This window comes from Streptomyces sp. YIM 130001 (assembly GCF_003574445.1).
Lineage (GTDB): Bacteria > Actinomycetota > Actinomycetes > Streptomycetales > Streptomycetaceae > Streptomyces.
This window is the reverse complement of sequence record NZ_KZ984568.1, coordinates 1-57,671: the sequence shown is the minus strand read 5'-3', so window position 1 is coordinate 57,671 and position 57,671 is coordinate 1. Positions and strand designations below refer to the sequence as shown.

The 57,671-nt window shown below is 70.4% G+C and carries 51 protein-coding genes and 5 tRNA genes (1 of these 56 running past the window's edge); 17 read left to right on the top strand and 39 right to left on the bottom strand.

What is annotated here, in order from left to right:
- Positions 1-1,024 carry the 3' portion of a phosphopentomutase gene (locus DSC45_RS30300; RefSeq protein ID WP_119295187.1) on the top strand. It extends 254 nt beyond the left edge of the window, so the window shows 1,024 of its 1,278 coding nt (coding positions 255-1,278); its start codon lies beyond the left edge, outside the window; its stop codon occupies positions 1,022-1,024.
- 78 nt (positions 1,025-1,102) lie between these two features.
- Here the strand turns inward: DSC45_RS30300 and ffh are convergent, their stop codons facing one another.
- The 5 genes from ffh to DSC45_RS30275 form a co-directional block, all read right to left on the bottom strand.
- The gene (ffh, locus tag DSC45_RS30295; RefSeq protein WP_119295186.1) at positions 1,103-2,656 is read right to left on the bottom strand and encodes a signal recognition particle protein; all 1,554 of its coding nucleotides are present in this window, start codon (positions 2,654-2,656) and stop codon (positions 1,103-1,105) included.
- Between the two features lie 112 nt (positions 2,657-2,768).
- Positions 2,769-5,324 (bottom strand): [protein-PII] uridylyltransferase, encoded by a 2,556-nt coding sequence (locus DSC45_RS30290; RefSeq protein WP_240434929.1) that lies wholly within the window; start codon positions 5,322-5,324, stop codon positions 2,769-2,771.
- A gap of 25 nt (positions 5,325-5,349) precedes the next feature.
- The gene (locus tag DSC45_RS30285; protein ID WP_119295185.1) at positions 5,350-5,688 is read right to left on the bottom strand and encodes a P-II family nitrogen regulator; all 339 of its coding nucleotides are present in this window, start codon (positions 5,686-5,688) and stop codon (positions 5,350-5,352) included.
- Complete coding sequence (locus DSC45_RS30280) at positions 5,685-7,031, bottom strand: ammonium transporter (RefSeq protein WP_119295184.1); 1,347 nt, start codon at positions 7,029-7,031, stop codon at positions 5,685-5,687. The genes DSC45_RS30285 and DSC45_RS30280 overlap by 4 nt, the downstream gene beginning before the upstream one ends.
- Positions 7,032-7,378: 347 nt before the next feature.
- The gene (locus tag DSC45_RS30275) at positions 7,379-8,863 is read right to left on the bottom strand and encodes a transcriptional repressor NsdA (protein WP_119295183.1); all 1,485 of its coding nucleotides are present in this window, start codon (positions 8,861-8,863) and stop codon (positions 7,379-7,381) included.
- Between the two features lie 456 nt (positions 8,864-9,319).
- Here DSC45_RS30275 and DSC45_RS30270 point away from each other — a divergent pair, with 456 nt between their 5' ends.
- Positions 9,320-10,006, top strand: a complete 687-nt coding sequence (locus DSC45_RS30270) for a bifunctional DNA primase/polymerase (RefSeq protein WP_119295182.1) — start codon at positions 9,320-9,322, stop codon at positions 10,004-10,006.
- A gap of 125 nt (positions 10,007-10,131) precedes the next feature.
- On the opposite strand, the gene ftsY is transcribed toward DSC45_RS30270, so the two are convergent.
- The gene (gene ftsY, locus DSC45_RS30265; protein WP_119295181.1) at positions 10,132-11,340 is read right to left on the bottom strand and encodes a signal recognition particle-docking protein FtsY; all 1,209 of its coding nucleotides are present in this window, start codon (positions 11,338-11,340) and stop codon (positions 10,132-10,134) included.
- A 225-nt stretch (positions 11,341-11,565) separates the two neighbouring features.
- Here ftsY and DSC45_RS30260 point away from each other — a divergent pair, with 225 nt between their 5' ends.
- Entirely contained in the window at positions 11,566-12,549 is a 984-nt protein-coding gene (locus DSC45_RS30260; protein WP_119295180.1) for an LLM class flavin-dependent oxidoreductase, read from the top strand.
- Between the two features lie 33 nt (positions 12,550-12,582).
- Here DSC45_RS30260 and DSC45_RS30255 read toward each other — a convergent pair whose 3' ends face one another.
- The 4 genes from DSC45_RS30255 to DSC45_RS30240 form a co-directional block, all read right to left on the bottom strand.
- On the bottom strand, positions 12,583-14,007 hold the full coding sequence (locus DSC45_RS30255; RefSeq protein ID WP_119295179.1) for a sugar porter family MFS transporter: 1,425 nt from the start codon (positions 14,005-14,007) through the stop codon (positions 12,583-12,585).
- 345 nt (positions 14,008-14,352) lie between these two features.
- Positions 14,353-17,916, bottom strand: a complete 3,564-nt coding sequence (smc, locus tag DSC45_RS30250; RefSeq protein ID WP_119295178.1) for a chromosome segregation protein SMC — start codon at positions 17,914-17,916, stop codon at positions 14,353-14,355.
- A 306-nt stretch (positions 17,917-18,222) separates the two neighbouring features.
- Entirely contained in the window at positions 18,223-18,435 is a 213-nt protein-coding gene (locus DSC45_RS30245; RefSeq protein WP_119295177.1) for a hypothetical protein, read from the bottom strand.
- A gap of 377 nt (positions 18,436-18,812) precedes the next feature.
- Entirely contained in the window at positions 18,813-19,094 is a 282-nt protein-coding gene (locus DSC45_RS30240; RefSeq protein WP_119295176.1) for an acylphosphatase, read from the bottom strand.
- Positions 19,095-19,236: 142 nt separating this feature from the next.
- Between DSC45_RS30240 and DSC45_RS30235 the strand changes: the two genes are divergently transcribed.
- Positions 19,237-20,133 carry a CAP domain-containing protein gene (locus DSC45_RS30235; protein ID WP_119295251.1) on the top strand — a complete coding sequence of 299 codons (897 nt, stop codon included), beginning with the start codon at positions 19,237-19,239 and terminating at the stop codon, positions 20,131-20,133.
- A gap of 49 nt (positions 20,134-20,182) precedes the next feature.
- Here the strand turns inward: DSC45_RS30235 and mutM are convergent, their stop codons facing one another.
- From mutM to DSC45_RS30190, 9 genes are all read right to left on the bottom strand, one after another.
- Complete coding sequence (mutM, locus tag DSC45_RS30230; protein ID WP_119295175.1) at positions 20,183-21,046, bottom strand: bifunctional DNA-formamidopyrimidine glycosylase/DNA-(apurinic or apyrimidinic site) lyase; 864 nt, start codon at positions 21,044-21,046, stop codon at positions 20,183-20,185.
- A 100-nt stretch (positions 21,047-21,146) separates the two neighbouring features.
- Positions 21,147-21,989: a ribonuclease III gene (gene rnc, locus DSC45_RS30225; protein WP_162929392.1), complete on the bottom strand. Its 843-nt coding sequence runs from the start codon at positions 21,987-21,989 to the stop codon at positions 21,147-21,149.
- Positions 21,990-21,996: 7 nt separating this feature from the next.
- Positions 21,997-22,170 carry a 50S ribosomal protein L32 gene (gene rpmF / locus DSC45_RS30220; protein WP_119295173.1) on the bottom strand — a complete coding sequence of 58 codons (174 nt, stop codon included), beginning with the start codon at positions 22,168-22,170 and terminating at the stop codon, positions 21,997-21,999.
- Between the two features lie 2 nt (positions 22,171-22,172).
- Complete coding sequence (locus tag DSC45_RS30215) at positions 22,173-22,829, bottom strand: YceD family protein (RefSeq protein ID WP_119295250.1); 657 nt, start codon at positions 22,827-22,829, stop codon at positions 22,173-22,175.
- 168 nt (positions 22,830-22,997) lie between these two features.
- Complete coding sequence (locus tag DSC45_RS30210) at positions 22,998-24,233, bottom strand: cell division initiation protein (RefSeq protein WP_119295172.1); 1,236 nt, start codon at positions 24,231-24,233, stop codon at positions 22,998-23,000.
- A gap of 131 nt (positions 24,234-24,364) precedes the next feature.
- On the bottom strand, positions 24,365-24,847 hold the full coding sequence (gene coaD, locus DSC45_RS30205; protein WP_205571472.1) for a pantetheine-phosphate adenylyltransferase: 483 nt from the start codon (positions 24,845-24,847) through the stop codon (positions 24,365-24,367).
- A gap of 26 nt (positions 24,848-24,873) precedes the next feature.
- On the bottom strand, positions 24,874-25,527 hold the full coding sequence (rsmD, locus tag DSC45_RS30200) for a 16S rRNA (guanine(966)-N(2))-methyltransferase RsmD (RefSeq protein ID WP_119295170.1): 654 nt from the start codon (positions 25,525-25,527) through the stop codon (positions 24,874-24,876).
- 260 nt (positions 25,528-25,787) lie between these two features.
- Positions 25,788-27,989: an ATP-dependent DNA helicase RecG gene (recG, locus tag DSC45_RS30195; RefSeq protein ID WP_119295169.1), complete on the bottom strand. Its 2,202-nt coding sequence runs from the start codon at positions 27,987-27,989 to the stop codon at positions 25,788-25,790.
- Between the two features lie 102 nt (positions 27,990-28,091).
- The gene (locus DSC45_RS30190; protein WP_240434936.1) at positions 28,092-29,876 is read right to left on the bottom strand and encodes a DAK2 domain-containing protein; all 1,785 of its coding nucleotides are present in this window, start codon (positions 29,874-29,876) and stop codon (positions 28,092-28,094) included.
- 352 nt (positions 29,877-30,228) lie between these two features.
- Between DSC45_RS30190 and rpmB the strand changes: the two genes are divergently transcribed.
- Positions 30,229-30,414: a 50S ribosomal protein L28 gene (gene rpmB / locus DSC45_RS30185; RefSeq protein ID WP_030195073.1), complete on the top strand. Its 186-nt coding sequence runs from the start codon at positions 30,229-30,231 to the stop codon at positions 30,412-30,414.
- Positions 30,415-30,570: 156 nt separating this feature from the next.
- On the opposite strand, the gene thiD is transcribed toward rpmB, so the two are convergent.
- Both thiD and DSC45_RS30175 read right to left on the bottom strand, forming a co-directional pair.
- Entirely contained in the window at positions 30,571-31,350 is a 780-nt protein-coding gene (gene thiD, locus DSC45_RS30180) for a bifunctional hydroxymethylpyrimidine kinase/phosphomethylpyrimidine kinase (RefSeq protein WP_240434935.1), read from the bottom strand.
- A 77-nt stretch (positions 31,351-31,427) separates the two neighbouring features.
- The gene (locus tag DSC45_RS30175; protein WP_119295167.1) at positions 31,428-32,396 is read right to left on the bottom strand and encodes a thiamine-phosphate kinase; all 969 of its coding nucleotides are present in this window, start codon (positions 32,394-32,396) and stop codon (positions 31,428-31,430) included.
- Positions 32,397-32,599: 203 nt separating this feature from the next.
- Between DSC45_RS30175 and DSC45_RS30170 the strand changes: the two genes are divergently transcribed.
- Both DSC45_RS30170 and DSC45_RS30165 read left to right on the top strand, forming a co-directional pair.
- Positions 32,600-32,833 carry an Lrp/AsnC family transcriptional regulator gene (locus DSC45_RS30170; protein WP_016642988.1) on the top strand — a complete coding sequence of 78 codons (234 nt, stop codon included), beginning with the start codon at positions 32,600-32,602 and terminating at the stop codon, positions 32,831-32,833.
- Between the two features lie 20 nt (positions 32,834-32,853).
- The gene (locus DSC45_RS30165) at positions 32,854-33,339 is read left to right on the top strand and encodes a DUF3515 domain-containing protein (protein ID WP_119295166.1); all 486 of its coding nucleotides are present in this window, start codon (positions 32,854-32,856) and stop codon (positions 33,337-33,339) included.
- Between the two features lie 81 nt (positions 33,340-33,420).
- On the opposite strand, the gene DSC45_RS30160 is transcribed toward DSC45_RS30165, so the two are convergent.
- The 3 genes from DSC45_RS30160 to DSC45_RS30150 form a co-directional block, all read right to left on the bottom strand.
- Entirely contained in the window at positions 33,421-34,593 is a 1,173-nt protein-coding gene (locus DSC45_RS30160; RefSeq protein WP_119295165.1) for a D-alanine--D-alanine ligase family protein, read from the bottom strand.
- A gap of 118 nt (positions 34,594-34,711) precedes the next feature.
- Positions 34,712-35,722: an NAD(P)H-dependent glycerol-3-phosphate dehydrogenase gene (locus DSC45_RS30155; RefSeq protein ID WP_119295164.1), complete on the bottom strand. Its 1,011-nt coding sequence runs from the start codon at positions 35,720-35,722 to the stop codon at positions 34,712-34,714.
- Positions 35,719-36,483: a lysophospholipid acyltransferase family protein gene (locus tag DSC45_RS30150; RefSeq protein ID WP_119295163.1), complete on the bottom strand. Its 765-nt coding sequence runs from the start codon at positions 36,481-36,483 to the stop codon at positions 35,719-35,721. The genes DSC45_RS30155 and DSC45_RS30150 overlap by 4 nt, the downstream gene beginning before the upstream one ends.
- A gap of 166 nt (positions 36,484-36,649) precedes the next feature.
- Between DSC45_RS30150 and cofC the strand changes: the two genes are divergently transcribed.
- On the top strand, positions 36,650-37,360 hold the full coding sequence (cofC, locus tag DSC45_RS30145) for a 2-phospho-L-lactate guanylyltransferase (protein WP_205571471.1): 711 nt from the start codon (positions 36,650-36,652) through the stop codon (positions 37,358-37,360).
- Here cofC and DSC45_RS30140 read toward each other — a convergent pair.
- From DSC45_RS30140 to leuC, 5 genes are all read right to left on the bottom strand, one after another.
- Positions 37,332-37,535: a hypothetical protein gene (locus tag DSC45_RS30140; RefSeq protein ID WP_119295162.1), complete on the bottom strand. Its 204-nt coding sequence runs from the start codon at positions 37,533-37,535 to the stop codon at positions 37,332-37,334. The genes cofC and DSC45_RS30140 overlap by 29 nt on opposite strands.
- Positions 37,536-37,671: 136 nt before the next feature.
- Positions 37,672-38,334: an HU family DNA-binding protein gene (locus DSC45_RS30135; RefSeq protein ID WP_119295161.1), complete on the bottom strand. Its 663-nt coding sequence runs from the start codon at positions 38,332-38,334 to the stop codon at positions 37,672-37,674.
- A gap of 127 nt (positions 38,335-38,461) precedes the next feature.
- Entirely contained in the window at positions 38,462-38,704 is a 243-nt protein-coding gene (locus DSC45_RS30130; RefSeq protein ID WP_119295160.1) for an SCO5555 family protein, read from the bottom strand.
- A 259-nt stretch (positions 38,705-38,963) separates the two neighbouring features.
- Positions 38,964-39,557 carry a 3-isopropylmalate dehydratase small subunit gene (gene leuD / locus DSC45_RS30125; protein WP_119295159.1) on the bottom strand — a complete coding sequence of 198 codons (594 nt, stop codon included), beginning with the start codon at positions 39,555-39,557 and terminating at the stop codon, positions 38,964-38,966.
- A gap of 6 nt (positions 39,558-39,563) precedes the next feature.
- On the bottom strand, positions 39,564-40,994 hold the full coding sequence (leuC, locus tag DSC45_RS30120) for a 3-isopropylmalate dehydratase large subunit (protein WP_119295158.1): 1,431 nt from the start codon (positions 40,992-40,994) through the stop codon (positions 39,564-39,566).
- 184 nt (positions 40,995-41,178) lie between these two features.
- On the opposite strand from leuC, the gene ndgR reads away from it, so the two are divergent.
- On the top strand, positions 41,179-41,895 hold the full coding sequence (gene ndgR / locus DSC45_RS30115; RefSeq protein ID WP_119295157.1) for an IclR family transcriptional regulator NdgR: 717 nt from the start codon (positions 41,179-41,181) through the stop codon (positions 41,893-41,895).
- Between the two features lie 275 nt (positions 41,896-42,170).
- Here the strand turns inward: ndgR and DSC45_RS30110 are convergent.
- The 9 genes from DSC45_RS30110 to DSC45_RS30070 all read right to left on the bottom strand — a co-directional run bounded on the left by DSC45_RS30110 (position 42,171) and on the right by DSC45_RS30070 (position 46,206).
- A tRNA-Glu gene (locus DSC45_RS30110) sits at positions 42,171-42,243 on the bottom strand.
- A 28-nt stretch (positions 42,244-42,271) separates the two neighbouring features.
- Positions 42,272-42,343: transfer RNA gene (locus DSC45_RS30105), tRNA-Gln, on the bottom strand.
- A gap of 21 nt (positions 42,344-42,364) precedes the next feature.
- Positions 42,365-42,437 (bottom strand) — tRNA-Glu (locus DSC45_RS30100).
- Between the two features lie 90 nt (positions 42,438-42,527).
- Positions 42,528-42,600: transfer RNA gene (locus DSC45_RS30095), tRNA-Glu, on the bottom strand.
- Positions 42,601-42,621: 21 nt separating this feature from the next.
- Positions 42,622-42,693, bottom strand: a tRNA-Gln gene (locus DSC45_RS30090).
- An 82-nt stretch (positions 42,694-42,775) separates the two neighbouring features.
- Positions 42,776-43,534: an HAD family hydrolase gene (locus DSC45_RS30085; RefSeq protein ID WP_119295156.1), complete on the bottom strand. Its 759-nt coding sequence runs from the start codon at positions 43,532-43,534 to the stop codon at positions 42,776-42,778.
- Between the two features lie 110 nt (positions 43,535-43,644).
- Positions 43,645-45,120, bottom strand: coding sequence for a glutamate--tRNA ligase (gene gltX, locus DSC45_RS30080; RefSeq protein ID WP_119295155.1), 1,476 nt, complete (start codon positions 45,118-45,120; stop codon positions 43,645-43,647).
- On the bottom strand, positions 45,113-45,910 hold the full coding sequence (locus tag DSC45_RS30075; protein ID WP_119295154.1) for a fumarylacetoacetate hydrolase family protein: 798 nt from the start codon (positions 45,908-45,910) through the stop codon (positions 45,113-45,115). The genes gltX and DSC45_RS30075 overlap by 8 nt, the downstream gene beginning before the upstream one ends.
- A 116-nt stretch (positions 45,911-46,026) precedes the next feature.
- Positions 46,027-46,206, bottom strand: coding sequence for a hypothetical protein (locus DSC45_RS30070; protein WP_119295153.1), 180 nt, complete (start codon positions 46,204-46,206; stop codon positions 46,027-46,029).
- A gap of 580 nt (positions 46,207-46,786) precedes the next feature.
- On the opposite strand from DSC45_RS30070, the gene DSC45_RS30065 reads away from it, so the two are divergent.
- The 8 genes from DSC45_RS30065 (at position 46,787) to DSC45_RS30030 (ending at position 57,287) form a co-directional block, all read left to right on the top strand.
- Positions 46,787-50,392: a sensor histidine kinase gene (locus DSC45_RS30065; protein WP_119295152.1), complete on the top strand. Its 3,606-nt coding sequence runs from the start codon at positions 46,787-46,789 to the stop codon at positions 50,390-50,392.
- A gap of 9 nt (positions 50,393-50,401) precedes the next feature.
- Positions 50,402-50,815, top strand: a complete 414-nt coding sequence (locus DSC45_RS30060) for a roadblock/LC7 domain-containing protein (RefSeq protein ID WP_162929394.1) — start codon at positions 50,402-50,404, stop codon at positions 50,813-50,815.
- Positions 50,816-50,920: 105 nt separating this feature from the next.
- Positions 50,921-51,328 (top strand): DUF742 domain-containing protein, encoded by a 408-nt coding sequence (locus tag DSC45_RS30055; protein ID WP_119295150.1) that lies wholly within the window; start codon positions 50,921-50,923, stop codon positions 51,326-51,328.
- Positions 51,309-51,896 carry a GTP-binding protein gene (locus tag DSC45_RS30050; protein ID WP_119295149.1) on the top strand — a complete coding sequence of 196 codons (588 nt, stop codon included), beginning with the start codon at positions 51,309-51,311 and terminating at the stop codon, positions 51,894-51,896. The genes DSC45_RS30055 and DSC45_RS30050 overlap by 20 nt, the downstream gene beginning before the upstream one ends.
- 391 nt (positions 51,897-52,287) lie before the next feature.
- Entirely contained in the window at positions 52,288-55,638 is a 3,351-nt protein-coding gene (locus DSC45_RS30045) for a sensor histidine kinase (RefSeq protein ID WP_119295148.1), read from the top strand.
- A 10-nt stretch (positions 55,639-55,648) separates the two neighbouring features.
- Positions 55,649-56,062 (top strand): roadblock/LC7 domain-containing protein, encoded by a 414-nt coding sequence (locus DSC45_RS30040; protein ID WP_119295247.1) that lies wholly within the window; start codon positions 55,649-55,651, stop codon positions 56,060-56,062.
- Positions 56,063-56,152: 90 nt separating this feature from the next.
- A complete protein-coding gene (locus DSC45_RS30035; RefSeq protein ID WP_119295147.1) occupies positions 56,153-56,728 on the top strand; it encodes a DUF742 domain-containing protein in 576 nt (191 codons plus the stop codon).
- On the top strand, positions 56,709-57,287 hold the full coding sequence (locus DSC45_RS30030; RefSeq protein ID WP_119295146.1) for a GTP-binding protein: 579 nt from the start codon (positions 56,709-56,711) through the stop codon (positions 57,285-57,287). The genes DSC45_RS30035 and DSC45_RS30030 overlap by 20 nt, the downstream gene beginning before the upstream one ends.
- Positions 57,288-57,374: 87 nt before the next feature.
- Here the strand turns inward: DSC45_RS30030 and DSC45_RS30025 are convergent, their stop codons facing one another.
- The gene (locus DSC45_RS30025) at positions 57,375-57,581 is read right to left on the bottom strand and encodes an acyl-CoA carboxylase subunit epsilon (RefSeq protein ID WP_119295145.1); all 207 of its coding nucleotides are present in this window, start codon (positions 57,579-57,581) and stop codon (positions 57,375-57,377) included.
- Between the last annotated feature and the right edge of the window lie 90 nt (positions 57,582-57,671).

The following is a 57,671-nucleotide window of genomic DNA, read 5'->3' as shown; positions in this document are numbered from 1 at the left end:
CCTGGCCGCGCACACCGAACTCCCGGTCGCCTTCGGCCGTGCCGCGCTCGGCTACCCCGGCGCGGACACCTTCGCGGGCCACCAGACCATGATGGGTGCCGACTTCAGCCGGGTGACGGTCGCCCGACTCGGCGAGCACCTGGACGAGGTGACCGACGCGCTGCGCCGGGCGGGCCACTCGGTGGCCACGCTCGACGGGAAGCCGCTCCTGGTGGTCGACGGCGCCGTCCTGGTGCACGACAACCTGGAGGCCGACCCCGGCATCAACTGGAACGCCTCGGGCCGCCTCGAGGACCTCCCCTTCTCCTCGACCCTGTCCGTCGCCCGGGTGGTACGCGCCGTCGCTCCGGTCGCCCGCGTCATCGCGGTGGGCGGCCACGCGGCCGAACCGCTGGAGCACTACGTACGCGAGGGCGATGCGGCCACGGTCGGCCTCGACACCCCCGCCACCGGCTTCTACAAGAACGGCGGCCTCGAGGTGCAGCATCTCGGCGCCCCGCTCGACCACACCCGCCAACTGCCGGAACTGGCCGCCCGGGCCGGCGTCCCCGTCACCCTGGTCGGCAAGGCGGCCGACATCCTGGAGTGCGAGAGCGCGCTGCGCCGCCCGGCCGTCCCCACCATCGAGGTCCTCGGGCACACCCTCGACGCCGTACGCACCGCCGCTTCCGGCCCTTCCCTGGTCGTCGCCAACGTCCAGGAGACCGACCTGGCCGGCCACCAGCAGGACACCGCGCGCTACGGCGAGGTCCTGGAACAGGCCGACGCCGGCCTGGCCCAGCTCCTCGAAGTCCTCGACTCCCCCGGCGACCGTCTGATCGTCACGGGCGACCACGGCAACGACCCGACGATCGGCCACGCGTACCACACCCGCGAGTACGTCCCCGTCCTCGTCCACCGCCCCGAGGCCACCGCCCGCCGCCATCTCCCGGACGCGCGCACCCTGGCCGACGTAGGCGCCACCGCAGCCACGTCCCTCGGCCTCCCGCCCACGGGCCTGGCCAACGGGACGACGATCCTCTGAGCCCCTCCGGCATACGAGAAGGCCCGCCCGGCAGGGCATCCCCTGACCGGACGGGCCACCAAGTCTCGGCCGAGAACCTCAGCCCATGAACTTCTTGAACTCGTCAGGCAGTTCGAAGTCCTGCCCACCCTGCCCACCGGCCGGCAGGCCGAACGCACCGCCCTGCTGCGCAGCCTCCTCACGCCGCTGCGCATCCGCGAGCTCCTGCTGCTTCCGCTTCATCGGGTTGCCCGAACGCTGCTTGCCCTTGGCCTGCTTCTGCTTCTTCTTCTGCCGGCCCGGGCCACCACCCGATCCAGGCATCCCCGGCATACCCGGCATCCCGCCGCCCTGCGCCATCTTCGACATCATCTTGCGCGCCTCGAAGAACCGCTCCACCAGGTTCTTCACCGCACTGACGTCGACACCCGAACCCTTGGCGATACGCGCACGCCGCGAGCCGTTGATGATCGTCGGCTCGGACCGCTCCCCCGGGGTCATCGACTTGATGATGGCCGCGGTCCGGTCGACGTCCCGCTCGTCCAGGTTGTTGATCTGGTCCTTGACGTCGCCCATGCCGGGCAGCATGCCGAGCAGCTTGCTGATGCTGCCCATCTTCCTGACCTGCTCCATCTGCGCCAGGAAGTCGTCGAGCGTGAACTCCTTGGGGCCCTTTTGGAGCTTGGCCGCCATCTTCTCGGCCTCGGCCTGGCTGAAGGTCTGCTCGGCCTTCTCGATGAGCGACAGCATGTCGCCCATGCCCAGGATGCGGGACGCCATCCGGTCCGGGTGGAACGCGTCGAAGTCGTCCAGCTTCTCGCCGTTGGAGGCGAACATGATCTGCTTGCCGGTCACGTGCGCGATCGACAGGGCCGCACCACCACGGGCGTCACCGTCGAGCTTGGAGAGCACCACACCGTCGAAGCCGACGCCGTCGCGGAAGGCCTCCGCGGTGTTCACCGCGTCCTGACCGATCATCGCGTCGACGACGAAGAGAACCTCGTCGGGGCTGACCGCGTCGCGGATGTCCGCGGCCTGCTGCATCAGCTCCTGGTCGATACCCAGGCGACCCGCGGTGTCGACGACGACGACGTCGTGCACCTTCGTCTTGGCGTACTCGATCGAGTCCTTGGCGACCTGGACCGGGTCACCCACGCCGTTGCCCGGCTCGGGGGCGTAGATGCCGACGCCGGCGCGCTCGGCGACGACGCTCAGCTGGTTCACGGCGTTGGGGCGCTGCAGGTCACAGGCGACGAGGAGCGGCGAGTGGCCCTGGGACTTGAGCCACTGGCCGAGCTTTCCGGCCAGCGTGGTCTTACCGGCACCCTGCAGACCCGCGAGCATGATCACGGTGGGCGGGTTCTTGGCGAACCGCAGGCGGCGGGTCTCACCACCGAGGATGCCGACAAGCTCCTCGTTGACGATCTTGATGACCTGCTGTGCGGGGTTCAGCGCCTGGGAGACCTCGGCGCCGGTGGCCCGCTCCTTGATCTGCTTGATGAAGGCGCGCACCACGGGCAGCGCGACGTCCGCCTCGAGCAGCGCGATGCGGATCTCGCGTGCTGTGGCGTCGATGTCCGCCTCGGACAGACGCCCCTTGCCGCGGAGGTTCTTGAAAGTCGCTGCGAGGCGATCGGAAAGAGTGTCGAACACGGCGGTCGCAGATCCTCGTCGGTCGGGGGCGGGGTGGGTCGTCCTCCAGGGTATCCGTACGTGGAGCGGGAGCACCCACGGTGCCCGCATCCTTCCGGTGCCGGTGCCGGAGTCAGGCCCGCAGCACCTGCTCCACCGCCTGCGCCAGTCCTGCCGCCCGCTCCCCCGGCAGCGGCTCCCCGTCGCCCCCGGTGACGTAGAAGGCGTCCACCGCGTTCGCTCCGAGCGTCGACACATGCGCACTGCGCACCGTCACGTCCGCGGCCTCCAGAGCCCGGCCGATCCGGTGCAGCAGACCCGGGGCGTCCTGCGCCCTGACCTCGATCACCGTGGCGCGCCTGGACGTGGTGGCCGCGACCGTCACCCGCGGTGGCGGGGCGGGGACCCCGCGCCTGCGCGGGTACGCCGCGTCCCGCTCCGCGAGCCGTGCGGGGATGTCGAGCGAGCCCTCCAGGGCCCGGACCAGATCCGCCCTCAGCCGTGCGGCCTGCGGCAGCGACCCGTACTCGGCCGCCACCCGCCAGTCGAGCAGCAGCACCGGCCCGGACGCCCCGGTCCGGGACGCGACCTCCGCGGGCAGCGTCACCGCCCGCAGCTCCGCTGTCCGTACGGTCAGCCGGTGCAGCGCGAGCACCCCGGCCACCGCGGGCAGCACCCCGGCACGATCCGGGACCGCGATGAGCAGTTCGACGCCGAGCGGCTCGGGCACGGCCTCCGCCCCGTCGCCGTCCGGGTCCACCGCCTCCTCGGTCCTGGCCCGCAGCGAGAGCACCGGCCCGCCGGTACGGAACGCCTCGACGGCGAGGCGTTCGTGCTCGGCCGTGACGGTGGCCGGCTCGTCCTCGGGTACGGGCTCACCGGCCAGCACCGCCGCCACCCGCCGCACCAGGTCCGCGACCAGCGAGGCGCGCCAACTCGACCACGCCGCGGGCCCCGTGGCCAGCGCGTCCGCCTCGGTCAGTGCGTGCAGCAGCTCGAGCGTGCGCACACTCGACACCGCCTCGGCGACGGACCGCACGGTCGCCGGATCGTCCAGGTCCCGCCGGGTAGCGGTCTCCACGAGCAGCAGATGATGACGTACGAGGGTGGCCAGCACGGCGGCGTCGGCGCGGTCGAAGCCGATCCGCGCGGCGACGTCGCGCGCGATGACCTCGCCGGCCACGGAGTGGTCGCCCGGCCACCCCTTGCCGATGTCGTGCAGCAGGGCCGCGACCAGGAGCAGGTCGGGACGCTGTACGCGACGGGTCAGACCGGCCGCGCGGACGGCGGTCTCCACCAGGTGCCGGTCAACGGTCCAGGTGTGCACGGGGTTGCGCTGCGGCCGGCACCGTACCCGCTCCCAGTCCGGCAGCAGGGCACCGATCAGACTCTCGGCCTCGAGCGCGGCCCAGACGTCGACGGTCGAACGCCCGGCGCCGAGCAGGGTGACCAGTTGTTCGCGCGCCTCGGCGGGCCAGGGCGTGGGCAGCGGCGGTGCGGCCGCGGCCAGCCGGCGCACGGCGTGCGGCGAGAGCGGCAGTCCGGCCTGCGCGGCTGCGGCGGCGGCCCGCAGCGGCAGTACGGGGTCGCGTTCGGGCCGGGCGGCACGGGCGAGCACGGCCTCGCCGTCCTGTTCCACGACACCCTCGGCGAGCGGGGTGCGGTCCGGTGCCTGCTTGCCGCCGGAACGCGAGTCACCCACCACCCTGCGTCGGACGAAGTCGCTCCGCTCCCCCACGATCCGGCGCAGCCGCGGCCGTACCTGCCGCGCCCGCAGCACGCGTCCGACCTCGCGCCACGTGACGTCGCCCGCGTAGGAGATGGTGCGGGCCGACTCGTACACCTGGCGCAGCAGGGCGTCGGCGTCGAGCAGGCCGAGTTCGGCGGCGACCTGGTCCTGTTCCTGCAGCGTGAGCCGGTCGGTGGCGCGGCCGGTGGTCAGATGCAGGGCGTCCCGGACGTCGAGCAGACGGCGGCGGGCCTCGGCGAGTCCGGCGCGCGGGGCGTCGGCGAGCCAGGAGGCGGCGACGGCGCGCAGTGCGGTGGCGTCCCGCAGTCCGCCCTCGGCCTCCTTCAGATCGGGCTCGAGGAGGAACTGCAACTCGCCGTGGCGTTCGGCCCGTTCGGCGCAGAGCTCCTGGAGGGCGGGCAGCTTCTTCGGGGCGAGGTTGCGCCAGTCGGCGAGTACCGCGCTGCGCAGGCCGGTGGTCATGCCGAGGTCGCCGGCGACGTGCCGGGCGTCGAGCAGCCCGAGCTGCACCTTGAGATCCTCGCCTGCGGTACGGCGGGCCTCCGCCGGAGTGCGCACGGCGTGGTCGAGGGCGATGCCGAGGTCCCAGACGGGGTACCAGATCCGGTCCGCGAGCGCGGCGACCGCGCCGGGGTCCGCCCGGCCGTCGTGCAGCAGGAGCAGGTCGAGGTCGCTGCGCGGCGACAACTCCCCGCGCCCGTAGCCGCCGACGGCGACCAGGGCCGCGCCGCGCACCTCGCGCGCCGAGGCGTCGAACAGGGAGCCGAGCCAGTCGTCCGTGAGCTCGGCGAGTGCCGCACGGCGCGGCGGCCCGGACCGCGACTCCTCCTGGAGGAGTCGCAGCCGGGCCGCCGCATAGCCGCCTGGTTCGGTGTCGTCCTTGCCCGCTTCGGGCTCGGACGGGTCTCCGGGTTTCGCCGGCACGTCGACACGCGTCACCGATCAGCTCCTTGCTCGATGTCGGTCAGAGCGCGTCGGGACCGCGCTCGCCGGTGCGTACGCGTACCGCCGTCTCGACCGGGACGCTCCAGACCTTGCCGTCGCCGATCTTGCCGGTACGGGCGGCCTTCACGACCACCTCGAGCAGTTGCTCGGCGTCGTCGTCCTCGACCAGGACCTCGATCCGGATCTTCGGTACGAGGTCCACGGTGTACTCGGCGCCGCGGTACACCTCGGTGTGGCCGCGCTGCCGGCCGTAGCCGCTGGCCTCCGTGACCGTGAGTCCCTGGACCCCGAAGGCCCCCAGGGCCTCCTTGATCTCGTCCAGCCGGTGCGGCTTCACGACCGCCGTGATGAGCTTCATGCGTCCACCTTCGTGTTCTGCGCCGCGGTCGCCGCCTGCGGCACCGTGCCCGTGCCGCGGGCCGAACCGCCGCCCGCTCCGCTGTAGTCGTACGCCGTCTCCGCGTGCTCGAGCCGGTCGATGCCGGAGACCTCGTCATCCTCGGTGACGCGCATGCCCATCGTCTTGTGGATGATCAGAGCGAGGAGCGCGGAGGCGAGGAGCGAGTACGCGAGGACTCCGAAGACTCCCGCGGCCTGCTTCCAGAGCTGGTCGAGCCCGCCGCCGTAGAAGAGACCCGCGGCGTCGGACTGCACACCGCCGGTGGCGAAGAAGCCCACGAGCAGCGAGCCGATGACGCCGCCGACGAGGTGGACGCCGACCACGTCGAGCGAGTCGTCGTAGCCGAAGCGGTACTTGAGACCGACCGCCATGGCGCACAGCACACCGGCGATGACACCGACGGCGATCGCGCCGAGCGGGCTGACCGATCCGCCGGCCGGCGTGATGGCCACCAGACCGGAGACCGCACCGGAGGCGGCACCGAGGGTGGTGAAGGCGCCGTGCCGGATCTTCTCGTAGGCGAGCCAGCCCAGCATCGCTGCGCCGGTGGCGATCTGGGTGTTGAGGAACATCACGGCGCCCACGCCGTCGTCGTTGCCCAGCCAGGAACCGGCGTTGAATCCGAACCAGCCGAACCACAGCAGGCCCGCGCCGAGCATGACCAGCGGGAGGCTGTGCGGCCGCATCGGGTCCTTCTTGAAACCGACCCGCTTGCCGATCACCAGGATCACGCCCAGGGCCGCGGCACCGGCGTTGATGTGGACGGCCGTGCCGCCGGCGAAGTCGATCACGCCGAGTTCGAACGCCCAGCCGCCGGAGCCCCAGACCCAGTGCGCGACCGGGAAGTAGACGACGGTGACCCACAGGGCGATGAACAGCGCCCAGGCGGTGAACTTCACCCGGTCGGCGAGCGCACCGCTGATCAGGGCGGGCGTGAGAATCGCGAACATCAGCTGGAAGGCGGCGAAGACGAAGAGCGGGATGCTGCCGCCGTCGAGCAGCTCGGTCACCCCGATCCCGCTGAGGCCGAGGTAGTCGGCGTCCCAGCCGACCAGGCTGCCGTTGTCGGTGCCGAAGGCCATGCTGAAGCCGTAGAGCACCCACAGAATCGTGACGATGCCGAGGCTGATGAAGCTCATCATCAGCATGTTCAGCGTGCTCTTGACGCGGACCATGCCTCCGTAGAAGAAGGCGAGGGCCGGGGTCATCAGCATGACCATGGCGGAACAGATGAGCATGAATCCGGTGTTGGCGGCAGAGAGCTCCGGGGCATCTGCGGCCAGCGTGATGCCTGGGGGCATCGGCGTCTCCTCGTCGTCGTGCGGCCCGTGCGGGCTGAGCCAGTGCGGTCATGAGGGGTGGGCCACTGAAGAGGTGCCGGCGGCCGTGCGGCTTGCGCAGCACCCCCTTGGGATCCAGACATTCGCGCAGCACCGTTTCCGGGGATGCCGCTCGATGTTTCGCACCGGTGACGACTGGGTCGTACGTGTTACGCGGTCATGAACTCCCGGCCTCGGGGCCCGGTGGCCCGTACCGTCCGCGGGGAAAAGAAACCGGCCGCGACGGCCCTCCGTGACGACCTGGCGTGGGGGAGCCGAGTCGGGCGTTTCGGGGAGGCCGGCCGCGGCCGGGGATTCGGTGGTTCCGGTCAGCCGGCTTCGGCGGACTCCGGGAGTTGGGCAGCGAGTTGTTCGGTGAGGTCGATGACCTCGGCGACCTCACCGAAGTCGCGTACGGCGGTGGCGACGGTCTTGCGCAGCCGGGTGTTGACCCGCTCGGAGCGGACCCGCCGGGCGATGGAGAGCGCCTCCTTGGCCGGCTGCACGCTCTCCTCCGGCTCGCGCTGGAGCAGGTGGACGGTGGCCTGGCCGATCAGGTTCAGGGCGTAGGAACGCTGGTGCACCTCGTCGGCGCCGAAGAGCGAGACGGCCCGCTGCATCACGGGTTCGGCGAGCGAGGCGTAGGTGGGGCTGCGGCCGGCCACGTAGGCGAGGTCGCGGTACGAGTGGGCGTTCTCCCCGTTGAGCTCGGCCTCCGAGAAGAAGTGGATCCAGTCCGGCTCGCGCTCGGCGAACTCGACCGCGTCGGTGTAGGTGTCCTCGGCCATCCGCACGGCGCGTTTGGTCTTGCTGGGCTGGCCCATGTTGGCGTACGCCCGGGCCTCCATCGCATACAGCATGGCCTGGGTGCGCGGGGTGGCGACGTCGCGACTGCCGTACTGGGCGAGGTGGATGAGTTCGAGAGCGTCGTCCGGGCGGCCGAGATGGATCATCTGGCGGCTCATGCCGGACAGGATGTACGAGCCGAGGGGCTTGTCCCCGGCCTCCTTGGCGGCGTGCAGCGCGAGGACGAAGTACTTCTGGGCGGTGGGCTGCAGACCGACGTCGTAGCTCATCCAGCCCGCCAGCTCGGCCAGTTCGGCGGCGATCTTGAACAGGCGCCGCGCGGTGGCCTCCGGCTGCGGCTCCTGCAGCAGGTCGGTCACCTCGTGCAGCTGGCCGACGACGGCCTTACGGCGCAGCCCGCCGCCGCACTGGGCGTCCCACTCGCGGAACATCACGGTGGTCGACTCGAGCAGATCGAGCTCCGGATCCGACAGGCGCGAGGGTCGGCGGGCAGCTGCCGCCTCCTTGACCTCCGCGCCGCCGGGCGCGGAGCCCGCGGGCGTAGGCACGAGCCAGCGCTGCATGGGCTCGACGAGGGCGGGCCCCGCGGCGAGTCCGAGCGAGCTCCCGAGGAAGCCGCGCCGCGCCAACATCAGGTCGCTGCGGGAGAATTCACTGATCAGTGCGACGGTGCCGTCCGGCGTCCAGGGCAGGTCCACGCCGGAGGCGGACGGCGACTGGTGGGCGGAGCGCAGTCCCAGGTCCTCGACGGCGACGACGCAGCCGAACCGCTCGGAGAACAGCTCCGACATGATCCGCGGGATCGGCTCACGCGGCTGCTCGCCGTCGAGCCAACGGCGTACCCGCGAGGTGTCGGTGGAGATGTGGTGGGCGCCCATCTGCCGGGCTCTGCGGTTGACCTGCCGGGCGAGCTCGCCCTTGGACCAACCGCTGCGCGCGAACCACGAACTCAGCTTGTCGTTGGGGCGTTTCTCAGCGGTCGCACCGCTGCTGCCGTTGCCGCCCACCGGAACGCCCCCATTCCCTGAAACCTGTCGTGACGCGCACTGGATACGCGTCGCTGCGGGCCAACCCTTACCAGAATGACGCGAGTTGGCACTTGCCTCCGGCGTGATTCACCCGTCGAACCCTTGCTCGAGGTGCCTCCGGCATACTCACGTCCGCAAGCACCTCCTCAGGGGTTCGTGTACTGAAAGTAATCCTACGATCACCCGTCCGGCGAGGGCGATTACAGAAACGCCACCATTCGCCACCCCTTCGAATGAACTCCCTTGCGGCAACACGCGATTCACTTGACATGGGACGACCGCGCGCACGATGGAGCGTTGCACACAGGGGCGCGCGCCACCACCCGCACCACCCGTGGCACTTCCGAAAGCCGCCCGGACCAAGCGGAGATGACGGAACGTCACGGTCAAGTGGCCGGTCGTAACCACCGGCGCGAGCGACCCGTTGGAGGGGGCATGGGGTTCACGATCGGCGGCATGAGGGAAATCCGGTCCGGCGCACGGCGCCGCGGCCGAGAGTCGGTGTGCACGGCGGTCGCCGAGTTCACCGGACTGTGGGGCTGGGGTGCGGTTCCCGGGGCACGTGCGTCGGACGGCCACTGCTCCTGCGGGGACGAGCGCTGCCCGGCGCCCGGCGCACACCCGCTCGGCTTCGCGCCCGAGCTGAAGGCCGGCGCGACGCTCGGTGAAGTGACCCGCGCCTGGGACGAGTTCCCGGGCGCCTCGGTCATGCTCCCGGTGGGCCGCACCTTCGACGTACTCGATGTGGCGGAGACGGCGGGCCGCCGCGCCCTTGTGCGACTCGAGCGGATGGGTCTGCCGCTCGGCCCGGTGGCCGTCACTCCCGAGGGCCGCGCCCAGTTCTACGTCGCCGGGGGCGCGGCGGCCGAACTGCCCGATCTGCTCTACCGCATGGGCTGGGACGACGCGGTCCTGGACCTCAAGGCCCTCGGCCCCGGCGAGTACGTCACCGCGCCGCCGTCCGACCGCGGCGGGCTCGGCCCGGTCCGCTGGCTCCGCGCTCCGGCCCTGGACTCGGCGAGCAGCCCACCGGGAGCCCGCCTACTGCTGGGCACCCTGGCGTACGCCTGCCATCGCCAGCCGCCCGGGCGCTCGCGGGTCGCGCGGCGCCGGCTCACCTGACCCACCGCGCCCCGCCACGGGCACTCGGGAACGAGCGGGGGCCCGCCCCCAGCCGTACCGGGTGACGGGCCCCGCCATGGGCTCCCTGACGCTCGGCGCGCGTCGCCGGCACCGAGATCCGGCGCTCAGTCGCCGATCAGCGCGTCCACGAAGGCCTCGGGCTCGAACGGCGCCAGATCGTCCGCTCCCTCGCCGAGACCCACGAGCTTGACCGGTACACCCAGCTCGCGCTGGACGGCGACGACGATTCCGCCCTTGGCCGTACCGTCGAGCTTGGTCAGCACGATGCCGGTGATGTCGACCACCTCGGCGAAGACGCGGGCCTGCACCAGGCCGTTCTGACCGGTGGTGGCGTCCAGGACGAGGAGCACCTCGTCGACCGGGGCCTGCTTCTCGACGACGCGCTTGACCTTGCCCAGCTCGTCCATCAGACCGGTCTTGGTGTGCAGGCGGCCCGCGGTGTCGATGAGCACCACGTCGACACCCATCTCGGTGCCTTCCTTGACGGAGTCGAAGGCGACCGACGCGGGGTCACCGGCCTCGGGACCGCGCACCGTGTGCGCGCCCACGCGCTCGCCCCAGGTCTGCAGCTGGTCGGCAGCGGCGGCACGGAAGGTGTCCGCCGCCCCGAGGACCACGGTGCGGCCGTCGGCGACGAGGACCCGGGCGAGCTTTCCGGTGGTGGTGGTCTTGCCGGTGCCGTTGACCCCGACGACCATCACGACGCCCGGTGTCTCGCGGTCCGACTCGGTCTTCACGACACGGTCGAGGTCCTTGCCGACGAGTTCGACGAGTTCCTCGCGGAGCAGCTTGCGCAACTCCTCGGGCGTACGGGTACCGAGCACCCTGACCCGCTCCCGCAGCCGCTCCACCAGCTCCTGTGTCGGCGCGACTCCGACGTCCGCGGTGAGCAGGGTGTCCTCGATCTCCTCCCAGGTGTCCTCGTCGAGGTGCTCGCGGGACAGCAGCGTGAGCAGCCCCTTGCCGAGCGAGTTCTGGGAGCGGGCGAGCCGGGCGCGCAGGCGCACAAGCCGGCCCTCGGTGGGCTCCGGGACCTCGATCTCCGGAGCGGCCGGGACCTCCTCGGCCTCGGCGGGGGGCGTCTCGACGGTCGCCCCGGGGAGCGTGACCTCCTCGATGGTGCGGCGTGACTCTTCGCGCGGTTCCTCGGCCTCTTCGCCGACATGCGGCTCAGCGGGGGGCGCGGTGACGGTCGGCGTACTGGAGGGCGTCGTCGGGGGCAGCTGCTTCTTCCTGCGGCTGCCGATCACGAGCCCGCCGATGGCGCCGATCGCGACCAGGGCGATGACTACAGCAAGGATGACGATTTCCATAACCCACCCAGTATCGGCCACGCTCCCGACGGCGCGCGCCGCTCGTAGGATCACACAGGCACTCGGTCAGGATTGCACCCTTTGTCCGCCGGGGCCCACCGCTGGACTCTCTCGCCGCCGCGAACCCCGCCACCCACGGAGGCCGCCGACCTCTGTGAATCTGACGCAACGTCAGCTACGGTCCGCCGAGACCTGCCCACCCCACCCACTGCCGAAGGGGACGCCATGCCCGTATCGGTCGTACGTTTCAACCTGGTCGATCCGGCGGCGGACCCCGCCGCCCTCTCCGCGCGCTACCGCGCCGCCGTGGACATGGCCGCCTACTGCGACGAGCACGGCGTCGACACCGTACAGACGGAAGAGCACCACGGGGTCGCCGACAACTGGCTGCCCTCCCCCTTCACCTTCGCCGGCGCCGTCTTCGGCGCGACCCGGCGCATCGCCGTCACGGTCTCGGCGATCATCGGCCCGCTGCACGACCCGCTGCGCCTCGCCGAGGAGATCGCGGTCCTCGACCTGATCAGCGGCGGCCGCCTGGTCACGGTGGCCGGCATCGGCTACCGCCGCGAGGAGTACGAGGCCTTCGGCGTCGACTGGCACCGGCGCGGGAAGCTGCAGGACGAGCTCCTGGAGACTCTGCTCGCCGCCTGGCGGGGCGAGCCGTTCGAGCACCGGGGCCGCACCGTCCGCGTCACCCCGCGACCGTTCACCGATCCGCACCCCATGCTCCTGATCGGCGGCTCCTCGAGGGCCGCGGCCCGGCGCGCGGCCCGGTTCGGCCTGCCGTTCTTCCCGAGCGCGTACCTGCCGGAGCTCGAGTCGTACTACCGCGAGCAGCTCGCCGCGCACGGCACCGAGGGCTGGACGATGATGCCGGGCGCCGAGACGCCCCTGCTGCACATCGCCGAGGACCCGGACCGCACCTGGGCCACGTACGGCGAACACTTCCTGCACGAGGCCCGGACCTACGCCTCCTGGCAGTCCGGCGACATCCACTCGGCGGTCCGGTCGGGCGCGCAGTCGGTCGAGGAGCTGCGTGCCGAGGGCGTGTACCGCGTACTGACGCCCGACGAGGCGGTGGCGTACGCGGAGGCGGGGCGCACCGAGAGCCTGATCCTGCATCCGCTGTGCGGCGGGATGCCGCTGGACGAGGGCAGGCGCAGCCTCGAACTGTTCGCGGAAAGTGTGCTGCCCCGGCTCAAGGACTGAGCCGGGGCAGCAGGAGGAGCGGGGCAGCGGGGATCAGCCCATCTCCTCCAACGCCTTGCCCTTGGTCTCCGGCACCCACTTGAGGATGAACGGGATCGAGAGCAGGGCGAAGATCGTGTACATCACGTACGCGCCGGACAGGTTCCAGTCCGACAGGGTCGGGAAGCTCACCGTGATCAGCCAGTTGGCGATCCACTGCGCCGCGGCGGCCACACCGAGCGCGGCGGCCCTGATGCGGTTCGGGAACATCTCCCCGAGCAGCACCCAGACGACCACACCCCAGGACAGCGCGAAGAACAGCACGAAGGAGTGCGCGGCGACCAGCGCCACCGTGCCCTGAGTGTCGGGCAGCGTGATGTCGTCACCCTGGCCGGCCTTGAAGGAGAACGCCCAGGCGGCGACGCCGAGCGAGACCGCCATACCGGCGGAGCCGATCAGCGCCAGCGGCTTGCGGCCGATCTTGTCCACGAAGAGCATCGCGACCACGGTGCCGATGATGTTGATGATCGACGTGGTGAACGAGTAGAAGAACGAGCTCGACGGGTCGATGCCGACCGACTGCCACAGCGAGGAGCTGTAGTAGAAGATCACGTTGATGCCGACCGCCTGCTGGAAGACGGAGAGGCCGATGCCGATCCAGACGATCGGCAGGAAGCCCTTGCTGCCGAGCAGGTCACGGAAGGTCGACTTGTGCTCGGACCGCATGGCGTGGGTGATCTCGTCGACCCGGACGTCCAGGTCGACCTTCTGCCCCTCGATCTCGCGCAGCACCTTGCGGGCCTGCTCGGTGCGGCCGGCCGAGATGAGGAAGCGCGGGGACTCGGGGATGGCGAACGAGAGCAGTCCGTAGAGGATCGCCGGGATCACCATCACGCCGAGCATCAGCTGCCAGGCCTCGAGGCCGAGGATCTTGCCGCGCTGATCGCCTCCGGCGGCGTTCAGGATGCCCCAGTTGACCAGCTGCGAGACGGCGATGCCGATCACGATCGCGGCCTGCTGGAAAGAGGCGAGACGTCCGCGGTAGGCGGGCGGCGAGACCTCGGCGATGTACGCGGGGCCGATCACGGACGCCATGCCGATGGCCACACCGCCGAGCACCCGCCACATCGCCAGGTCCCACAGCGCGAACGGCAGCGCGGAACCGACGGCGCTGATCGTGAACAACACGGCCGCGATCTGCATGACCCGGATACGGCCGATCCGGTCGGCGATCCGGCCCGCGGTGGCGGCACCGATCGCGCAACCGATCAGGGCGGCGGCGATCACCTGGGCGAGTGCCTCGGAGCCGACGTCGAAGCGGTCGCGGACCGCCTCGACGGCGCCGTTGATCACGGAGCTGTCGTACCCGAAGAGAAAGCCGCCCATCGCGGCGGCGGCCGTAATGAAGATGACATGGCCGAGGTGGTCCGGCTGGGCCGCCCGGCCCTCCGGGGTGGGAACCCGCGATGTGCTCGTCACGTGAACTCCTGAACCCGGCTGCGGTGCCGGGCGAGTGGGGGGAGGTCCTTCAAGTGGCGCACAACTTCCTGCCGCCCACCACTTGAAGGTAAAGACAACGTTGCAGACCTTATGCCTTCAAGTTTCTAAGTCAATAGTCGGATGTGTGTGAAGTAGCAGACGTCGACGGGCGAGGCGAGGGACCTCAGGTTCAAGTCTTGAATACATGCCAGGGATCCGTACGACAGGCGAGTGACACGCACAGCGCGATCCATACAGCGCGGATCCACCCCGGATCCACCCGGATCCGCGCTGCCCGCTGCCCGCTGCCCGCTGCCCGACCGACGGGCTCATGGGCTGCCCGGCTCAGTGCAGCCGCTGGCTGATCACCTTCGAGACGCCGTCGCCCTGCATCGACACCCCGTAGAGCGCGTCGGCGACCTCCATCGTGCGCTTCTGGTGCGTGATCACGATCAGCTGCGAAGACTCCTGCAGCTCCTCCATGATCCGGATCAGGCGCTGCAGATTGGTGTCGTCGAGCGCGGCCTCGACCTCGTCCATCACGTAGAACGGGCTGGGCCTCGCCTTGAAGATGGACACCAGGAGCGCCACTGCGGTCAGCGAACGCTCGCCGCCGGACAGCAGCGAGAGTCGCTTGACCTTCTTGCCCGGCGGGCGTGCCTCCACATCGACCCCGGTGGTCAGCATGTTCTCCGGGTCGGTGAGGATCAGCCGTCCCTCGCCGCCCGGGAAGAGCCTCGAGAAGACGCCTTCGAACTCTCGCGCGGTGTCCCGGTATGCCTCGGTGAAGACCTGCTCCACCCGCTCGTCGACCTCCTTGACGACCTGCAGCAGATCGGCCCGCGTCTTCTTCAGGTCCTCGAGCTGCTCGGAGAGGAACTTGTGCCGCTCCTCGAGCGCCGCGAACTCCTCGAGAGCGAGCGGATTCACCTTTCCGAGCTGCTGGTACGCCCGTTCGGCCGCCCGCAGCCGCTTCTCCTGCGCGGCCCGTACGAACGGCACCGGGAGATTGCGCGGATGCTCCGGATCCTCCGGCAGCTCCTCCCCCTCGGCCGGCGGCGACGGCGGTACGAGCTGGTCCGGGCCGTAGTCCGAGACCAGCCCCGCCGGCTCCACGCCCAGCTCCTCGAGCGCCTTCGTCTCCAGCTGCTCGATCCGCATCCGCTTCTCGGCGCCGAGCACCTCGCCCCGGTGCACCGAGTCGGTCAGCTTGTCGAGCTCGGCCTTCAGGTCGCGTCCGCGGTCTCGTTCGACGCCCAGTTCACGCTCCCGCTCCGCCTTCGCGCTCTCCGCCGCGGCCCGCTCCTCCTCCGCCCGTACGAGGGAAACCTCCACGTGGGCGAGGAGCTGCCGGGCACCGGAGGCCACCGCACCGGCAACCGCTGCCTCGTGCCGCAGCCGGGCCCGGCGCTGCTCGGCACGGGCGCGGGCCTCGCGCTCCGCACGTGCCGCCCGGTCCAGGCCGTCAGCACGGCCGGCCAGTCCCTTGACCCGCTCCTCGTGGGTACGGACCTGGAGCCTGGCCTCCATCTCGGTCTGCCGGGCGTTCGCCCCGTCCGCGGCGAGCCGGTCGCGCACCGAGGTGTCCGGCTCCTCCTCGGCCGGGGCCTCCTCGGCGACCTCCAGCCGCTCGGCCAGCTCCTCGGCCTCCTGAGTCGCCCGCTCCAACGCCTCCTGCGCCCGTGCGGCCGCGGCCGCGGCCCGCTCGGCCTCACCGGCCGCGCCGCGCGCCTGGCCCGCGAGCCGTCCGAGCTGCTGCGACACGCTCGACTTGGCGCGGTCGGCGTCCCGCCGCCGCTCCCCGAGTTCCTCGACGCGGGCCGCACACCGGGTACGGCGCTCCCCCGCCTCCTTTTGCTCTGCGGCCAACTCTTCACAGCGGACGGCCAGTTCCTCGAGCTCCGCCGCGGCCTCGTCCACCGAGGCCTGCACCTCGAGCAGGCTCGGAGCCCCCGCCGAGCCGCCCTGTGCGAAATGCGCGCCGAGCACGTCGCCCTCGGCCGTCACCGCGGTCAACTCGGGGTGCGCGTAGACCAGATCCTCGGCATCCTCGAGGGTGCCGACCACCACGACCCCCCGCAGCAGCCGGCGTACGGCCGGCATCAGATCCTGCGGCGCCCGCACCAACTCGGCAGCCGACTGCGGCCCTGCGCCGTTCCCGGACGGCCCGGGCAGCGCCTCCGTTTCGGGCGCGCCGGCGAGCAGCAGCGCGGAGCGGCCGGCGTCCTGCTTACGCAGCAGCCTGATCGCCTCCGCCGCGGTGGCGGGGTTCTGCACGGTGACCGCGTCGGCGGCCACGCCGAGGGCGGCGGCCACCGGAACCTCGTATCCCGGTGTCACATCGAGCAGTTCGGACGCGGGGCCGAGCAGACCCGCGAGACGGTCCTTCGCCGCGAGCAGCGCGCCGGTGCCGTCCTTGCGCCGGAGCCCGAGCGCCAGGGCCTCGTGCCGCGCGGCGGTCGCGGCCCTGCGGCGTTCCACGGCGGTCGCCGCCTCCCGCGCCTCGGTGAGGGCCACCTCCGCCTCGGCGAGCTGCCTGCGGGCCTCCTCGTGCTGCTCCCCCAGGTCGCTGTCGGAGGCGTCGAGCCCCTCGACCTCCGCCTGCAACTGCTCGTACTCCTCCTGAGCGGCCGCCGCGCGCTCCGCGGACTCGTCGCGGGCGGCTGCCAGCCGGTCGATCTCGGCCTGGGCGGAAGCCGCCCGGCCACGGGCCGCGTTGACCTGGCCGCCGAGCCGCGCCAGGCCCTCGCGCCGGTCGGCGATCGCCCGTGCGACGTCCTTGAGCCGCCGCTCCTCGTGCGCCAACTCCCTTTCCAGATCGGCCCGGTGGGCGACCGTGTCCTCCAGGGCCCGCTCGGCCGCCTCGAGCGCGGCCTCCAGTTCCGCCTCCTGCTCGCGGATCCGGGCGGCCTCGCGCTCCAGGTCCTCGGGCTCGCGCCCACGGCGCTCGTCGGTGGGTACGGCGGTGGCGCTCTTCACCCGGGCGTCGGCGAGGCTGACGGTGCCGCGCACCCGCTCGGCCAACTGCGACAGCTCGTACCAGGTCTGCTGGGCCTGCTGCAGGCGCGGGCTGAGCCGGCGCACCTCGCCCTCGAGATCCGCCTCGCGGCCGAGTGCCGCCTTGAGCTCCGCCTCCGCGCTCTCCTTGCGCCGCTTCAGCTCGGCCTCGTCGGCGACCTCGGTGCGCAACGCCTTCTGCAGCTGCACCAGATCGTCGGCGAGCAGCCGCAGCCGCGCATCGCGCAGATCGGCCTGGATCACCGCGGCACGCCGCGCCACGGCGGCCTGCCGGCCCAACGGCTTGAGCTGGCGCCGTAGTTCGTCGGTGAGGTCCTGCACGCGGGCGAGGTTGGCCTGCATCGCGTCCAGCTTCCGCAGCGCCTTCTCCTTGCGCTTGCGGTGCTTGAGTACGCCGGCGGCCTCCTCGATGAACGCACGCCGCCCGGTCGGATCGGCGTGCAGTACGGAGTCCAGCTGCCCCTGGCCGACGATGACGTGCATCTCGCGGCCGATACCGGAGTCGGAGAGCAGCTCCTGGATGTCGAGAAGCCGGCAGGTGTCCCCGTTGATCTGGTACTCGCTGCCACCGTTGCGGAACATGATCCGCGTGATGGTGACCTCGGCGTACTCGATGGGCAGCACGCCATCGGAGTTGTCGATGGTGAGCGAGACCTCGGCGCGGCCGAGCGGCGGCCGGCCGGTCGTCCCGGCGAAGATGACGTCCTCCATCTTGCCGCCGCGCAGCGACTTGGCCCCCTGCTCTCCCATGACCCAGGAGAGCGCGTCCACGACGTTGGACTTACCGGAGCCGTTGGGTCCGACGACACAGGTGATGCCCGGTTCGAACCGGAGCGTCGTCGCCGAGGCGAAGGATTTGAACCCGCGCAGGGTCATGGCCTTGAGATGCACGCCCCCGGACTCTACTGCCTCGGTGCCCGCCGAGGTGGGGACGCCGGCGCACCTTCCGCCACGCCCCGGTCACCGCGCGCCGGTCCGTACCGCCCCCACGGGAGGTGCCCGCACGGCCAACTACCGGTTTCGCCAAGGAAGATGGAGGGCACATCAGACGTAGGCACGCGTATGCGAGAGGGCGGGGGACCGAGGCAGCGACACAAAAGAAAAGGGACGCCGAAGCGTCCCTTGCAGATCTTCGATTCAGATCTTGATCGAGCGGGCTGAGGTGGGCGGCACTGACCGTCGCCTGAGCGACGAGGGTCAGGTGAGCGCAGGCTCCGCCTGGGGTACGTCGATGCTCTCGAGGAGCGAGTCGCCGGGGTGAGAAGCGGCAGCGGTAGCCAGCGCGTCATTCTCGGCCTGGATCCGAACGAGTTCGGACTCCAGGTCCTGGACGCGCTGCTGAAGCCGTCGCATCTCGGCGAGGAGTCGCGGGTCGGAACCGCCGACGTAACCGAGAAGCGCCTTTGCCATGATGGATGGTCCTCCACAATGAGTGACCGACCGAAGCGGTGTGGGTCGTGAGGGAAGCACCCGCGTTGAATGGCACTGCTTGTTCTGACTGCCGTTCCCACATGCCAAACAGCTGGGGTGCGCGGGGACCTTCAGCGTCTCACCAAAAAGTTTGACGGTCAACACGATCACACCCCGTATCGGTGGGCGGCCCGGCGGCACACAACGGCAAAACCTGCGGTGTGGCCTGACATCGGGGCCCGGGGGCGTAGAGATCATGACGCTTTCCGCAGCCTTGCACGGGGAGTCGTTGTTGGCAACCACCAGGGCGTTTCTCTCCAGCACACCTGCCATCGGCACATGCCCGAGGCCCACGGTGCGTGGCCGGGCGGCGACCGTCAGCGGATGGCGAACGTGTCGTAGATTCCGCGCGGTGTGTCCCAGATCTCGGTGACTCCGTCGACGCGGCCGGGTGTGTCGCCCCGTTCGAGCCAGTCGAGCAGCCGCTGACACTCGCCGCGGCCGCCTTCGGCGACCACCTGGACCCGGCCGTCGGCCAGATTGAGAGCAAAACCACTGAGCCCGCCGATCTCCAGAGCCTTTGCCCTGGTGAACCAGCGAAAACCCACACCCTGCACCACACCGCGCACCCAGGCGATGAGTCGGACGTCCTCATTCATGTGTGCAAGCTAACCGGCCAATTGCTCTCGGGGCACTTCTCCCCCACCCGTCTTCGCGTACAGTCGCGTCGAATGCGGCTCACTCGTTCGAGTGAGCAACCCTGAGATTCAGTTTTACGTCGAGGACGAGAAGGGCCACGAGATGGGACGCCACCGACGCAGCGATGCCGGCCCGGCCGGCGCGGGAGACTCTCCGGCGCCCCAGCCGAACGCATCCGCAAAGGGTGCGCACCGCCACCGCAAGCGCGGTCCGGCTCCGGTGCGTACCGGCCTTCTCGGTGTCTCGGCCGCCGTGGCACTCGGCGCCGTGGCAGTCGCCTCGGGCCTGGTGCCCGGCGCCGACAACTACTCGCTCGGCGGTGGCGGCGACTCGGACAAGGTGCAGTCCGCCGACGGTCCTTCCGAGGTGCAGACGCAGGGCGCGGCCGAGCCCTCCGAGCGGAGCGAGGCTCCGGCCAGCCGGGGCTCCGACCGTCCGACCCCCTCGTCCTCCTCGCCCGAACCGTCGAAGACCTCCGCGAAGCCGTCCCGTACGCCTTCGCAGAAGCCGTCCGCGAAGCCGTCGACGGACAAGGCCGAGCAGCCGAAGGAACAGAGCCCGAGCAGCAAGCCGGCTCCGCGCCGCACGGAACAGCAGAACGCGGCTCCGCAGGGCGACGGCCAGAGCAGCCAGGAGGCGCAGGTCCTCGCCCTGGTCAACCAGGAGCGGTCCAAGGCCGGTTGCAGCCCCGTCCGACAGGACGGCGATCTCGCCACACTCGCCGCCGACTTCAGCAAGGACATGGCGGCCCGCGGCTTCTTCGACCACACCGACCCGGACGGCGACACCCCCTGGGACCGGGCGAAGGACGCCGGCGTCAGCAACCTGGGCGGCGAGAACATCGCCCGCGGCCAGGCCAACGCCCAGTCGGTGATGGACTCCTGGATGAACAGCGACGGCCACCGGGCGAACATCCTCAACTGCGACTACAAGACCCTCGGCGTCGGCGCCCACATGGCCTCGGGCGGCCCCTGGTGGACACAGGACTTCGGCTTCTGAGCCGTGCCCGTGTTCTGGCTCCGGCTTCCTCGGGTTCCCGGGCGGGGCTTCAGGGGGCCTTCGGGCGGGGCGGTCGTTGGCAGCGTGGGCAGAAGTAGCTGGATCGGTTCATCCAGGCGCGCCTGCGCATCGGGGTGCCGCAGCGTCGGCACGGTTCGTCCTCGCGGCCGTACGCGTCGAGGGACCGATCGAAGTAGCCGGACTCGCCGTTCACATTGACGTAGAGGCTGTCGAAACTGGTGCCTCCGACGGCGAGCGCCGCGTTCATCACGTCCCTTACGTGGCCGAGGAGTTCGGCGGTACGGGGCCGGGTGAAGGTGCCCGTGGGACGGTCGTAGTGCAGCCGGGAGCGCCAGAGTGCCTCGTCGGCATAGATGTTGCCCACGCCGCTGATCAGTGACTGGTCGAGCAGCGCCCGTTTGATCGTCGTTCGGCGTCCTCGCAGTGCCGTGTGGAAGGCGGCGTCGTCGAACAGCGGGTCCAGCGGGTCGCGCGCGATGTGTGCGATCACGTCGGGCAGGCCGTCCGGGGTGTTGTCGTGCAGCGAGAGTCCGCCGAAGGTGCGCTGGTCGACGAAGCGGAGTTCGGTGCCGTCGGCGTCGGCGAAGGTGACCCGGACCCGGAGGTGCTTCTCATCGGGTGCGTCCGGAGCCTTGACCAGGAGCTGTCCGCTCATGCCGAGATGCGCGAGCACGGAGTACGGGGCATCGGCGAGCGGCAGCCAGAGATACTTGCCGCGCCGACGGGCCACCCCGATGCGGTGGCCGACGAGCCGGGCCGCGAAGTCGGTACCGCCCGCGACGTGCCTGCGCACCGCTCGCGGGTGCAGTACCTCGACACCGGCGACGACACGGCCGCCGGCCCAGCGTTCGAGACCCCGTCGGACGACCTCGACCTCAGGCAGCTCGGGCACGTTTCTCCTCGTCGAACGGGTCGGGGGCGCAACGCCCGGGCTGATACAGCACGATCGCCCGCCCCGTTCCCGGGACGGGCGATCGTTGACGCGGAGCAGGTCAGGCCGTAGCCGCGTCGGGGGCGGTGTCGGCAGCCGTCCCCTCCGCGGCACCGACGGCTTCAGCCGCCTTGGCCCGTTCGTCCGCCGCGGCGCGAATCTCGCGCCAGGCGGACTCCGCGGCCTGCTGTTCCGCTTCCTTCTTGCTGCGGCCGGTGCCGGTGCCGTACGAGACGCCTCCGACGCGGGCAGCAGCGGTGAAGATCTTCTCGTGGTCGGGCCCGGTCTCCGAGACCAGGTATTCCGGCACACCGAGGCCCTCGGTCGCGGTGAGTTCCTGGAGGCTGGTCTTCCAGTCGAGACCGGCACCCAGGTTGGACGATTTCTCGATCAGGGGGTCGAAGAGGCGGTGCACGAGCTCCGACGCCGCACCGAGTCCCTGGTCGAGATAGACAGCGCCGATCACCGCTTCAAGGGTGTCGGCGAGGATGGAGGCCTTGTCCCGGCCGCCCGTTCCTTCTTCACCCCGGCCGAGCCGGATGAAGGCACCGAGGTCGAGTTCACGACTCACCTCGGCCAGCGCACGTGAATTGACCACCGCGGCCCGCAACTTGGCGAGCTGACCTTCGGGAAGGTCGGGGTGGATGCGATACAGCGTGTCCGTGACCACCAGGCCGAGCACGGAGTCCCCGAGGAACTCGAGACGCTCGTTGGTCGGCAGACCGCCGTTCTCGTACGCGTACGAACGGTGGGTGAGTGCACGCACCAGAAGGGCGGACTCGAGGTGATACCCGAGCCGCCCTTCCAGAAGCGTGTGGGACGAGGCCGTGTTCTCCGCCTGCTTCTTGGCGTTGTCCGCCTTGGCGTCAGCCGCCTGCTTGGGACTGGACACAGTGCCTCTCACCAGCCGCTCAGACCTCGAGGACCTGGCGCTTGTTATAGGTGCCGCAAGCGGGGCACGCGATGTGCTGCTGCTTGGGCTCCTGGCAACGCTCGCACGTAACCAGGGTGGGGACCGCAGCCTTCCACTGCGACCGGCGGTGGCGCGTGTTGCTGCGCGACATCTTCCGCTTCGGAACAGCCACGGCTACTTCTCCTGCTTCTCGGCGGCGCTTGCGGAATCAGGCGCTTCGCCGCTCATCTCGTCCTTCTCGCTGTCCTGGAGCGAACCAGCGAGTCCCTGCAGTGCCGCCCAACGGATGTCGACGGCGTCGTGATGGTGGTCCGGGTCGTCCGCGAGCCGCGCTCCACAGGTGGAACACAGGCCCGGGCAGTCTTCCCGGCACACCGGCTGCATCGGCAGTGCGAGCACCACCGCATCGCGCAGCACCGGTTCGAGGTCGAAAAGTCCGTCCTCGAGCGGAGTGATGTCCTCGCTCTCGTCGTCGGCCGAGTCGTCGTCGGAGCGCGCCTGCCTGCTGCGGCCCCGGTCGTCGGCGTCGGGGTACGAGAACATCTCCTGGAAGTCCGCTTCGACCTCACGCTCGAGCGGCTCCAGACACCTTACGCACTCCCCCGTGACCTGCGCACGAGCGGTGCCTGTGACAAGCACCCCTTCCATGACCGACTCGAGCCGCAGGTCGAGCTCGACGGGCTCGCCCTCCGGTGTGCCGATCACGCCCTGCAGACCGAGGTCCTTGGGGGCGTCGACCGTGCGGGTCACCCGCTGCAGCGCACCAGGACGCCTCCCCAGCTCGTGTGTGTCGAACACGAGGGGGTTGCGATGATCGAGGCGCGTACTCAGGGGTCTTCCTGCTTCCGGTCGTCCAGGTCTTGGGGACGGCCGCTCCGCACGAGAGGCGGGCAGCCGTGATCGCGGGCATAGCGCGACCGAAGAGCCAGGATACTTGACACCCCGCCGTCGGCCCAATCCGGTGGCGGGAGGCCGCTTCCGCCCCGCGGTTGCGGCCTGCTAGCGACCCTGCTCGTACTGGCGGAGCTGGTCGATGCTGATCATGCTCGTGTCGAACAGGCTGGTCTCGTCGAGGGCGGACTGGTCGGCGGCCTGGCCCGCCTGTGCGCCGGTGCCGTCGTCACCTGCGGGCTGCTGGTAGCCGGACTGGTCGTAGTGCGGCTGGTAGCCGTAGGGGTCCTGCTGGTATCCGTACGGGTCGGTTCCCGCGTAGTTCTGGGCCGGAGCGCTGTACTGCGGCTGCGGTTCGCCGTACGGCAGGCCCTGGCCCTCGTAGCCCTGCTGGTCCTGGCCGGGATACGGCTGCTGCGGGTAACCGTACTGATCCTGCTGGTACTGAGGCTGCTGGTACGCGTCCTGCTGATACTGATCCTGCTGGTACGCGCCCTGCTGGTACGTGTACGGGTCAGCCTGCGGGTCGTACCCGGGCTGGCTCGGGATGCCCTGCGGGGTCGGGGGCGGAGCCGGGGGCGCGGCGGGCGACGGGGCGGGCGGCGTCTGCGCTGCAGCCGGGACGGGCTCGGCGAGGTCGGCCAGGTAGTCGGCGTCGTTGTCGTGCTGCGGGCCGCCGGTCGCGTCCATGGAGCCGAGGTCGTCGGAGGCGACCCGCCCCTGCAGCTTCTGCCGGCCGCGGCCGACCGCCTGGAGGGTCTTCGACAGGACCGCCTCGAAGGCGCCGAGCTTGACGTCGACGTATTCGTCCGCGCGCTTGCGGAGCGTCTCCGGGTCCTGGCTCCGCTCCGGAGCTTCCGTGAAGTCGGGGTCCTCGTAGCCCTGCTCGTCCAGGCCCTGGCCGGTGCCGAGGAGCTTCTCGCGGCCGCGGCCCACCGAGCCGAGGGTCTTGGTGAGGACGACCTCGAAGTTGGCGAGCTTGGAGTCGACGTACTCGTCGGCCTCCGCGCGGACTTCCTCCGCCTCCTGCCGGGCCTGGCCGAGGATGCGGTCCGCCTCGTCCTGCGAGCGGCGGGCGACGGCGGTGTCGGACACCAGCGAGCCGTGCTCGGCGCGGGCGCCCTCGATGATCCGGTCGGCCTCCTGGCGGGCCTGCTCGACGAGCTGCTCGCTGCCGCCGATGACCTCCTGCGCCTGGGCGATCGAACCGGGCAGTGCCTGGGCCACTTCCTCGAGCATCGCGAGCAGCTCGGCGCGGTTGACCACGCACGAGGCCGACATCGGCATCGAACGGGCGCCCTGCACCGATCCGACGATCTCGTCCAGCTTCTTCTGCACGTCCACCGTGTGCTCGCCACTCTCTGTGCCTGGTTGGAAGACGGTCACGCCGACTGTACGGCCAGCGGGCGCCCGTCCGACAGCGGGTGACGGACCGTCAGTCCGGTCCCGCTCGCGCAGGGGCGTACCCCCGCGGCTCAGCGGCCCTGGGCGAGCCGCTCGGCGAGTACCTCGAGCACCGGCTCGGGCACCAGGTGGGAGACGTCACCGCCCCAGGCGGCGACCTCCTTCACGAGGGAGGAGGAAAGGAAGCTGTAGGTGGGGTTGGTGGGGACGAAAAGCGTCTCCACGCCCGAGAGGCCGTTGTTCATCTGGGCCATCTGCAGCTCGTAGTCGAAGTCGCTGACGGCGCGCAGGCCCTTGACGATGGCCGGGATGTCGCGCTGCTTGCAGAAGTCGACAAGGAGACCGTGGAAGGCCTCCACCTCGACGTTGCCGAATTCGGCCGTGACACGGCGGATCAGTTCGATCCGCTCGTCGACCTCGAAGAGGCCCTTCTTCGACTGGTTGATCATCACGGCGACATGCACCACGTCGTACAGCTTGGAGGCGCGGGCGATGATGTCGAGGTGGCCATTGGTGATGGGGTCGAACGACCCCGGACAGACGGCGCGGCGCAACGTGAGTCCCTCGCTCTCCGGTCCGGTCATGGTGCGGTTTCCCTGGATTGTCCGTCGGGCTGTCCGGCACGGCCGGCCTGCGGTCCGGTGGACGACTCGGCGTCTTCGCACGTCGAGGCGGCGCGACCGTACCAAAACGTGCCTTCGCCGTAGCGCCGGGACCTGAGTCCCGCAAAGCCGTCCGGCCAGCCGAATTCGCCGCCTCTGGTGCTGCGTTCAACGGTGACGAGCACTTCGTCCGCGAGCCAGCCCTGGGCACGGAGTGTGAGCAGTATCTCCCGAAGATCGTCGTCCGTGACGGCGTACGGCGGGTCGAGGAACACCAGGTCGTAGGGGGTGTCGGGGGCGGGACCCGTGATCACCTGCTCTGCCTTGGCGGCGCGCACCTCTGCGCCGGTGAGAGCGAGGGCCCGTGCGTTCTCCCGGATGATCCGGGCCGCACGGGGGTCGGCCTCGACCAGCAGGGCATGGCCCGCGCCCCGCGACAGCGCCTCGAGGCCGACCGCGCCGGATCCGCCGTACAGGTCGAGCACGCGCTCACCGTCGAGTGCCCCGCCGAGCAGGGACTGCCAGGTGGAGAACAGGCCCTCGCGGGCGCGGTCCGACGTGGGCCGGGTGCCCGTGCCCGGTGGCACCGTCAGCCGACGGCCCTTGGCCGTTCCGGCGATCACGCGGGTCATGTGGGGACCGGTCCTTCGGTGGGGTGGCGGGGTCAGCCTTCGGGCACTGCCCCCTCGGGCAGTGGCTTCCATTATTCGCCCAGGGGACGGCGCGCGGCGCAGGGGGACCTCGGCGCTGCGGACCGTGCGGGCGATATGGCGCGTGGCCCGACACGCGTGGGACGTCGGCCGCGGCACCGGGTGCGATCCCGCACGCGCCTGCTCAACTGCGCCCGAGACCCGGCGACTCGACGGCCCGGCGGCAGCGGTGAAAGCCTCGGCTAGCCCTTGTCCAGATACTCCTCCCGCTCCTGGTCGAGGAGCGCGTCCAGAGCCGTGCGCAGTTGGGGCAGTGACGCGAGGTCCGGGTCCGCTGCGACCACCGCGACCGCCTCCTCGCGGGCTTCCGCGATGACCTCCTCGTCCTCGATGACGGCGAGTACCCGCAGCGAGGAACGGACCCCCGACTGCGCCTGGCCGAGCACATCGCCCTCACGGCGCTGCTCCAGGTCGATCCGGGAGAGCTCGAAGCCGTCCAGGGTGGCGGCCACGGCGCCCAGGCGGGCCCGCGCGGGACTGGCCTCCGGCATCTCGCTGACCAGCAGACACAGTCCGGGCGCCGAGCCTCGGCCGACTCGGCCGCGGAGCTGGTGCAGCTGGGAGACTCCGAAGCGGTCGGCATCCATGATCACCATCGCGGTGGCGTTGGGGACGTTCACCCCCACCTCGATGACCGTCGTCGCGACGAGGACGTCGACCTCGCCCGCGGCGAAGCGGCGCATCACGTCGTCCTTGTCGTCGGGCGCCATCCGCCCGTGCAGCACCTCGACCCGCAGCCCGGCGAGCGGGCCCGCCGCGAGCTGCTCCGCCACCTCCAGGACGGCCAGCGGAGGCCGCTTCTCCGCGTCGTCCTCCGCCGAAGCCGCGGCCTTCTTCGCCTTGGCCGCGGCCTTCTCGTCGGTCTCGTCACCGATGCGTGGGCATACGACGTAGGCCTGGTGGCCGCCGGTCACCTCCTCGCGGACCCGCTCCCAGGCACGGTCCAGGAAGTGCGGCTTGTCCGCGGCCGGGACGACATGGGTGGCGATCGGCTTCCGGCCGGCCGGCAACTGGTCGAGCACCGAGGTCTCCAGGTCGCCGAAGACCGTCATGGCGACCGTGCGCGGGATCGGTGTGGCCGTCATCACGAGCAGGTGCGGCGGCTGCTTGCCCTTGGACCGCAGGGCGTCGCGCTGCTCGACGCCGAAGCGGTGCTGCTCGTCGACGACGACCAGGCCGAGGTCGTGGAACTGGACCTTGTCCTCGATCAGCGCGTGCGTACCGATCACGATGCCCGCCTCGCCCGTCACCAGGTCGAGCAGTGCTTGGCGTCGGGCAGCGGCTCCCATCGAACCGGTGAGCAGCACCACCTTGGTGCCCCGCTCGCTGCCGCCGAGCATCCCGGACTCCGCGAGATCTCCCATCATCTCGACGATCGACCTGTGGTGCTGCTGAGCCAGCACCTCGGTCGGGGCGAGCATCGCCGCCTGTCCGCCGGCGTCGACCACCGCGAGCATCGCGCGCAATGCGACCATCGTCTTGCCGGATCCGACCTCGCCCTGCAGGAGGCGGTGCATCGGGTGCTCGGTGGCGAGGTCGCCGAAGATCTCGGCGCTGACCTTCTGCTGTCCCTCGGTGAGCGTGAAGGGCAGCCGGGCGTCGAACGCCGTGAGGATGCCGTCGTCGGCGGGCCGGCGTGCCACGGCGGGCAGTTGGGTGTCCGCGTACCGACGCCGGGCGAGGGCGACCTGCAGGACGAAGGCCTCGTCCCACTTCAACCGGTCCCTCGCGGCCGCGATGTCCGCCTTGGTACGCGGGCGGTGGATCATTTCCAGTGCCTCGGGCAGCGGTAGCAGTCCGCGGCCGTCCCGCAGCGCGTCGGGCAGCGGGTCCACCGCCTCCGCCGCACTCGGCAGGACCGCGTCCACCGCCTTGGCGATCTTCCAGGACTCCAGCTTGGCCGTCGCCGGATAGATCGGGATCAGGGCGCCCGCCCAGGCGTCGACGGCCTCGGGGTCGCCGCCGCGCAGCAGTTCGTACGCGGGATGGGTCAGCTGGAGTTTGCGGTTGAACGTGGACACCTTGCCGGCGAACATCGCGCGGGTGCCCGGGAGCAGGTCCTTGTGCGGTTTGTGGATGCCGCGGCCGAAGAAGACGAGCTGCAACTGGCCGCTGCCGTCGGTGATGACGACCTCGAGGCGCTGTCCGCGGCCGGCGTTGAACCCGAGGATCCGGGCCGAGGCGACCTGGGCGACGACGGTCACGTGCTCGTCGAGCGGCAGGTCGGAGAGCTGGGTGAGCTCGCCTCGCTCCGCGTACCGCCGGGGGTAGTGGTGGAGCAGGTCGCCGACCGTGTGCAGGCCTAGGTGCTCGGCCATCACCTTGGCGGTGGCGGGGCCGATCACTTTCTTCAGGGATTCTTCGAGCGCAGGCACGTGGTCCATTGCACACCACCGCACCGACAACCGGCGCAGACCTGTGGAAAACCCGACCCGACCTGCCTCCGGCGGGCGCGCCGTGTACTGCCGGAGCCCGCGGATCCGCGCCTACTCGACCCCGATGATCAGCGGCGCGGCGTGCCGCCCGCCCGAGTACACCACGGTGTCCACGGCCAGGTACGAGGTGCGCACCCGCGCCTCGAGGTCGTCCGCGACGCTCTGCGGTACGTCCGGACCGAGTACCAGGGTGACCAACTCGCCGCCGGCGGCGAGCATCCGGTCGAGCACCGAACCGGCGGTCTGCGCGAGGTCCTGGCCGATCACCGCGACGTCCCCGTCGACCATCCCGAGCACGTCACCGGCCTGGCAGATGCCCGCCGTGGTCCAGGACTGCCGTTCGGCGAGGGCGAGTTCGGCGTAGCGGGTGGCGCCCGCGGCTGAGGTCATCGCGACCACGTCCTCGTCGAACCGCCGCTCCGGTTCGTGCACAGCGAGCGCGGCAAGGCCCTGCACGGCGGACCGGGTCGGGATCAACGCGACCCGTACGCCCTCGGTACGGGCCTCCTCCGCGGCGGCCGCCGCGGTGTGCCGCAGCTCTGCGTCGTTCGGCAGCAGAACCACCTCGCGCGCGTGGGCACGGCGTACCGCGTCCACCAGTTCGCCACTGGCGGGTGGTTCACCGGGTCGTGCCAGGACGGTGGTGGCCCCTGCCTCCGCGCAGAGTGCCACCAGCCCCTCGCCCGGTACGACGGTGACCACCGCGCGCGCGGCACGCTCCCGCGGCGGAGCGCCGGCACCCGCGGTGTGCGCATCGCCCGCGCCGAAGTGCGTGATCCGGATCCGGTACGGCCGTCCGGCCTCGACGCCTGCCTCCACGGCCGCGCCCGCGTCGTCGGCGTGCACGTGGACGTTCCACAGTCCGTCGCCGCCGACCACCACGAGGGAGTCACCGAGCGCGTCGAGACGACGGCGAAGGCGGGCCACCGCGGCGTCCGGGGCCTCGAGCAGGTAGATGACCTCGAAGGCGGGTCCGGCAGCCGACGTCCCGCCGTCCGTCGCGACGGTCGTTCCGTCCGCCGGCGAACAGCCCTCCACGCGCGCGTAGAGGGCGTTTTCGGGCGAGGGAACGGCACCGGAATCGTGAGCGGCGTCGAAGGATCCGGCAGGCTCCGGTTCGTCGTCGACCACGGCAGCCAAATCGTGCGGCCACCGTGTCCGTTGCCGCGTCGTACCGGCGGTTGCCTGCCCCGACACCGCCTCGGCGAGAGCGCCGAGCACGGCGACCAGTCCGCGGCCGCCCGCGTCCACGACCCCGGCCCGCCGCAGCACCGAAAGCTGCCCGGGAGTGGCCTGGAGGGCCGCACGGGCACCGTCGTACGCCCCTCGCGCGACCTCTGCGGCCCCCGATGAGGCGTGCTGTCGCGCCGTCCCGGCGGCGGCCGTCGCCACGGTGAGGACGGTGCCCTCCACGGGATGCGCGACCGCCTCGTAAGCGGATTCGGCGGCGCGGGTCAGCGCGGCGGCCAGCAGCTCGCCGGGAGTGAGCGCGGGAGCCGCCTCCTCCTGGGCGTCCGCCGCAAGCACCTCGGACATCCCCCGCAGGAGCTGCGCCAAGATCGTCCCGGAGTTTCCGCGGGCCCCGATCAGCGCGCCATGGGCCATCGCCCGCATCGCCTCCGCGCGCGTGGGCCCCGATGTGTCGTGAACGTCACTTCCGCCGACCCGGAGGTCGTACGCGGCGAAGACCGCTTCCACGGCCTGCGACGCCGACTCCGCGGTCAGATAGAGGTTCGTGCCGGTGTCCGAGTCGGCCACGGGATAGACGTTGATCGCGTCGATCTCCTCGCGGGCCCGGCCGAGTGCCTCGAGCGCGAGACCGCACCAGGCGCGCACGGTTCCTGCGCCCAGCGCCTTCGACGCCGCGTCCCCGCCGACGGCCCGCCCCTCGTCCTGCGGCACTCTGCCTCCTCGCTACCTGCGGTAGCACCGCACACTAGTACCCGGCGGGAACGGTCGGAGCACCCGGCCGGAGCGGCTCGAGCGCTGGTCCGGGGCCTTGAGGTCCCGGCAGGGGGCGGGGTGCGCCCATGGTAGTTTCGTTGTACCGAAGCAGTCGTTGTATGCTGCTCAGGTTGCCCGATACCAATCGGGTTTTTTCCTTCCTGGCACCGCCACTCAGATTCCTGATCCCGGCATGCCGGGGTAACCGTAAGTGCATCTTGCATCTGAAGTCTTTGGAGTGACCGTGGCTGCCAACTGCGACGTCTGCGGCAAGGGGCCGGGCTTCGGCAACAACATCTCGCACTCGCACCGCCGTACGCCGCGTCGCTGGAACCCGAACATCCAGCGCGTGCGTGCCGTGGTCGGCGGGACGCCGAAGCGCCTCAACGCCTGCACCTCGTGCATCAAGGCCGGCAAGGTCTCGCGCTGACGCCTACGCAAAGCGCGGCCACCTAGCCGGTTGCCAAGAAGGCCGGTCCACCCACTGGGTGGACCGGCCTTCTTCATGTCCGCGCCCGTGCCGTGCGTACGTCCAGGAGGTACGCACAGCCGAGGGAACTGCGACCGGGACAGCAGACGCCGGCCCTCACCCCCGCCGCAGCCGCCATCCGTGGTCCACCGGCCCGATCCCCGAGCCGAGCGCGAACCCTGCCGCGATGGCCCCCGTGACGTACTCCTTGGCCTCCGCGGCCGCGTCGGGGACGGAGAGGCCCTTGGCCAGGCCCGCGGCGATCGCGCTCGCCAGGGTGCAACCGGTGCCGTGCGTATGCCGGTTGTCGTGCCGGTCCCCGCGCAGCCAGTGCTCGTCACTGCCGTCGGTCAGCAGATCCACGGCCTCGCCGCCGGCCAGATGCCCGCCCTTGATCAGGGCCCAGCGCGGCCCGTACGCGAGGACGGCGGCCGCAGCGCGGGGCAGGTCCGCCTCCGACTCGACCTGTACGCCGGTGAGTTGGGCGACCTCGTCGAGGTTCGGGGTGGCCACGGCGGCGACGGGCAGCAGTCTCGTACGGACCGAGTCCAGGGCCGAGGCGGCGAGCAGCGGGTCGCCGTGCTTCGAGACGCCGACCGGGTCCACCACCGCGGGAGCGTCGGTGCCCGCGAGCAGCGCCGCGACCTCCTCGACGAGCTCCGCCGAGGACAGCATGCCGGTCTTCACCGCGTGCACGCCGATGTCGTCGACGACGCTGCGGTACTGCGCGCGGACCGCCTCCACCGGCAGCTCCCAGGCGCCTTGCACGCCGAGGGAGTTCTGCGCGGTGACAGCGGTGAGCACGCTCATGCCGTGGGTGCCGAGCGCCAGCATCGTCTTCAGGTCGGCCTGAATGCCGGCGCCGCCGCCGGAGTCGGATCCGGCGACGGTCAGCACGAGCGGGGGCGCCTGGCCCGGAGCCGTCCCGCCCCGAGCGACCGCGGCGCCGGACGGAACGGCGCTGTCCCCTGTACTCACGACTCGATCTCGCCGCCGAAGTGGTCCCAGCCGGCCTTGCTGGTCCATGGCGCCCCGTCGACGGTCACCTGCGGCTGCGCCGAGGGGTTGAGGACCTCGCCGATCACCTTCCAGCGCGCCGGAAGCTTCACGTCCGAGGGGAACGTCGCCACTATCGCGTGATCCTCACCGCCGGTGAGTACCCATTGCAGCGGGTCGACGCCGACCGCCTGACCGATGTCGTTCATCTGTGTCGGTACGTCGATCGAGCCGGACTTGACGTCGATCCGCACCTTGCTCGCCTCGGCGATGTGGCCGAGGTCGGCGATCAGGCCGTCGCTGACGTCCGCCATGGCGGTGGCGCCGAGGCCGGCCGCCGCGGGCCCCGCGTGGTACGGCGGTTCGGGCCGCCGGTGCGCCTCGACGAAGGCCCGCGGCGAGCGGAACCCCCGTGACAGCACCGCGTGCCCCGCTGCCGACCAGCCCAACCAGCCGGTGTACGCCACGACATCGCCGGCCTGCGCCCCTCCTCGGGTCACCGGCTCGTGGTTGCGCAGATCGCCGAGTGCGGTGATCGACACGGTGATCGTGTCACCCCGTACGACATCGCCGCCGACCACGGCCGCACCCGCGACCTGACACTCGTCGCGCAGCCCGTCCATCAGCTCGGTGGCCCAGGTGACGGGCAGTTCGGCGGGCACGACGAGCGCGAGCAGCAAGGCGGTGGGCACGGCGCCCATGGCGGCGATGTCCGCGAGGTTCTGCGCGGCGGCCTTGCGCCCGACGTCGTACGCCGTGGACCAGTCGCGCCGGAAGTGCCGCCCCTCGAGCAGGATGTCGGTGCTGGCGACGACCCTGCGGTCGGGTGCCGCCACCACCGCGGCGTCGTCACCCGGCCCGAGCCGCACCGCCGGCGTCGTGGTGAGCCGGGAGGTGAGCTCCCTGATGAGCCCGAATTCACCGAGCTCTCCCACGGTGCCCTTCATCGATATGCCCCTTCTGCCCCAGTGCGGTTGCGGTCGCGGGCTCTATCTGCCGCGGGTACCGTCAACAAATACGTCAACTTCTCTTGTCCGTACGCGGTGGTGTCCGCGCCACAGGTTTCGCGGGTCTCCCCGCGACGTGCGGCGACGCGATACCGTGGCGTCCCTTCTCCCCGCATGATCCTCGTGGCCGCCCTGGAGGTTCCGTGGTACAGGCGTACATCCTGATCCAGACCGAAGTTGGCAAGGCGTCGACCGTCGCCGAGCTCATCGGCAAGATTCCAGGAGTGATCCAGGCCGAGGACGTGACCGGACCCTACGACGTCATCGTGCGTGCGCAGGCGGACACGGTCGATGAACTCGGTCGCATGGTGGTCGCCAAAGTCCAGCAAGTGGACGGCATCACCCGCACTCTGACCTGCCCGGTCGTGCACTTGTAGCCCCCGTCTACGCTTGGCCGGTGAACTTCTTCCGCCACCGGCTCGCCTGCCTGCCCGTCCTCGGTCTGCTGTGCGCGACCGCGGGTTGCTCCTCAACGGACGACACGGCCTCGGCCGCGGTTCCCTCCCCGGCCTCATCCGTCACGAACCTGTGCCGGAGTCTGGACGGGCAACTCCCGCGGCGCGTAAGCGGACTCGACCGGGAGGACCCCGAACCTCGTTCCGAGCTGACCGCGGGATGGGGCGGTTCGGCGATCATACTGCGCTGCGGTGTGGAGCGGCCGTCGAGGATGGCGGATCCGGAGTCGGACGGCGTCGAAGTGGACGGCGTGGGGTGGCTCATGGAGCAGAAGGACGACGGCTCGTTCGCCTTCACCACCACGCTGCGCAAGGCGTACGTCGAGATCACGCTCGACAAGAAGCGGGCCGAGGACGGTGGCCTCGGCCCGCTCACTGACTTCGCCGTACCCGTCAAGAAGACGGTCCCGGAAGGCATCGCCGGCTGACACCGGCCACGCCCCGGTCGACGGATCGCGTACGTCCGGTCGTCGCTCCGTACGCCCAACCCGCGGACGGGGCAAGCCCGTTCAGCGCAGCCCGGTCGGACGGCGCAGGGCCGCCTGCACCAGGCGGTCGACCAGCTCCGCGTACTCCACGCCGCTCTCCTGCCACATGCGCGGGTACATGGAGATGGGCGTGAAGCCGGGCATCGTGTTGATCTCGTTGATCACGAACTGCCCGTCCTCGGTGAGGAAGAAGTCCGCCCGTACCAGGCCCTCGCAGGCCGCGGCCTCGAACGCGGCGACCGCGAGGCGCTGGACCTCGGCCGTCTCCTCGACGGTGAGCGGCGCGGGCACGATCCCGGAGGCCGAGTCGATGTACTTGGCCTCGAAGTCGTAGAAGGAGTGGTCGGAGACCGGCGGGATCTCGGCCGGCAGGCTGGCCCGTGGCCCGTCCTCGAACTCGAGCACGCCGCACTCGATCTCGCGGCCCCGCAGCAGTGCCTCCACCAGGATCTTGGGGTCGTGCCGCTGCGCCTCCTCGATGGCCTCGTCGAGCCCGTCGAAGGAGTCGACCTTGGTGATGCCCATCGAGGATCCGGCACGTGCGGGCTTCACGAAGAGCGGCCAGCCGTGCTCACCCGCGAACTCGGCGATCCGGCGGCGGGCGCCGGCGGGGTCGCTCTCCCACTCACGCGGCCGCACCACCACGTAGGGGCCGACCGGGAGCCCGAAGGAGGTGAAGACCCGCTTCATGTACTCCTTGTCCTGGCCGACGGCGGAGGCGAGGACGCCGGACCCGACGTACGGCGTGCCGGACAGTTCGAGAAGTCCCTGAAGGGTGCCGTCCTCGCCGTAGGGGCCGTGCAGGACGGGGAAGACGACGTCCACCTCGCCGAGGGCCTTCGGCACCGAACCCGGCTCGGCGTACACCACTTCGCGGTTGGAGGGGTCGATGGGCAGGACCACGCCGCCGTCGGTCGACTCGGCGAGCTGCCCCATGGTGGGCACCTCGCGTCCCGCGATCGCCATCCGGTCGGGTTCGTCGGCGGTGAGTACCCAACGGCCGTCGTGGGTGATGCCGATGGGCAGGACGTCGTACTTCTCGCGGTCGATGGCACGCAGTACGGCACCGGCGGTCACGATGGAGATGCCGTGCTCGGAACTGCGGCCGCCGAACACGACGGCGACGCGCGGCTTACGGGATTCCCCTCCGGGCTGGGAGGGGACCGGGCTCTGGGAGGAGGTCTCGCTGCTCATATCGCGTGCAGCGTACCCGGTGGTTCCGGCCGCGTCAGCGCCCGGCGTGCGCACCGTCCGGTGTGCCGCGTGCCGCGCGGCCCGAGTACCGGCGGTACCGGGTGATGTGGCGCGCGTGTCAGCGCCGTTCGGGCTTGGCGCTGCGCGACATGAGCTCCTTGAGCGCGACCAGCGGCGGCTTGCCGTGGTGCACGATGTCGACGACCGTGGCGGTGATCGGCATCTCGACGCCGTGCCGCGCGGCCAGATCGGCCACGGACTCGCAGGACTTGACGCCCTCGGCGGTCTGCTTGGTGACCGCGATGGTCTCCTCCAGGGTCATGCCCTTGCCCAGGTTGGTACCGAAGGTGTGGTTCCGGGACAGCGGAGAGGAGCAGGTCGCCACCAGGTCGCCCAGACCGGCGAGTCCGGAGAACGTGAGCGGGTCGGCACCCATCGCCAGGCCGAGCCGGGTGGTCTCGGCGAGGCCGCGGGTGATCAGGGAGCCCTTGGTGTTGTCGCCGAGCCCCATGCCGTCGGCGATGCCGACCGCGAGACCGATGACGTTCTTCACCGCGCCGCCGAGCTCGCAGCCCACCACGTCGGTGTTGGTGTACGGCCGGAAGTACGGGGTGTGCGAGGCCGCCTGCAGCCGTTTGGCGACGGCTTCGTCGCCGCAGGCGACCACCGCGGCGGCCGGCTGCCTCGCGGCGATCTCTCGGGCCAGGTTCGGTCCGGTGACGACGGCGATGCGCTCCTGGCCGACCTTGGTGACGTCCTCGATGACCTCGCTCATGCGCATGGCGGAGCCGAGCTCGACGCCCTTCATCAAGGAGACCAGCACGGTGCCGGGATCGAGCAGCGGTGCCCATGCCGCCAGGTTCGCCCGCAGCGTCTGCGAGGGCACGGCGAGCACGGTGAACTGCGCGCCGCGCGCGGCCTCGGCGGGATCCGTGGTGGCTCTGATCCGCTCCGGCAGTGCGACTCCCGGAAGGTATCCGGGGTTCTCCCGCGCGGAGTTGACCGCGTCGGCCACCTCGGGGCGGCGCCCCCAGAGCGTCACGTCGCAGCCGGCGTCCGCGAGCACCATGGCGAATGCCGTACCCCAGGAGCCGGTTCCGAAGACGGCTGCCTTCACAGGGCGTGTCACTTGGTGTCCTCCCGGGACGTGCTGCCCGCGGCCTTGCGCCGCTGTTCGATACGTGCCTGGCGCGGGTCGTACGGCCTCTCCGGGGCCTGTTCACCGCGGAGTTCCTCGAGCAACGAGGTGATGGCGGCCATGATGACCTCGGTCGCCTCCTTCAGCACCTCGGGCGTCGGCTCCTTGCCGTAGAAGGCCGACAGGTCGACGGGTTCACCGGCGAGTACCTCGAGGGTCTTACGGGGGAAGAACCGGAACTTCTTCTCCTTGGCGTACGGCGGCATCGCCAGATTGGCGCCCCACTGGGCCACCGGGACCACCGGGCAACGCGTCTCCAGGGCCACCCGCGCCGCGCCCGTCTTGCCGATCATGGGCCACATTTCGGGGTCGCGGGTCAGGGTGCCCTCCGGATAGAAGGCGACGCACTCCCCGCGCTCGATGGCATCCACCGCGGCACGGAAGGCGTCGAGCGCATTCGTGGTCTCGCGGTAGACCGGAATCTGGCCCGTACCGCGCAGCATCATTCCGACAAAGGTCACATCAAAGAGTGCCGCTTTGGCCAGGAATCGAGGCACCCGACCGGTGTTGTACTGAAAGTGGGCATACGAAAGCGGGTCGACATACGAGTTGTGATTGACCGCCGTGATAAACCCGCCGTCCGCCGGAATGTGCTTCATTCCGTGCCAGTCCCGCTTGAAGAGAAGCACAAGCGGCGGTTTTGCGATGACCGCCGCAAGGCGGTACCAGAAGCCGATTCTGCGGCGGGACACTCGGACACCTTCCTCTACTGACCTGGAACAGGTTCCGGCCTCTACTGACCTGGTACAGGCTCGGGCGGACGCACAAGTGTCGCCCCGGGCCCCCCGTCTGTCGAGAACACCGTACGCCCACCCTTCGGGGTATAGCTCGCCTGTTCGTAGTGGTCGTCGGGCGAGAATGGGCGCGATGCGCACAGATTCCGACCCGGCCCCGCCCGGCACGTGGACCCTGGTCATACCCCTGAAGCCGCTGCTGCGGGCCAAGAGCAGGCTGGCCGGAGCGGCCCGCGCGGCCCTGCGGCCCTCGCTCGCGCTCGCGTTCGCCCAGGACACGGTGGCCGCGGCTCTCGCCTGCCCGGCCGTGCGCGATGTGGTGGTAGTCACGGACGATGCGCTCGCCACACGGGAACTCGCCGCGCTCGGCGCCCGGGTCGTCACGGACGAACCGGCCGACGGTCTCAACGCGGCACTCGCACACGGGGCACAGGCTGCCCGCGCACTTCATCCGGCGACAGCCGTCGCGGCGCTCAATGCAGACCTTCCCGCACTTCGGCCTGCGGAATTGCTACGGGTTCTCCATTCCGCCGCCGCATTTCCGCGTTCCTTTCTGACGGACGCGGCGGGAATCGGTACGACTCTGCTCGCGGCGGCTCCGGGCGTGACGCTGGCGCCGGCCTTCGGCGGGCCGTCCAGGGCGCGGCATCTGGCGTCGGGCGCCAGCGAACTCCTCGTGCCCGACGTTCCCGGCGTCCGGCAGGACGTGGACACCTGGGACGACTTGGCGGCCGCTCTCGAGCTGGGCGTGGGCCCTCGCACGGCCGGCGCCGCCGGCCCGTTCGGGCCCGCGCCGTGGCGGGATCTCAGAAAGTCTGCAGCGTCACCAGAGTGATCCGCCGGGCGTCGCCGTCGCCTTCGGTCTCGATCCGCACCCGCTGACCGGGGCGCAGCAGGCGCAGACCGCCCGCGTCGAAGGCCGCGGTGTCGAACGGCACCGGCGTGCCGTCGTCCAGCAGCACGCTGCCGCTGCGGGATTCGGAGTCGTAGGTGTACGCGGTCGCCTGCATGCCCGCAGCGTATCGGCCCGGTGTCCGCGCGCGGACAGGTGGCCGCGACGACGGAGGGCCCACCGCACACCGCGGGCCGGTCTCCCCTCGGGGAGACCGGCCCGGCGTGTGAGTGAGCCCTGCGTGGCCGCCGTCGTCACTTCTTCCTGGCGGTGGCCTTCTTGGCGGTGGTCTTGCGCCCGGTGGCCTTCTTGGCGGGCGCCTTCTTGGCCGTGGCCTTCTTGGCGGGCGCGGTCTTCTTCGCGGTCGCCTTCTTGGCCGTGGTCTTCTTGGCCGCCGTCTTCTTCGTGGTGGCCTTCTTCGCCGTGGCCGTGGCCGTGGCCTTCTTGGCGGGCGCGGTCTTCTTCGCGGTCGCCTTCTTGGCCGTGGTCTTCTTGGCCGTCGTCTTCTTGGCGGTGGCCTTCTTCGCCGTGGCCTTCTTGGCGGTGGCCTTCTTCGTGGCCGCCTTGGCGGTGGTCTTGGTGCCGCCGGAAAGGCTGCCCTTGGGCGCCTTCTTGACCGCGACGTCGTTCTTCGGGAGCTTCTTCGAACCACTCACCAGGTCCTTGAAGCCCTGTCCGGCACGGAAGCGCGGAACGGAGGTCTTCTTGACCCGTACGCGCTCCCCGGTCTGCGGGTTGCGGGCGTAGCGGGCGGGGCGGTCGACCTTCTCGAACGAACCGAAGCCGGTGACCGAGACACGGTCTCCGCTGACCACGGCACGAACGATGGCGTCGAGTACCGCGTCCACCGCTTCGCCGGCCTGCTGACGGCCACCGACCTTGTCGGCAATCGTTTCTACGAGCTGCGCCTTGTTCACGTCTTCCCCTTCGGAGACATTGCCAGAACGAATCTGTTCAAGCTTTTTCGCACGTTAGGCAGATGTATACCGCAAATCAAACACGAAACGGGCTAATCACCCTTGTGCCGCAACGGAGTCGACCACATCAAGTTCGGTCGGCAGGGCCACCTTCGGGAAAGCGGCCCTCGTCCAGGTCCTTCATGAACAGGTCCAGACGCCTTGCCGCATCAGCGAGATCGTGTTTGGCCGCGGCCGTTACGACCAGCAGCTTCCGGGTCAGCGCCATCCGTACGCCCTCCGGGACTTGCAGTGCGCGCACCCTTGTGTGCGCTTCTTTCAGCCGGTCCGCGACGAGTCCGTAGAGCTGGAGTTGGCTGTCGCGATCCATGCACAGATTGTGCCATCTAGGGCGAGTTGTCGCTCAACGAGGTCTCAGCGTGCCGTCCAAATGGGGCGATCGACACCTTCCGACGGCCGAAGTCGCACTCCGTACAGGCTGGATACCGACCCTACTGCTTCGGGCCAACTGGCTTGTTCCCGGGGGCGGTTAGTGGGGCGCAGCCCCGGGAAACGCAGAACCGCGGCCTCGTGGAGACCGCGGTTCTCGAAGAGCGTGTGCTGCTGGTGCAGATGGGGGTCGGAGTGTGTCAGACCTGGACGGTGCTGGGCTTGAATGTGGGGCGCCCTGCCTCGTACGACACGATGTCCGCCTCGTTCTGCAGCGTGATGCTGATGTCGTCGAGGCCGTTCAGGAGCCGCCAACGGGAGTTCTCGTCGAGCTCGAAGTCGGCCGTGACGCCCTCGGCGCGCACCTGGCGGTCCTGCAGGTCCACCGTGATCTCGGCCTGCGCGTCGGCTTCCACGAGCGCCCACAGCCGGTCCACGACGTCCTGTTCCAGTACGACGGTGAGCAGGCCGTTCTTCAGCGAGTTGCCGCGGAAGATGTCGGCGAAGCGGGACGAGATCACCGTCTTGAAGCCGTAGTTCTGCAGGGCCCAGACGGCGTGCTCGCGGGAGGAGCCCGTACCGAAGTCGGGCCCCGCGACCAGGACCGTCGCACCCTGGTAATCGGCCTTGTTGAGCACGAATTCGGGGTCCTTGCGCCAGGCCTCGAAGAGCCCGTCCTCGAACCCGTCGCGGGTGACCTTCTTGAGCCAGTGCGCGGGGATGATCTGGTCGGTGTCGACGTTGCTGCGGCGCAGCGGGACGGCCCGTCCGGTGTGCGTGGTGAATGCTTCCATGGCTGATCAGACTCCAGCGGGCGTACGGGCGTCGGCGTCGGACAGGTCGGCGGGCGAGGCCAGGTGCCCCAGGACCGCGGTCGCCGCGGCGACCTGCGGCGACACCAGATGGGTGCGGCCACCCTTGCCCTGCCGGCCCTCGAAGTTGCGGTTGGAGGTGGATGCGGAGCGCTCGCCCGGGGCGAGTTGGTCGGGGTTCATGCCGAGACACATCGAGCAGCCGGCGTGCCGCCATTCGGCACCGGCCTGCTTGAACACCGTGTCCAGGCCTTCGTCCACGGCCTGCAGACCGACCCGCGCCGAGCCCGGCACGACCAGCATCCGTACGCCGTCGGCGACTTTGCGGCCCTCGACGATCGCGGCTGCGGCCCGCAGGTCCTCGATCCGACCGTTGGTGCACGAACCTACGAAGACCGTGTCGACCTTGATGTCGCGCAGCGCCTGTCCGGCCGTGAGACCCATGTACTCCAGGGCCTTCTCGGCCGCGTGGCGCTCCGAAGCGTCCTCGTACGAAGCAGGATCGGGGACGTGCGCCGACAGGGGCGCGCCCTGGCCGGGGTTGGTGCCCCAGGTGACGAACGGCGCGAGGGAGGCCGCGTCGATGACGACCTCGGCGTCGAAGTCGGCGTCGTCGTCGCTGCGCAGCGTCTTCCAGTACGCGACCGCCGCGTCCCAGTCCTCGCCCTGCGGGGCGTGCGGACGGCCCTTGATGTAGTCGAAGGTCGTCTCGTCGGGGGCGATCATGCCCGCGCGGGCGCCGGCCTCGATCGACATGTTGCAGATGGTCATCCGGGCCTCCATCGAGAGCTTCTCGATGGCGGAGCCGCGATACTCGAGGATGTAGCCCTGGCCGCCGCCGGTGCCGATCTTGGCGATGATGGCCAGGATCAGGTCCTTCGCGGTGACGCCGTCGGGCAGTTCGCCGTCGACGGTGATGGCCATGGTCCGCGGACGGGCCAGGGGCAGCGTCTGGGTGGCGAGCACGTGCTCGACCTGGGAGGTGCCGATGCCGAAGGCCAGCGCGCCGAACGCGCCGTGCGTCGAGGTGTGCGAGTCGCCGCAGACCACGGTGGTGCCCGGCTGGGTCAGTCCCAGCTGGGGGCCGACGACGTGCACGACGCCCTGCTCGACGTCGCCGAGCGGGTGCAGCCGTACGCCGAAGTCCGCGCAGTTCTTGCGCAGGGTCTCCAACTGGGCGCGCGAGACCGGGTCGGCGATGGGCTTGTCGATGTCGAGGGTGGGGGTGTTGTGGTCCTCGGTCGCGATGGTGAGGTCGAGGCGCCGCACCTGGCGTCCGGTCTGGCGCAGACCGTCGAAGGCCTGCGGGCTGGTCACCTCGTGCAGCAGGTGCAGATCGATGAAGAGGAGGTCGGGCTCGCCCTCGGCGCGCCGGACGACGTGGTCGTCCCAGACCTTCTCCGCGAGTGTCCTACCCATCGCTTTCCCTCCGGCCGGTTGTCACGCCGGCCCAACTAGAGATGTGGGCGCCGACGTCCGTACCCCTGTCCCGGACGTAGACCGCCATGCCCGGTTTGTCGCCCGGACCACTGTCCGTACAGGGTGACAAGTTCCCTGGAAAATTGAACTTGCGTTTCACAGAGTGAGACGCGAGTATCGTTGCATGGACAACTCTAGCGGCGTCGGCGTTCTCGACAAGGCGGCTCTCGTCCTGAGCGCTCTGGAGTCCGGTCCGGCCACCCTCGCCGGGTTGGTTGCAGCGACCGGACTGGCACGACCCACGGCACACCGCCTTGCCGTGGCCCTTGAACACCACCGCATGGTGGCGCGTGACATGCAGGGCCGGTTCATCCTGGGCCCCCGGCTCTCCGAACTCGCGGCGGCCGCCGGCGAGGACCGGCTGCTCGCCACCGCCGGACCGGTACTCACTCACCTGCGGGACGTGACCGGCGAGAGCGCCCAGCTCTACCGCCGCCAGGGCGACATGCGCATCTGCGTCGCCGCGGCGGAGCGCCTCTCCGGACTGCGCGACACCGTTCCGGTCGGCTCCACCCTCACCATGAAGGCCGGCTCGTCCGCCCAGATCCTGATGGCCTGGGAAGAGCCGGAGCGTCTGCACCGCGGACTGCAGGGCGCCCGCTTCACGGCGACCGCCCTTTCCGGTGTACGACGCCGCGGCTGGGCCCAGTCGATCGGCGAGCGCGAGCCCGGCGTCGCCTCCGTCTCCGCACCGGTGCGCGGCCCGTCGAACCGCGTGGTCGCCGCCGTCTCGGTCTCCGGACCGATCGAGCGACTCACCCGGCACCCCGGCCGGATGCACGCCCAGGCCATCATCGACGCGGCCGGCCGGCTCAGCGAAGCCCTGCGCCGCACGGGCTGACACTCCCCCGCACCACACGTACGACCCAGGGCGCCCCCGCCCGCCCGGCACTTCAACGCCGCAGTGCCGGACCGGACGAGGGCGCCCTCCTTCATGCGCCGACAACTCTCCTGCGGACGAGCGGACTTGGAACCCGGCGCCGACGCACCCGCCAACGACGCACACGGGTGGGACAGTTGATGCCCGCTCAGAGCAACTCCTGCCCGACGCACGACCTTTGGGCGGCACAAAAAGAAGAAGGGCCCCTCCCGCAGGAGAGACCCTTCCACGATGCGTACCCCCGACCGGATTCGAACCGGCGCTACCGCCTTGAGAGGGCGGCGTGCTAGGCCGCTACACAACGGGGGCGAGGACCTTGAAGGAACCAAGATCTGAGCTGGGCTACCAGGACTCGAACCTAAACTAACGGAACCAGAAACCGTCGTGCTGCCAATTACACCATAGCCCACTGGTGGTTTAGACCAGTAAGTACCCCCGACCGGATTCGAACCGGCGCTACCGCCTTGAGAGGGCGGCGTGCTAGGCCGCTACACAACGGGGGCCCTAGCGATCCCCATCCGATGAACTACCGGATGGTGGTGTGTCACCGCGCTACACCGGGTGCGACCCAGGTGATCCGCGGGATGGATCTGTACCCCCGACCGGATTCGAACCGGCGCTACCGCCTTGAGAGGGCGGCGTGCTAGGCCGCTACACAACGGGGGCTTTGCAGATAAGCTCTGCGAGCTGGCCTACCAGGACTCGAACCTAGACTAACGGAACCAGAAACCGTCGTGCTGCCAATTACACCATAGGCCACCAAAACGCAATCCCTGGTGGGATTTTATTCGGCTTGCGCTCCCCCGGGCCTTTCGGTCCCTTGGGCGGCGCAGGAAGAACATTACCCGAAGGTGGACGGCGCTCCAAAACGGGTATCGGCGGCCAGCAGCGCAGGCAGCTCGGTCAGGCCCGTGATCCTCCGTACACCGATGGGGAGTTCGGTCTCGACGGGCGCTGCGGAAGGGGCCGGCCGCAGCGCACCGGGCCGGTCCAGCCAGATACCGAGGAGGCCCGCGTCGTGGGCCCCTCGCGCGTCGATCTCCGGCTGGTCCCCGACATAGGCCACCTCCGCGGGCTCCAGGGCGAGCTCTCGGCAGACCGCCAGGAAGGCCTCCGCTGCCGGTTTGGCGACGCCCAGTTCGGCGGCGCAGAGCAGCGCCTCGAAGCGGTCGCGTACACCGAGGGTGCGCAACTTGTGTTCCTGATTGCGGGCCGCGGAGTTGGAGAGGACCGCGTGCCGGTAGTCCTCGGCCAGAGCGTCGAGGGCGGGCACGGTGTCCGGGAAGAGCGACCAGGCGGATTCGTAGTGGCCCAGGTAGCGGTGGAACCAGGCGTCCGCCTCGTCGTCGCTCAGGGCCTCTGCGGCGAGGAACTCGCGTACGCGGTCGCGGCGCTGCGTCTCGAAGTCCGCGAGGCCCTGACTGAAGCGGGTCCAGTGGCGCTCGGTGCAGAGCTTCCAGCGGGCCAGGCCCTGTTCGGCGTCGCCGTAGCGGGCGAGCAGGCCCTCCGCGGTGAGGTGGGCGTGCATGCCCGCGGTGTCGGCGCGCGCATAGTCGAAGAGGGTGTCGTCGACGTCCCAGACGACGGCTTTGATCGGCATACGGCCGACGGTACGCCGAGGGCCCGGAACCGCGGGTGCGGTTCCGGGCCCCTGGCCGGAAGGTGCGCGGGATGTGACCGGCGGATCTTCCTGCGGTGCTCAGACGGTGCTCAGGCGGTGAGCTTGGCGAGGGCCGCGTCGATGCGCTCGAGCGTGCGGTCCTTGCCGAGCACCTCGAGGGACTCGAAGAGCGGGAGGCCGACCGTGCGGCCGGTGACCGCGACCCGGACCGGTGCCTGCGCCTTGCCGAGCTTGAGGCCGTGCTCCTCGCCGGCCTCCAGCACGGCGGACTTGAGCGCCTCGGGACTGGCCCAGTCCGCGGTCTCCAGCTTGGCGCGGGCGGTGGTGAGGAGCGCCACCGGGTCGCCCTTGCCCATCGCCTTGGTCCAGCTGGCCTCGTCCTCTACCGGCTTCTTCAGGAACAGGAAGTCGACGTTGGCCGTGATGTCGGACAGGACCTGGACGCGGGTCTGGGCGTGCGGAGCGATCGCCTGCCAGGCGGCCTCGTCGAAGTCCTCGGGGGCCCAGTCGGCGTGCGGGGCGCGCAGCCACGGCGTGCAGGCCTCGGTGAAGTCCTTCAGGTCCAGCTGCCTGATGTGGTCGGCGTTGATCGCCTCGGCCTTCTTCAGGTCGAAGCGCGCCGGGTTGGCGTTGACGTCCGCGACGTCGAACTTCCCGACCATCTCCTCGACGGAGAACACGTCCTGGTCGGCGGAGAAGGACCAGCCGAGCAGGGAGAGGTAGTTGAGCAGGCCCTCGGGCAGGAAGCCGCGCTCGCGGTAGAGGTTGAGGGAGGCCTGCGGGTCGCGCTTTGAGAGCTTCTTGTTGCCCTCGCCCATCACGTACGGGAGGTGGCCGAAGGCAGGGGCCTCCTTGGCGACGCCCAGCTCGATCAGGGCCTTGTACAGGGCGATCTGGCGGGGGGTGGAGGAGAGCAGGTCCTCGCCGCGCAGGACGTGGGTGATCTCCATCAGGGCGTCGTCGACCGGGTTCACGAGCGTGTACAGCGGGGCGCCGTTGGCGCGGACGATGCCGTAGTCCGGGACGTTCTCCGGGGTGAAGGTGAGTTCGCCGCGGACCAGGTCGGTGAAGGTGATCGGCTCGTCGGGCATCCGGAAGCGGGTGATGTGGCTGCGGCCCTCCGCTTCGTAGGCGGCCTTCTGCTCGGCCGTCAGCTCGCGGCAGGTGCCGTCGTAACCGGAGGGCTTGCCGGCGGCGCGGGCCGCGTCGCGACGGGCGTCGAGCTCCTCGGTGGTGCAGTAGCAGGGGTACGCGTAGCCGCCCTCGGTGAGGCGGTGGGCGACGTCCTGGTAGATCTCGGTGCGCTGCGACTGCCGGTACGGGGCGTGCGGGCCGCCGGTCTCGGGGCCCTCGTCCCAGTCGAGGCCGAGCCAGCGCATCGCGTCGAGCAGCTGGTCGTAGGACTCCTCGGAGTCACGGGCCGCGTCGGTGTCCTCGATACGGAAGACCATGGTGCCCTGGTTGTGCCGGGCGTAGGCCCAGTTGAACAGGGCGGTGCGGACCAGGCCCACGTGGGGGTTACCGGTCGGGGAGGGACAGAAACGTACGCGGATCGCGTTAGCCACGCTTGATCACCTTGTTGGTGAGAGTGCCGATGCCTTCGATGGAGACGGCGACCTCGTCGCCGACGTTGAGGGGGCCGACCCCCGCGGGGGTGCCCGTGAGGACGACGTCGCCCGGGAGGAGCGTCATCGCCTCGGTGATGTGTGCGATCAGATCCGCGACGGGGCGGACCATCTCGGTGGTACGGCCGAGTTGTCGCTGCTCGCCGTTGACCGTGCACTGGATGGTGAGGTCGGCTGCCGCGGCCAGGTCGATGTCCGTCTCGACCCACGGACCGAGCGGGCAGGAGGTGTCGAAGCCCTTGGCGCGGGCCCACTGCTTCTCGCGGCGCTGGGCGTCGCGGGCCGTGACGTCGTTGGCGCAGGTGTAGCCGAGGATGACGTCCGCCGCTCGCTCGCGCGGGACCTCGCGGCACATCCGACCGATGACGACGGCCAGTTCGGCCTCGTGGTGGAGCTCCTGCGAGAAGGAGGGGTACGCGATCGCGTCGCCCGGGCCGATCACCGATGTGGACGGCTTGAAGAAGACGACAGGCTCGTCGGGGACCTCGTTGCCCAGTTCGGCCGCGTGCTCCGCGTAGTTGCGGCCGATGGCCACGACCTTGTTGGGGAGTACGGGGGGCAGGAGACGGACCTTGTCCAGCGGGACCTTCGTACCGGAGAGCTCGAAGTCCGCGAACGGGATGCCCTTGATGATGTCGAGGACGAGTCCCTCCGTCGACCCGGGGGGCGCGTCGCCCTCGACCGCGCCGAAAGCGACGTTGCCGTCGATGGAGAACCTGGCGATGCGCACGGGATGCGGGGCCCCTCTACTCACGCTGCTGGAGACTGACGCTCCAGGCTAACGCGGGTGAAGGGGCCCTACGCGCCGTGGTCAACGAGCGTTGCGACGAGCCCGGGACTCCCCGCTCACTGGCTGGCGGGGAGGTCCATCAGGACGGTGCGCCTCGGGTTCGCGGTGCTGGCAGGCAGATCGACGGTGCGCTCCGGCTGCTCGGCCGCGGGCTGCAGCTCGCCGGCGTCCGTCAGGTGCGCCAGGGTGGTGCGTCGCGGGTTGGCTATGTTGCGGAACATCATCGTCGTCCTCATGACTGTGGTCGGACCTCACGTCTGTCGCTTGTCGGAACTGCCGTCCGTGTCAAGCGTCAGGCTAAACATCCAAATTCCCCGCACAGCTGTGAACGAGCCTTGATCAGCGTGTGAGTTTGCTCACGAGAGCTCGGACAAAAAGAACGATCCGGGCGCACGATCGACGCCCGAGGAACGGACATTACGGCGTCGAACCGATCATTCCGCTCCCGATCATGGCGACTGGGACACCCGCCCGTAGAGCCGCCCCGGCAGGGAAAAGTCCGCTTTGAAGCAAAACCCTTGCACCCGTCGTGTTGCTGTGATCACAGCACGTCACGGAGGTCACGGGCAGGTACCTGGGCCTTGTTGGAGATCCTGCACTGTGCTGGAATTCCCGGGACCGCCGCAGGTATAAACCGGCGCGCAGAGGCGCAACGCAGCGCCGAGTGACGGCGGCCAGAGGGGGAAGACGCGCCGGTCACTCACGACCACCCGGGGTCCTCGGACTCCACAACGCCGACACCGTCCCGCCGCTTGCGGAGGGACGCCTGGTCCAGAGGTTGCGACGCTAGTGCAGGGACGTTTCAAGAGGGAAGGCATGGGGTCCCCCCAGGCCCGCCAGGGCCGAGGGGACGCTGCGGCGGATCCGGAGCTGCCCGGCGGGACCGACCGCGGCCCCTCGCGCCATGACGCCCCGGCCTCCGGGCCGGCGTTGCCCGTGGACGGCGGCGATCAGACTTCGGGCGCGGGTTCGTCCGAGCCCCCCAAGTCGACGGGGCCGAGCGGGCCCGGCTCGCGAATAGCCCTGCGCAACTGGCGCATTTCGACCCGTCTGGTGTCGCTGCTCGCCCTCCCGGTGGTCGCGGCGACCTCGCTGGGCGCGATCCGCATCAACGACTCGATGGACGACATCGAGCAGCTCGACAACATGAAGCTGCTCACCGACATGACCAAGCAGGCGACCGAGCTCGCCAACGCGCTGCAGAACGAGCGCGACAGCTCGGCCGGCCCGCTGGCGCACGGCGGCAGCGCGTCCGACTTCTCGATCAAGGGCCCGCGCAACCAGACCGACCGCGCGCAGCAGGCGTTCGTCGACGAGACCGCCCAGATCGACCAGAACCGCAGCGACAAGGCGGTCGAGTCGATCCGCGGCAACGTGGTCAGCATCTCCACGCAGCTGCTCACCCTGAAGGAGATCCGCGCCGACGCGTACAAGAAGGGCACGCCGACGTCGCAGACGGTGGCCAGTTACAACCAGCTGATCGAGCAGCTGCTCAACCTCTCCCGGGACATGGCGCTCGCGACCAGCAGCCCGGAGATGATCCAGCGCACCCGCACGCTGACCTCGTTCTCCTCCGCCAAGGAGTACGCGTCGATCCAGCGCGCGATGATCGCCGCCGCCCTGCCGCCGGACAAGAAGAACTTCGGCAAGCTCAGCGACTCCGACCGGGTCTACGCCCAGTCGGCGAACCGCCAGAACAACGCCGAGATGAAGGCCTTCCAGCGCGCGTACGCCAGCGTGGGCGGCAACTACGACGAGCTCACCAAGTCGATCGACGAGCGCAACCCGATCATCAAGGACGCCGACAGCTACGCCGACCGCATCCTCGACTCCTCCGACGGACTGCGCGGCGAGGAGAAGCGCTCGTACCCGGACTGGTGGGACGCCTCGTCCACCAAGCTCAAGCAGATGTCGCTCATCGAGCAGACGCTCCTCGGCGACCTCGAGCAGGAGGCGCGCAAGCTCCGCGACGAGTCCGAGCGCGAAGCCATCATCAACGGTGCGATCATCCTGCTCGTGCTCGGCGTCTCGCTCGTCGGCGCCTTCGTGGTGGCCCGCTCGATGATCCGTTCGCTGCGCCGGCTGCAGGACACCGCCACCAGGGTCGCGCAGGACCGGCTGCCCGAGCTGGTCAAGCAGCTCTCCGACGCCGACCCGCAGGACGTCGACACCTCCGTCGAGTCCGTCGGCGTGCACTCCAGGGACGAGATCGGCCAGGTGGCCTCGGCCTTCGACGACGTGCACCGCGAGGCGGTCCGCCTCGCCGCCGAGCAGGCCCTCCTGCGGGGCAACGTCAACGCGATGTTCACCAACCTCTCGCGACGTTCGCAGGGCCTCATCCAGCGCCAGCTCTCGCTCATCTCCGAGCTCGAGTCGCGCGAGGCAGACCCGGACCAGCTGTCCTCGCTGTTCAAGCTCGACCACCTCGCGACCCGCATGCGCCGTAACGGCGAGAACCTTCTGGTGCTCGCCGGTGAAGAGCCCGGCCGCCGTTGGACCCGGCCCGTGCCGCTGGTCGACGTGCTCCGCGCCGCCGCGTCCGAGGTGGAGCAGTACGAGCGGATCGAGCTGGCCGCGGTGCCCAGCACCGAGGTCGCCGGCCGTGTGGTCAACGACCTCGTGCACCTGCTCGCCGAGCTGCTCGAGAACGCCACCTCTTTCTCCTCGCCGCAGACCAAGGTCAAGGTCACCGGTCACGCGCTGCCCGACGGCCGCGTCCTGATCGAGATCCACGACACCGGTATCGGGCTCTCTCCCGAGGACCTCGCGGCGATCAACGAGCGGCTGGCCTCGCCGCCCACCGTGGACGTCTCGGTGTCCCGCCGGATGGGTCTGTTCGTGGTCGGCCGCCTGTCGCAGCGGCACGGCATCCGCATCCAGCTGCGCCCCTCCGACTCCGGCGGCACGACGGCGCTCGTCATGCTGCCCGTCGACGTCGCGCAGGGGAACAAGAAGGGCCCCATGCCGCCCTCCGCTCCGTCCAGCGGTCCGGCCGCCGCGCAGGCCGCGGCCGGCGCTGCTGCGGCCCGGCGTGGCAACGGTGGCGGTCTGACCGCCGGCGCGCCCGGCGGTGGACTCACCGGCGGGCCGCAGCGCGGCCAGGTCGCCGGTTCCGGTCCGCGTGCGGCGCTGCCCAGCCGTGACCCCGGTGCCGCTGCCGCCAACCAGCAGGGCGGCCCGCGCGGCCCCCAGGAGCAGCGCCCGAACCGTCCCGCGGCCACCGACGCCTTCGGCTCGCCGCGTACCGGCGGACCGGGCAGGCCGGGTGGACCGGGCCGTCCCGGCGGACCTGCCGCCGCCCCCGGTGGCCCCGCGGGTCCCGGCCGTGGCGCTCCCGTGCCGCCGGCAGGTCAGCAGCGTGGGCCGCGCCAGGGCCCGCCCGGTGACCGCCAGCCGCAGCTGCCGCCGCGCGGTGGTCCGCGTGCCGAGCTGCCCGGCGGCAGCCCGAAGCCCCGGGTTCCGGCCTGGAGCGACGAGAACGCCAATCCGCAGGTGTCCCCTCCGGACACCGCGCGCGAGCACCGCGAGCCCGAGTCGACGACGCAGTTCCAGCGCCCGGACTTCCAGCGGCCGCCCGGCCGCCCCGGTGTTCCGGGTCCGGCGGACGAGCGTCAGGGACCCGGCTCCACCGAGGAGTTCACCCGCCCGGACTTCAACGGCCCGCCGCCCGGCGGCGCCCCCATGGCGAACCCGTCCAACCCGGTCCCTCCGGCCGGCGCCGCACCGCAGCGCCCGCAGGGCGGCCCGCGGGCGAGCCTGCCGGGGGGCAACCACGGACAGAACGGCGCATTCCCGCCCGTACGTCCGCAGGCTCCCGGCGACGGCCAGGCACCGGGGCCTGCCCGCGGCCCGGAGGACACCGGGGACTTCGCGCTCCCGCGTCCGCCGCAACAGCCCGCACCGCAGGTGCCGCAGCAGTCGCCGCAGCAGTCTCCCGACGACCTGCCGCCGGCCCAGGGCCCTGGCGACGGCCGTACTCCGCTCTACGACACCCTGGAGACCAACTGGTTCCGGGGCCAGCAGGGCGGCGGCCGGCCGGCCGCACCGCAGGAGCCCGTGCAGGACGCACCGCAGCAGCCCGCCGCTGACGCGATGCCGCCCGCGCCGGAAGCTCCTCCGGTCACCTCCACCACGTGGCGTACGTCGCCGAACGACGAGCTCGTCCGTCAGGCCGAGCGCGTCAAGCAGCCCACGGCCGGCGGCGTCACCACCTCCGGCCTGCCGCGCCGGGTCCCGCGGGCGAACCTGGTCGCGGGCACGGCGGAGCAGCAGCAGCACCAGGGCGGTCCGCAGGTCTCGCGTGCACCCGACGAGGTGCGTGGCCGGCTGACCAAACTCCGTCGGGGCATCCAGCAGGGCCGCGACGCCGGTACCGGCCAGACCGGCAGCTACCCCCGTCCCTCTCACCAGCAGGAGCGCTAGTTGAGTCCGATGAGCCAGGCGGCGCAGAATCTGAACTGGTTGATCACCAATTTCGTGGACAACACCCCAGGGGTGTCGCACACGGTGGTGGTGTCGGCCGACGGTCTGCTCCTTGCCATGTCCGAAGGTTTCCCGCGTGACCGCGCCGACCAACTGGCCGCGGTCGCCTCGGGCCTCACCTCGCTGACCGCCGGGGCCTCCCGGATCTTCGAGGGCGGTCCGGTCAATCAGACCGTGGTGGAGATGGAGCGTGGCTTCCTCTTCCTCATGTCGATCTCCGACGGCTCGTCGCTCGCGGTGCTCGCGCACCCCGACTGCGACATCGGCCTCGTCGGATACGAGATGGCCCTGCTCGTCGACCGGGCGGGCACCGTGCTCACCCCCGACCTGCGGGCCGAACTGCAGGGCAGCCTGCTCCACTAGCCCGGCCGTACCACGCACACACCAACCGTCCGGCCGTCCCCAGATCCCCCCACCGGCCCAAGTCAGACGGCACGCCGACCACTTGCTGTCCCGCCCGGAGGATTCATGACCCCGCCCACCGCCTCTCACGATCCGTACGGGGCATCAGCACACGCACCGTACGGCGAGGGCGACCAGCCGCTGGTTCGTCCGTACGCGATGACCGGCGGCCGGACCAGGCCGCGCTACCAGCTCGCGATAGAGGCACTGGTCAGCACCACGGCCGACCCGGCCCAGCTGATGGGGCTGCTCCCCGAGCACCAGCGGATCTGCCATCTGTGCCGTGAGGTCAAGTCCGTGGCCGAGGTCTCGGCGCTGCTCTCGATGCCGCTCGGCGTGGCGCGCATCCTGGTGGCGGACCTGGCAGAGGCGGGACTCGTAGCCATCCACCAGCCCGGCGGCGACGAGAACGCCGGCGGCCAGCCTGATGTGACACTGCTCGAAAGGGTGCTCAGTGGACTTCGCAAGCTCTAACGATCCGGGCTCGTCAGGGCGTTCCACCACATCCGCGAAGATCGTGGTGGCGGGCGGATTCGGCGTGGGCAAGACCACGTTCGTGGGCGCCGTCTCGGAGATCAACCCGCTGCGTACCGAGGCCGTGATGACCTCGGCGTCCGCCGGGATCGACGACCTGACGCACACCGGGGACAAGACGACCACCACGGTGGCGATGGACTTCGGCCGTATCACCCTGGACCAGGACCTGATCCTGTACCTGTTCGGCACCCCCGGACAGGACCGCTTCTGGTTCATGTGGGACGACCTGGTCCGCGGCGCGATCGGCGCCGTCGTCCTCGTCGACACCCGCCGCCTCGCCGACTGCTTCCCCGCCGTCGACTACTTCGAGAACTCCGGGCTCCCCTTCGTGGTCGCTCTGAACGGCTTCGACGGGCACCAGCCGTACGCGCCCGAGGAAGTTCGCGAGGCGCTCCAGATCGGTCCCGACACCCCGATCATCACCACCGACGCACGTCACCGCGCGGACGCAAAGAGTGGCCTGATCACTCTGGTCGAGCACGCGCTGATGGCCCGACTCCGCTAGCTGCCGCAGGGCCGGTCGCGCCCCTGCGGGACCGGCCCGAGGTCGCAAGTGCACACGCGCATACGGCAGTTGACGTAGGCGGTGTGGAGGTTGCTGTGTCGTTTGACACGATCCGCCTGTGTGTTCATAACGTTTCGACAGAGAATTCAACAGGCGCCGACACCCCACGCGGTCACTCGGTACCGCTGCGCTCACATGGGCCCCGTCATTTGGCGGGGCTCGCTCTTTATGACCGATTTATCTGCGGTCCAGGTCACGCGGAACGAAATCTTCACACTGTTTGGAGCTGCCCCGCCTGACGTGCTGGAATGCGTCGAACTGCCCAGTAGGACGGGCGAGGAGACGACAGCGGCACAACATGTGGTGCCGACGCCGAGAGGTTGTTGGTCGAGTGAGGCGAAGCAAGAGCAGTCCCGAGCCGTCGGCCCGGGGCAACTTCACCCCGCCGCCGCGGACGGCGGTGCCGCCACCCGAGATACCCGGGTCCGAGCCGGTGGCCCCCGCGGCCGACGGTGGCGGACGGCTTTCCCCGCGCAACTGGCGCGTGCCGGTACGGCTGAACGCGATTCTGCTGATACCCGTACTCGTCGCGATCGCGATGGGCGGCTTCCAGGTCACGAATTCCGTGGACACCTGGAACGAGGCAGAGGACGCCGAGAAGACCGCACTCGTGGTGCGCGCCGCCGAGAACTACGGACAGGCACTCCTCAACGAGCGCGACCTCTCAGCCGCTCCCCTGCTGCTCGGCAAGGGCGAGACCGACCAGGTCAAGAAGGTCCGCACCGCGACCGACGAGGCGAAGGCCAACTTCGACCAGGTCATCAAGGACATGCCCGCCAAGCAGGGCCTCGAGCGCCGCCTCTCGCTCGTCAAGAAGAACGAGTCCCAGCTCGACGGACTGCGCAAGAAGGCCTTCACCCGCGCCATGGACCCGGTGAAGACCGAAGAGGGTTACGTCACCGTCCAGCACTCCCTGATGGAGTTCGCGAACGAGCTCGGTCTCGGCACCGGCAACATCACCAGCTACGGCCGCACGGTCTACGCCGTCTCGCTCGCCAAGGCCGCCGGATCCCTGCAGCGCTCCATCGGCACCCACCTCCTGGTCCGCCCGAGCCAGGACGAGGACACCCTCAAGGCCCAGCTCAACGCCTTCAACTCGTACGCCTACCTGGAGAACATCGCCCTCGGCGAGTACATCTCCGCGGGCACCGAGGACGACGAGAAGGCCCTCAAGGCCGTCATGAAGGCGAAGCAGGACGCCGGCAAGAAGCAGATCGCCGCCGCCGCCAAGCAGGCCCGTGAGGAGGGCAAGCCCTTCGTCGCGCCGCCGTCGTCGGACGAGATGATCAAGCGCATCGGCTCCGGCGCCCGGCCGTCCGCGCTCGAGAAGCAGGGCATCACGCCCGAGACCTTCATGGCGACCACCACGGCCAAGTTCGAGGGCTACCGCGAGATCGAGACCGGCCTGGTCGACAAGGCCGTGACCGAGGCCGCCCAGATCTCCGACGACGCCAAGCGCGACGCGTACATCACCGGTGCGATCGTGATCGCCGCGGTGCTCGCCGCCTTCATCATCGCCGGCCTCATGGCCCGCCAGATGAGCCGGAACATGCGCCGTCTGCGTTCCGCCGCCTTCGATGTCGCCGAGCAGCGGCTGCCGTCGCTCGTCGACCAGCTCTCGCGCACCGAGCCGGGCCGGGTCGACACCCGGGTCCAGCCGATCCCGATCACCACCCGCGACGAGATCGGCGAGGTCGCACGCGCCTTCGACCAGGTCCACCGGGAAGCGGTGCGGCTGGCGGCCGAGCAGGCGCTCCTGCGAGGGAACGTCAACGCGATCTTCACCAACCTCTCGCGCCGCAACCAGTCGCTGATCGAGGGCCAGTTGACCCTGATCACCGACCTGGAGAACAACGAGGCCGACCCCGACCAGCTGGAGAGCCTCTTCCGGCTCGACCACCTGGCGACCCGTATGCGCCGCAACGGCGAGAACCTCCTGGTCCTCGCGGGCGAGGAGCCGGGCCGCCGCTGGGACCAGCCGGTCCCGCTGGTCGACGTCCTGCGCGCCGCCTCCTCCGAGGTGGAGCAGTACGAGCGCATCGAGCTGTCCGGGGTGCCGGAGGCCGAGATCCACGGCCGTGCCGTGACCGACCTCGTGCACCTGCTCGCCGAGCTCCTGGAGAACGCCACCACGTTCTCCTCGCCGCAGACGAAGGTGCGGGTCACCGCGACCCGGCTGCCCGACGGCCGCGTGATGATCGAGATCCACGACAAGGGCATCGGCCTCACCGCCGAGGACTTCGCGGACATCAACCACCGTCTCGCCAACCCGCCGACCGTGGACGCCGCGATCTCGCAGCGCATGGGCCTGTTCGTGGTCGGCCGCCTTGCCGACCGGCACAACATCCGCGTCCAGCTGCGCCCGTCCGGCGAGCAGGCGGGCACGACATCGCTCGTCATGCTGCCCGACGTGATCACGCACGGCGGTGGCGGCAGCGACCTGCCGGAGAGCGAGTTCACCGTCTCGCAGATCATTCCCGAGCAGCAGGCGCCCCAGCCGACGTACGAAGCTCCTCCCCTGCGGACCGCGGCCGAGCTCGGCTTCGACGACAGCCGCTACAACGAGGTGCCGGACGACGCCCGTGACCTCGACCCCGTCGGACGCTCGCTGATGCGCGAGGAGCGCCGTGCTGCGCTCGAGGCGCAGGCGGGCAACCGCCCGATGTACCGCGACGAGATCGAGGCCGCGCCGCAGCAGTACGCCGGGCAGGACCCGGACGGCTACGACGTCCGGCCCGGATACGACGACCGGTCCGCGTACGAGGACCAGTCCGCGTACGACGACCAGTCCGCGTACGACAACGGCGTCGGCTACCAGGACCAGTCCGGCTACGACGAGCAGCCGGGCCCCGGCTACCCGGACCAGGGCTATCCGCAGCAGGGCTACCCCGAACAGGGTGGCTACGCGGACCAGCAGGGTTACCTCCAGCAGGGCGCCCCAGATCCGTACGCGGCTGCTGACGGCTATCGGGACCCGGGCTATGCGGAAGCGGGATTCGACGACCGCGGCGCCTTCCAGGGAAACCCGCAGGATCAGTTCGGCGGCTACGGGGACCAGGCTCACCAGGGCGACTGGCAGGACCAGTCCGGCTACCGGGGCGACTTCGACCCGGCCTACGGCCAGGAACCGGAATCTGTTTCGGGCGGCCACGGGGACGACCGGGAGCGCGTAGGCTTCGAGCGTCCCGGACCGGCCCCGAGCACCGTCCACGAGATGACCGCAGCGGGTCTGCCCCGTCGCGGCACCACCTCGCCGGCCGGCAGCAACGGCAACGGTCCCGGCGGGCCGCAGCCGGGCGGACCGGGGCAGGCAACTCCCGAGGAGCCGCAGGCGTCCGCCTCGCTGTTCGGCGACGGCCCGGACGCCGCAGACCACAACGACACCTGGCGTTCGGCCAACGACTCCCGCTGGGAGCGCGCCGAGCAGCTGCGGCAGCCGAGGGCGGGCGGAGTCACCTCGTCCGGACTGCCGAGGCGGGTGCCCAAGGCCAATCTGGTCGAGGGCACCGCGGAGCAGACCCCGCAGGGCGGCCCTCAGGTCTCCCGCGCTCCTGAGGACGTCCGGGGCAGGCTCAGCAACCTGCGGCGCGGCGTACAGCGGGGGCGCGAGGCAGGAAGCGATTCGAACGGCCAGGCCAGCGGAGACGGTGGGCCTGGTGGCAACTACAACCAGGAGCGTTAGTGTGAGCCCGATGAGCCAGGCGGCGCAGAACCTGAACTGGTTGATCACCAACTTCGTGGAGAACACCCCAGGGGTGTCCCACACGGTGGTGGTCTCCGCCGACGGACTCCTTCTGGCGATGTCCGAAGGCTTCCCGCGTGACCGTGCCGATCAATTGGCGGCGGTCGCCTCAGGTCTGACCTCGCTGACCGCCGGGGCCTCCCGGATCTTCGAGGGTGGTCATGTGACGCAGACCGTTGTGGAGATGGAGCGCGGATTTCTTTTCCTCATGTCCATTTCCGACGGCTCTTCCCTCGCGGTGCTTGCACACCCGGAGGCGGACATCGGTCTCATCGGGTACGAGATGGCCCTTTTGGTCGACCGTGCGGGCACCGTTCTCACCCCGGACCTCCGTGCGGAACTGCAGGGGAGCCTTCTCAACTAGCTGACGGCCGGTGCGGTTTAAGGCCTTCTGGCCTTAAAGTTCGGGACGCGGCACCAGTGATGGCGCCCGGCATGATCGGAGGAGGAGAACGTGGCAACACCCCCAGACGGTTCGTCTTCGGGCAACTGGTCCTACGGCCAGGGTCAGGGCAACGGCACGCCGCCCAACCGCTTCAACTTCCCCTCTGCGCCGAACCAGCGGCGGGGGCCCCACACACCGCCGCCGCAGCAGCCCTACGAGCAGCCGCAGGCACCCCGGATCCAGCCCGTACAGCCGCAGCGCCGCGGCCCCGAACCGGGGACCCAGTCCCCGGCCGGCGGCCGGCACAACCCGCTGGTGCGCCCTTACGCCATGACCGGCGGGCGTACCAGGCCGCGCTACCAGCTCGCCATCGAGGCGCTGGTGCACACCACCGCTCAACCGCACCAGATGCAGGGCCAGTTGCCCGAGCATCAGCGGATCTGCCAACTGTGCCGTGAGATCAAGTCCGTAGCGGAGATCTCGGCACTGCTCACCATTCCCCTCGGCGTGGCCCGGATCCTCGTCGCCGACCTGGCGGAGGCCGGTCTGGTCGCCATCCACCAGCCCGGCGGCGACGAGAGCGCCGGCGGCCAGCCAGATGTGACCTTGCTCGAAAGGGTGCTCAGTGGACTTCGAAAGCTCTAGCGGTGCGACCCGCTCCACCACCAGCGCGAAGATCGTGGTGGCGGGCGGATTCGGCGTGGGCAAGACCACGTTCGTGGGCGCCGTCTCGGAGATCAACCCGCTGCGTACCGAAGCCGTGATGACGTCAGCCTCCGCGGGCATCGACGACCTCACGCACACCGGGGACAAGACCACCACCACGGTGGCCATGGACTTCGGCCGTATCACCCTCGACCAGGACCTGATCCTGTACCTGTTCGGCACCCCCGGACAGGACCGCTTCTGGTTCATGTGGGACGACCTGGTCCGCGGCGCGATCGGCGCCGTCGTCCTCGTCGACACCCGCCGCCTCGCCGACTGCTTCCCCGCCGTCGACTACTTCGAGAACTCCGGGCTCCCCTTCGTCATCGCCCTCAACGGCTTCGACGGACACCAGCCGTACAACCCGGACGAGGTCCGCGAGGCGCTGCAGATCGGCCCCGACGCTCCGATCATCACGACGGACGCGCGACACCGCGCGGACGCCAAGAGCGCCCTGATCACTCTGGTCGAGCACGCACTGATGGCCCGACTCCGGTAGGTACCGCAGCACGCGCACGACGAAGTGGGCCCCGTCCTTGATCTCAAGGACGGGGCCCACTTCGTTTCGATGGGGTGGCCGGAGGGCTCAGCCCTGCCAGCTGTGCGGCGCCCTGAAGCCCGGTGTCCGCTCGAGCCGGCGCCACCCTGCACGGGACCGCCCACGACGGTGCGCGGGGGCCTCCTGCGGCTGTGCGGCGGCCCGGGCCATGAGGATCGCGGTGATGGCCGCGAGCTCCTCGGGCTCGGCATTGCCCTTCTCGACGCGCAGGAACCGGTCCGCGGGAGTGCTCATGAGGTGTCTTCTCCGTCTTCGTACGTCTGGGGAAAGTCTGAGTCCGGCGGGGGCACACCGCCATTCGTGGCGCGCGCCCTCGGCCGTGGG

Bases quoted from the DNA above. Each gene is read 5' to 3' on its own strand.
- DSC45_RS30285 (WP_119295185.1), bottom strand. From the start codon at position 5,688: ATGAAGCTCATCACGGCGGTCGTGAAGCCGCACCGGCTGGACGAGATC.
- DSC45_RS30280 (WP_119295184.1), bottom strand. From the start codon at position 7,031: ATGCCCCCAGGCATCACGCTGGCCGCAGATGCCCCGGAGCTCTCTGCC.
- DSC45_RS30270 (WP_119295182.1), top strand. From the start codon at position 9,320: ATGGGGTTCACGATCGGCGGCATGAGGGAAATCCGGTCCGGCGCACGG.
- ftsY (WP_119295181.1), bottom strand. From the start codon at position 11,340: ATGGAAATCGTCATCCTTGCTGTAGTCATCGCCCTGGTCGCGATCGGC.
- DSC45_RS30260 (WP_119295180.1), top strand. From the start codon at position 11,566: ATGCCCGTATCGGTCGTACGTTTCAACCTGGTCGATCCGGCGGCGGAC.
- DSC45_RS30245 (WP_119295177.1), bottom strand. From the start codon at position 18,435: ATGGCAAAGGCGCTTCTCGGTTACGTCGGCGGTTCCGACCCGCGACTC.
- DSC45_RS30240 (WP_119295176.1), bottom strand. From the start codon at position 19,094: ATGAATGAGGACGTCCGACTCATCGCCTGGGTGCGCGGTGTGGTGCAG.
- DSC45_RS30235 (WP_119295251.1), top strand. From the start codon at position 19,237: ATGGGACGCCACCGACGCAGCGATGCCGGCCCGGCCGGCGCGGGAGAC.
- rsmD (WP_119295170.1), bottom strand. From the start codon at position 25,527: ATGACCCGCGTGATCGCCGGAACGGCCAAGGGCCGTCGGCTGACGGTG.
- recG (WP_119295169.1), bottom strand. From the start codon at position 27,989: ATGGACCACGTGCCTGCGCTCGAAGAATCCCTGAAGAAAGTGATCGGC.
- DSC45_RS30175 (WP_119295167.1), bottom strand. From the start codon at position 32,396: ATGAAGGGCACCGTGGGAGAGCTCGGTGAATTCGGGCTCATCAGGGAG.
- DSC45_RS30160 (WP_119295165.1), bottom strand. From the start codon at position 34,593: ATGAGCAGCGAGACCTCCTCCCAGAGCCCGGTCCCCTCCCAGCCCGGA.
- cofC (WP_205571471.1), top strand. From the start codon at position 36,650: ATGGGCGCGATGCGCACAGATTCCGACCCGGCCCCGCCCGGCACGTGG.
- DSC45_RS30140 (WP_119295162.1), bottom strand. From the start codon at position 37,535: ATGCAGGCGACCGCGTACACCTACGACTCCGAATCCCGCAGCGGCAGC.
- DSC45_RS30130 (WP_119295160.1), bottom strand. From the start codon at position 38,704: ATGGATCGCGACAGCCAACTCCAGCTCTACGGACTCGTCGCGGACCGG.
- leuD (WP_119295159.1), bottom strand. From the start codon at position 39,557: ATGGAAGCATTCACCACGCACACCGGACGGGCCGTCCCGCTGCGCCGC.
- leuC (WP_119295158.1), bottom strand. From the start codon at position 40,994: ATGGGTAGGACACTCGCGGAGAAGGTCTGGGACGACCACGTCGTCCGG.
- ndgR (WP_119295157.1), top strand. From the start codon at position 41,179: ATGGACAACTCTAGCGGCGTCGGCGTTCTCGACAAGGCGGCTCTCGTC.
- DSC45_RS30085 (WP_119295156.1), bottom strand. From the start codon at position 43,534: ATGCCGATCAAAGCCGTCGTCTGGGACGTCGACGACACCCTCTTCGAC.
- DSC45_RS30070 (WP_119295153.1), bottom strand. From the start codon at position 46,206: ATGAGGACGACGATGATGTTCCGCAACATAGCCAACCCGCGACGCACC.
- DSC45_RS30065 (WP_119295152.1), top strand. From the start codon at position 46,787: ATGGGGTCCCCCCAGGCCCGCCAGGGCCGAGGGGACGCTGCGGCGGAT.
- DSC45_RS30060 (WP_162929394.1), top strand. From the start codon at position 50,402: ATGAGCCAGGCGGCGCAGAATCTGAACTGGTTGATCACCAATTTCGTG.
- DSC45_RS30055 (WP_119295150.1), top strand. From the start codon at position 50,921: ATGACCCCGCCCACCGCCTCTCACGATCCGTACGGGGCATCAGCACAC.
- DSC45_RS30040 (WP_119295247.1), top strand. From the start codon at position 55,649: ATGAGCCAGGCGGCGCAGAACCTGAACTGGTTGATCACCAACTTCGTG.
- DSC45_RS30025 (WP_119295145.1), bottom strand. From the start codon at position 57,581: ATGAGCACTCCCGCGGACCGGTTCCTGCGCGTCGAGAAGGGCAATGCC.